The organism is Acrocarpospora macrocephala, assembly GCF_009687865.1.
In the GTDB taxonomy this organism is placed as follows: domain Bacteria; phylum Actinomycetota; class Actinomycetes; order Streptosporangiales; family Streptosporangiaceae; genus Acrocarpospora; species Acrocarpospora macrocephala.
The window spans coordinates 1-57,671 of the sequence record NZ_BLAE01000063.1 but is presented as its reverse complement, the minus strand read 5'-3'; the positions used below and the strand labels follow the sequence as shown (position 1 = coordinate 57,671).

General features: G+C 67.2%; 48 protein-coding genes, 1 tRNA gene and 1 pseudogene (1 of these 50 running past the window's edge). 13 read left to right on the top strand and 37 right to left on the bottom strand.

The genetic code is table 11. The features are described 5' to 3' along the window. Positions 1–40 carry the 3' end of a sensor histidine kinase gene (locus Amac_RS41180; protein ID WP_155359860.1) on the top strand. It extends 1,343 nt beyond the left edge of the window, so only the last 40 of its 1,383 coding nucleotides appear in the window; the start codon falls outside the window, past its left edge; it ends in the stop codon at positions 38–40. Between the two features lie 149 nt (positions 41–189). Here Amac_RS41180 and Amac_RS41175 read toward each other — a convergent pair whose 3' ends face one another. The 10 genes from Amac_RS41175 to Amac_RS41130 form a co-directional block, all read right to left on the bottom strand. Next, on the bottom strand, positions 190–342 hold the full coding sequence (locus tag Amac_RS41175) for a hypothetical protein (protein WP_155359859.1): 153 nt from the start codon (positions 340–342) through the stop codon (positions 190–192). A 177-nt stretch (positions 343–519) separates the two neighbouring features. Beyond that, a complete protein-coding gene (locus tag Amac_RS41170) occupies positions 520–1,665 on the bottom strand; it encodes an acetyl-CoA C-acetyltransferase (protein ID WP_155359858.1) in 1,146 nt (381 codons plus the stop codon). A gap of 72 nt (positions 1,666–1,737) precedes the next feature. Further along, positions 1,738–2,262, bottom strand: a complete 525-nt coding sequence (locus Amac_RS57545; RefSeq protein WP_281356399.1) for a L,D-transpeptidase — start codon at positions 2,260–2,262, stop codon at positions 1,738–1,740. Positions 2,263–3,285: 1,023 nt separating this feature from the next. Beyond that, positions 3,286–3,828, bottom strand: a complete 543-nt coding sequence (locus Amac_RS41160; protein WP_155359856.1) for a hypothetical protein — start codon at positions 3,826–3,828, stop codon at positions 3,286–3,288. A gap of 149 nt (positions 3,829–3,977) precedes the next feature. Next, on the bottom strand, positions 3,978–5,048 hold the full coding sequence (locus Amac_RS41155; RefSeq protein WP_155359855.1) for a prolipoprotein diacylglyceryl transferase: 1,071 nt from the start codon (positions 5,046–5,048) through the stop codon (positions 3,978–3,980). 55 nt (positions 5,049–5,103) lie between these two features. Next, positions 5,104–5,934, bottom strand: a complete 831-nt coding sequence (locus Amac_RS41150; RefSeq protein ID WP_155359854.1) for a class F sortase — start codon at positions 5,932–5,934, stop codon at positions 5,104–5,106. A 7-nt stretch (positions 5,935–5,941) separates the two neighbouring features. After that, entirely contained in the window at positions 5,942–6,829 is an 888-nt protein-coding gene (locus Amac_RS41145; protein WP_155359853.1) for a hypothetical protein, read from the bottom strand. Between the two features lie 166 nt (positions 6,830–6,995). Beyond that, a complete protein-coding gene (locus Amac_RS41140) occupies positions 6,996–7,904 on the bottom strand; it encodes a hypothetical protein (RefSeq protein ID WP_155359852.1) in 909 nt (302 codons plus the stop codon). 124 nt (positions 7,905–8,028) lie between these two features. Beyond that, positions 8,029–8,826: a class F sortase gene (locus Amac_RS41135; protein WP_155359851.1), complete on the bottom strand. Its 798-nt coding sequence runs from the start codon at positions 8,824–8,826 to the stop codon at positions 8,029–8,031. Between the two features lie 15 nt (positions 8,827–8,841). Continuing rightward, complete coding sequence (locus Amac_RS41130) at positions 8,842–10,119, bottom strand: hypothetical protein (protein ID WP_155359850.1); 1,278 nt, start codon at positions 10,117–10,119, stop codon at positions 8,842–8,844. Between the two features lie 336 nt (positions 10,120–10,455). On the opposite strand from Amac_RS41130, the gene Amac_RS41125 reads away from it, so the two are divergent. The 4 genes from Amac_RS41125 to Amac_RS41115 are packed head-to-tail and all read left to right on the top strand — an operon-like array spanning position 10,456 to position 13,559. Beyond that, positions 10,456–11,601 carry an acyl-CoA dehydrogenase family protein gene (locus tag Amac_RS41125; protein WP_155359849.1) on the top strand — a complete coding sequence of 382 codons (1,146 nt, stop codon included), beginning with the start codon at positions 10,456–10,458 and terminating at the stop codon, positions 11,599–11,601. 43 nt (positions 11,602–11,644) lie between these two features. After that, positions 11,645–11,809, top strand: a complete 165-nt coding sequence (locus Amac_RS54065; protein WP_170321299.1) for a hypothetical protein — start codon at positions 11,645–11,647, stop codon at positions 11,807–11,809. A gap of 44 nt (positions 11,810–11,853) precedes the next feature. Further along, positions 11,854–12,726, top strand: coding sequence for a hypothetical protein (locus Amac_RS41120; protein WP_155359848.1), 873 nt, complete (start codon positions 11,854–11,856; stop codon positions 12,724–12,726). Continuing rightward, a complete protein-coding gene (locus Amac_RS41115; RefSeq protein ID WP_155359847.1) occupies positions 12,726–13,559 on the top strand; it encodes a hypothetical protein in 834 nt (277 codons plus the stop codon). Before Amac_RS41120 ends, Amac_RS41115 begins: the two co-directional genes overlap by 1 nt. Before the next feature lie 39 nt (positions 13,560–13,598). Here the strand turns inward: Amac_RS41115 and Amac_RS41110 are convergent, their stop codons facing one another. Continuing rightward, positions 13,599–14,381 carry an alpha/beta fold hydrolase gene (locus Amac_RS41110; RefSeq protein ID WP_155359846.1) on the bottom strand — a complete coding sequence of 261 codons (783 nt, stop codon included), beginning with the start codon at positions 14,379–14,381 and terminating at the stop codon, positions 13,599–13,601. A 237-nt stretch (positions 14,382–14,618) separates the two neighbouring features. On the opposite strand from Amac_RS41110, the pseudogene Amac_RS41105 reads away from it, so the two are divergent. Continuing rightward, positions 14,619–14,768: pseudogene (locus tag Amac_RS41105) on the top strand (IS30 family transposase); the annotation flags it as partial. Between the two features lie 66 nt (positions 14,769–14,834). Here Amac_RS41105 and Amac_RS41100 read toward each other — a convergent pair. After that, complete coding sequence (locus tag Amac_RS41100) at positions 14,835–16,016, bottom strand: Fic family protein (RefSeq protein WP_170322919.1); 1,182 nt, start codon at positions 16,014–16,016, stop codon at positions 14,835–14,837. Between the two features lie 173 nt (positions 16,017–16,189). Here Amac_RS41100 and Amac_RS41095 point away from each other — a divergent pair, with 173 nt between their 5' ends. Next, positions 16,190–17,239 (top strand): virulence RhuM family protein, encoded by a 1,050-nt coding sequence (locus tag Amac_RS41095; RefSeq protein WP_155359844.1) that lies wholly within the window; start codon positions 16,190–16,192, stop codon positions 17,237–17,239. A 300-nt stretch (positions 17,240–17,539) separates the two neighbouring features. On the opposite strand, the gene Amac_RS41090 is transcribed toward Amac_RS41095, so the two are convergent. Beyond that, positions 17,540–18,112 carry a TetR/AcrR family transcriptional regulator gene (locus Amac_RS41090; protein WP_155359843.1) on the bottom strand — a complete coding sequence of 191 codons (573 nt, stop codon included), beginning with the start codon at positions 18,110–18,112 and terminating at the stop codon, positions 17,540–17,542. A 117-nt stretch (positions 18,113–18,229) separates the two neighbouring features. On the opposite strand from Amac_RS41090, the gene Amac_RS41085 reads away from it, so the two are divergent. Continuing rightward, the gene (locus Amac_RS41085; protein ID WP_155359842.1) at positions 18,230–19,264 is read left to right on the top strand and encodes an aldo/keto reductase; all 1,035 of its coding nucleotides are present in this window, start codon (positions 18,230–18,232) and stop codon (positions 19,262–19,264) included. 40 nt (positions 19,265–19,304) lie between these two features. Here Amac_RS41085 and Amac_RS41080 read toward each other — a convergent pair whose 3' ends face one another. From Amac_RS41080 to pdxH, 4 genes are all read right to left on the bottom strand, one after another. Then, positions 19,305–21,527 (bottom strand): ATP-binding SpoIIE family protein phosphatase, encoded by a 2,223-nt coding sequence (locus tag Amac_RS41080; protein WP_155359841.1) that lies wholly within the window; start codon positions 21,525–21,527, stop codon positions 19,305–19,307. A gap of 102 nt (positions 21,528–21,629) precedes the next feature. Continuing rightward, positions 21,630–22,328 carry an iron-dependent transcriptional repressor DtxR gene (locus tag Amac_RS41075; protein ID WP_155359840.1) on the bottom strand — a complete coding sequence of 233 codons (699 nt, stop codon included), beginning with the start codon at positions 22,326–22,328 and terminating at the stop codon, positions 21,630–21,632. A gap of 127 nt (positions 22,329–22,455) precedes the next feature. Further along, on the bottom strand, positions 22,456–23,694 hold the full coding sequence (locus Amac_RS41070; RefSeq protein ID WP_155359839.1) for an MFS transporter: 1,239 nt from the start codon (positions 23,692–23,694) through the stop codon (positions 22,456–22,458). 53 nt (positions 23,695–23,747) lie between these two features. Beyond that, positions 23,748–24,368: a pyridoxamine 5'-phosphate oxidase gene (gene pdxH, locus Amac_RS41065; RefSeq protein WP_155359871.1), complete on the bottom strand. Its 621-nt coding sequence runs from the start codon at positions 24,366–24,368 to the stop codon at positions 23,748–23,750. 190 nt (positions 24,369–24,558) lie between these two features. Here pdxH and Amac_RS41060 point away from each other — a divergent pair, with 190 nt between their 5' ends. Further along, positions 24,559–25,641: a citrate synthase 2 gene (locus Amac_RS41060; protein ID WP_155359838.1), complete on the top strand. Its 1,083-nt coding sequence runs from the start codon at positions 24,559–24,561 to the stop codon at positions 25,639–25,641. Between the two features lie 18 nt (positions 25,642–25,659). On the opposite strand, the gene Amac_RS41055 is transcribed toward Amac_RS41060, so the two are convergent. Further along, positions 25,660–28,245, bottom strand: a complete 2,586-nt coding sequence (locus tag Amac_RS41055; protein WP_155359837.1) for an ABC transporter substrate-binding protein — start codon at positions 28,243–28,245, stop codon at positions 25,660–25,662. Between the two features lie 167 nt (positions 28,246–28,412). Between Amac_RS41055 and Amac_RS41050 the strand changes: the two genes are divergently transcribed. Next, positions 28,413–29,972 carry a peroxidase family protein gene (locus tag Amac_RS41050; protein WP_155359836.1) on the top strand — a complete coding sequence of 520 codons (1,560 nt, stop codon included), beginning with the start codon at positions 28,413–28,415 and terminating at the stop codon, positions 29,970–29,972. A 1-nt stretch (position 29,973) separates the two neighbouring features. Here the strand turns inward: Amac_RS41050 and Amac_RS41045 are convergent, their stop codons facing one another. After that, positions 29,974–30,777, bottom strand: a complete 804-nt coding sequence (locus Amac_RS41045) for a LuxR C-terminal-related transcriptional regulator (protein WP_218041594.1) — start codon at positions 30,775–30,777, stop codon at positions 29,974–29,976. A 150-nt stretch (positions 30,778–30,927) separates the two neighbouring features. On the opposite strand from Amac_RS41045, the gene serC reads away from it, so the two are divergent. Then, positions 30,928–32,040: a phosphoserine transaminase gene (gene serC / locus Amac_RS41040; RefSeq protein ID WP_155359834.1), complete on the top strand. Its 1,113-nt coding sequence runs from the start codon at positions 30,928–30,930 to the stop codon at positions 32,038–32,040. On the opposite strand, the gene Amac_RS41035 is transcribed toward serC, so the two are convergent. From Amac_RS41035 to Amac_RS40990, 10 genes are all read right to left on the bottom strand, one after another. Beyond that, entirely contained in the window at positions 32,037–32,450 is a 414-nt protein-coding gene (locus Amac_RS41035; protein ID WP_155359833.1) for a BlaI/MecI/CopY family transcriptional regulator, read from the bottom strand. The two genes, serC and Amac_RS41035, sit on opposite strands and share 4 nt — an antisense overlap. A gap of 13 nt (positions 32,451–32,463) precedes the next feature. Then, the gene (locus Amac_RS41030; RefSeq protein WP_155359832.1) at positions 32,464–33,075 is read right to left on the bottom strand and encodes a rhomboid family intramembrane serine protease; all 612 of its coding nucleotides are present in this window, start codon (positions 33,073–33,075) and stop codon (positions 32,464–32,466) included. Positions 33,076–33,225: 150 nt separating this feature from the next. Beyond that, positions 33,226–33,990 (bottom strand): crotonase/enoyl-CoA hydratase family protein, encoded by a 765-nt coding sequence (locus Amac_RS41025; protein ID WP_155359831.1) that lies wholly within the window; start codon positions 33,988–33,990, stop codon positions 33,226–33,228. 21 nt (positions 33,991–34,011) lie between these two features. Further along, positions 34,012–34,785: an SDR family NAD(P)-dependent oxidoreductase gene (locus Amac_RS41020; protein WP_155359830.1), complete on the bottom strand. Its 774-nt coding sequence runs from the start codon at positions 34,783–34,785 to the stop codon at positions 34,012–34,014. Positions 34,786–34,818: 33 nt separating this feature from the next. Next, positions 34,819–35,163 carry an STAS domain-containing protein gene (locus tag Amac_RS41015; RefSeq protein WP_155343378.1) on the bottom strand — a complete coding sequence of 115 codons (345 nt, stop codon included), beginning with the start codon at positions 35,161–35,163 and terminating at the stop codon, positions 34,819–34,821. Between the two features lie 46 nt (positions 35,164–35,209). Next, complete coding sequence (locus tag Amac_RS41010) at positions 35,210–35,947, bottom strand: energy-coupling factor ABC transporter ATP-binding protein (RefSeq protein ID WP_155359829.1); 738 nt, start codon at positions 35,945–35,947, stop codon at positions 35,210–35,212. Continuing rightward, a complete protein-coding gene (gene cbiQ / locus Amac_RS41005; RefSeq protein WP_155359828.1) occupies positions 35,944–36,696 on the bottom strand; it encodes a cobalt ECF transporter T component CbiQ in 753 nt (250 codons plus the stop codon). Before cbiQ ends, Amac_RS41010 begins: the two co-directional genes overlap by 4 nt. Beyond that, on the bottom strand, positions 36,697–37,704 hold the full coding sequence (locus Amac_RS41000; RefSeq protein ID WP_281356398.1) for an energy-coupling factor ABC transporter permease: 1,008 nt from the start codon (positions 37,702–37,704) through the stop codon (positions 36,697–36,699). It abuts the gene before it with no gap. Between the two features lie 88 nt (positions 37,705–37,792). Beyond that, on the bottom strand, positions 37,793–39,592 hold the full coding sequence (locus tag Amac_RS40995; protein WP_155359827.1) for a glycosyltransferase: 1,800 nt from the start codon (positions 39,590–39,592) through the stop codon (positions 37,793–37,795). A gap of 89 nt (positions 39,593–39,681) precedes the next feature. Continuing rightward, positions 39,682–40,182: a DinB family protein gene (locus Amac_RS40990; RefSeq protein WP_155359826.1), complete on the bottom strand. Its 501-nt coding sequence runs from the start codon at positions 40,180–40,182 to the stop codon at positions 39,682–39,684. A 139-nt stretch (positions 40,183–40,321) separates the two neighbouring features. Between Amac_RS40990 and Amac_RS40985 the strand changes: the two genes are divergently transcribed. Beyond that, positions 40,322–40,684, top strand: coding sequence for a YciI family protein (locus tag Amac_RS40985; RefSeq protein ID WP_155359825.1), 363 nt, complete (start codon positions 40,322–40,324; stop codon positions 40,682–40,684). Between the two features lie 196 nt (positions 40,685–40,880). Here Amac_RS40985 and Amac_RS40980 read toward each other — a convergent pair whose 3' ends face one another. The 7 genes from Amac_RS40980 to Amac_RS40950 form a co-directional block, all read right to left on the bottom strand. Beyond that, on the bottom strand, positions 40,881–41,480 hold the full coding sequence (locus Amac_RS40980; protein WP_170322917.1) for a DUF11 domain-containing protein: 600 nt from the start codon (positions 41,478–41,480) through the stop codon (positions 40,881–40,883). Positions 41,481–41,648: 168 nt separating this feature from the next. After that, positions 41,649–42,161, bottom strand: a complete 513-nt coding sequence (locus tag Amac_RS40975; RefSeq protein ID WP_218041593.1) for a hypothetical protein — start codon at positions 42,159–42,161, stop codon at positions 41,649–41,651. Positions 42,162–42,312: 151 nt separating this feature from the next. Continuing rightward, entirely contained in the window at positions 42,313–51,297 is an 8,985-nt protein-coding gene (locus Amac_RS40970; RefSeq protein WP_246269038.1) for a DUF7927 domain-containing protein, read from the bottom strand. Then, positions 51,290–52,216, bottom strand: a complete 927-nt coding sequence (locus tag Amac_RS40965; protein ID WP_155359822.1) for a fimbrial biogenesis chaperone — start codon at positions 52,214–52,216, stop codon at positions 51,290–51,292. Before Amac_RS40965 ends, Amac_RS40970 begins: the two co-directional genes overlap by 8 nt. Positions 52,217–53,054: 838 nt before the next feature. Next, positions 53,055–54,635, bottom strand: coding sequence for a TROVE domain-containing protein (locus Amac_RS40960; RefSeq protein ID WP_155359821.1), 1,581 nt, complete (start codon positions 54,633–54,635; stop codon positions 53,055–53,057). Positions 54,636–54,750: 115 nt separating this feature from the next. Then, a tRNA-Ser gene (locus tag Amac_RS40955) sits at positions 54,751–54,819 on the bottom strand. Positions 54,820–55,240: 421 nt separating this feature from the next. Further along, entirely contained in the window at positions 55,241–55,888 is a 648-nt protein-coding gene (locus Amac_RS40950) for an SIMPL domain-containing protein (RefSeq protein WP_155359868.1), read from the bottom strand. Between the two features lie 395 nt (positions 55,889–56,283). Here Amac_RS40950 and Amac_RS40945 point away from each other — a divergent pair, with 395 nt between their 5' ends. Further along, on the top strand, positions 56,284–56,934 hold the full coding sequence (locus Amac_RS40945; protein WP_155359820.1) for a DUF2238 domain-containing protein: 651 nt from the start codon (positions 56,284–56,286) through the stop codon (positions 56,932–56,934). Between the two features lie 322 nt (positions 56,935–57,256). Here the strand turns inward: Amac_RS40945 and Amac_RS40940 are convergent. Then, positions 57,257–57,671 (bottom strand): IS66 family transposase (locus Amac_RS40940; RefSeq protein WP_155359819.1); only part of this gene is annotated, 415 nt, incomplete at its 5' end.

The following is a 57,671-nucleotide window of genomic DNA, read 5'->3' as shown; positions in this document are numbered from 1 at the left end:
CCCGGCCTTGCACGTGGGCGAACTGGTGGGCTCGGAGTAGGCGCCCTCCGGCGATCGACCATGGAGAACCGCCCCGGATGCCCCGGGACGGTCTTCTCATTGGCTGCTAATCGGTCCCCCCTTTGGCGCCGGTACGGCGAGAAGTGTCTCGAACGTGATCGGCGCCGGATAACGGCGAGGAGCCGGGGATTAGAGGTCCATGCACCAGTACCACCGGCCGTCGATCTTGCAGGGGTACCACTCGTTGGGGCGGGCCTGGGCCGGGCCGGTGAGGACGGCGAAGGTGGTGATGGCCACGGCGGTGGTGGCGAGGGCGGCGGTGGCGCGCTTCAGAGTGCGCATTTCAGGCTCCTGTTCAGGTCGTTCTGCTGACAGGAGTTAGCTTGCAAGATCGCCCTTGGTCCGGACCTGGTGTCGGCTTGGTGATGAATGAGTGCCTCTTACGGCGAAAGGGGCACCCCTTGAGCGGGATGCCCCTTCGCGTTGAGCGGGTTCCAAGCGGTTGATCAGAGCGGTGGGTTACAGGCGTTCGATGATGGTGACGTTGGCCTGGCCGCCGCCCTCGCACATCGTCTGAAGCCCGTAGCGACCGCCGGTGCGCTCCAGCTCGTGCAGGAGCTTGGTCATCAGGATCGCGCCGGTGCCGCCGAGCGGGTGGCCGAGCGCGATCGCGCCGCCGTTCGGGTTCGTACGGGCCGGATCGGCGTCCAGCTCCTGAAGCCAGGCGAGCGGAACCGACGCGAACGCCTCGTTGATCTCGATGACGTCGATGTCGGAAATGCTCAGACCGGCCTTCTTCAGGGCCTTGTGCGTGGCCGGGATCGGCGCGGTGAGCATGTAGACAGGATCGTCTCCGATCAGGGCCAGCGTCACGATCCGCGCCCTGGGTGTCAGGCCGTGATCGCGTACGGCCTGCTCTGAGGCGATCAGGAGCGCGCCCGCGCCGTCGGAGATCTGGGACGAGGTGGCGGCGGTGATGCGACCGTCCTCCCGCAACGTCCGCAGTTCGGCCATCTTCTCCAGGGTCGTGTCAGGCCGCGGCCCTTCGTCGTCCTCGACCCCGTTGAGCGGCGCGATCTGCTCCCGGAAGTACCCGTTGGCGACCGCCTTCGCCGCCCGCTGGTGGCTCTCGTACGCGTAACGCTCCAGGTCCTCCCTGGACAGGTTCCACTTCTCGGCCATCAACTCCGCGCCGCGGAACTGCGAGATCTCCTGCTTGTCGTACCTTTCGACCCACTTTTCGCCGAACGGGAAGGGCATGCCCTTCTCCAGGGCGGCGGTGATGCTCGATCCCATCGGGACGATGGACATGGATTCGACGCCGGAGGCGACGACCAGGTCCTGGGTGCCGGACAGCACGCCCTGCGCGGCGAAGTGGATCGCCTGCTGGGAGGAGCCGCACTGGCGGTCGATGGTGACGCCCGCCACGGTCTCCGGGAGGCCGGCGCTCAGCCACGCGTTGCGGGCGATGTCCATCGATTGCGGTCCGAACTGCATGACGCAGCCCATGATGACGTCCTCGACGGCCGCCGGGTCGACGCCGGTGCGCTCGATGAGCGCGCTGAGCGTGTGCGCGGCCAGGTCGGTGGGGTGGACTGTGGACAGGCCGCCCTTCTTCTTACCGACCGGGGATCGCACCGCTCCCACGATGTACGCCTCTGCCACAGTGCCCTCCAACAAAGAAACCGAGCATTGTTCGGGTAACAGCGTAACCCAGAACGTTATTCCGTCGACGGGTCACCTGGTGATCGTGACCACGGTGCCGAGCGGGACCCGGCGCATCACGGGGAGCGCGGACTGGGGCACCCGGACGCAGCCATTGCTGACGCTGTGGCCGAACACGCCGCTGCCATGGGGCCAGCCGTGCAGGCCGATCGTGGCGGGGCCGCCGCCGAAGTGACTCATGGTGGGCGAATGCGTGCCCAAGGGAAGGACCGGCACGCCGTAGCCGTGGCCGGTGTCGACCGAGGCCATGACGAAGGTCCGCCCGACGGGGGTGGGCGTGTTCGGCGCACCGGTGGCGACGGGCCAGGTGCCGATCCGGCGTCCGCCTTTGTGGATCGACATTCGGTGTAGCCGCAGGGAAACGTAGATTTTGTAGTTGGTTTGGCCCCAATCCACGCCTGAACCGGTGTGGACCCAGCCGGTCGAACGATTAGGGCGGCTGGGGAGCAGTACGCGTACCCAATCGCCGTAAGAATCCACCACGGGCACCCATGTCGGATTTCCCAGCAAATGGGTGGGCAGGACCGCGACGGGCATGCCGCCTGGGCGGTTATATACGACTTTTTGCTTATTCGGATGGATTGTGCGGCCTTCTGTGCGGTCGAAGGTGTCCCGATCCAGCGGAACTCTCCGCAATGTCGCCCATGTCGTGGTGCGCGGCAATTGTCGCTTTAGTCCGGGCGAAAGCTGCCTCGGCATTATCGCCTGCGGGCGATCGTCGTAAGAGCGGCTGATTTCACGCGGGCGATCGTCGTAAGACCGGCTGAATTCACGCGAGCGATCGTCGTGAGACCGGCTGAGCTGATGCTGTCGCACTACTTGAGAGCGGCTGATCTCACGCTGCCGCTCATCGTGAGACCGGCTGATCTCACGCGGTGGCTCTTCATGAGACCGCCTCACATGCGATCGCCTGATCTCCTGCGCTCGCCCTTCATAGAACCGCCTGCCCGCATGCGACCGCCCGGCATGCGACCGCCTGACCTCACGTGATCGCTGTTGCTGCGATCGCCTGGCCTCACGTTGTCGCCGCTCTTGGGGTCGCTTGGCGTGCCGGGAATTCCGGTCATGAGGGCGCTTGACCTCACCTGGCGGGCTCGCGTGCGAAGCAGTCCTGTCGACGTGCTGCGCGTGGACAGTCCTGGCGTAAGCGGTCTCGGCGTAGGCGGTCGCGCCCATCGCCTCGACGACAGCAGGAACCGCGACGCAGAGCGCGCCGCCTGTGGCTATTGAGAGCAGAAAAGGTACTCGCATCGGACACCTCCGAAAGAAACCAACGAACGAACTATGGCACGCGAAGACCCGAAATTAGGGGAAGCGACACGAGCGTTCCAGTATCCAGCCCGGCCCCTACCATCCTGCCCCGGCCAACCAATCGCGCCACGCCGTACTAAATGGCAAAGAAACGGCTTGTGCGAAAATCAAGCGTCCTTTACGCATTAGTGTGTCTGGTTCTTTCGAGAATCGGGGAGATCGACAATTAGCAAGCGATTCGAGTAAGAAGATCACTTAGATACGAGATCGACAATCTCGCATCGTTTCTTCATAATAAGAAGGGATCGTCTAATGAAGAGCCAACTCAAGCTCGCAGTGGCGACCGGCTTCGCCGTCGTCCCGGCGATGGCGGCCATGTTCGCCATGGCCCCCAGCGCGCAGGCTGCGGCTGTCGCTATCGGCACCAAGGTCGTGAAGGTCCAGCCGGTTCAGCCGCAGCCGGTTCAGCCGGTCGAGGAGGAGGCCAACCTCCTGCCCTACGACCCGGACAACGACAACGACAATGACAACGACAACGACAACGAGGTCGAGAACCGGAACAAGAACCGGGACGACATCGACATCGACATCGACAACCGTCAGCGTCAGGACAACGACCAGCGCCAGTTCGTCGAGCAGCGCGTCAACGACCACCGCGAGCACCGCTTCTTCAACGAGCACCGCGGCCACCACCGCCTGTTCGGGCACCACCGCCTGTTCCACCACGAGTTCGGGCAGCACCGGCACTGGGCCCACCACCACGGTGAGCACCGTCACTGGGGCCACCACCGTCACCACCACCACGGCCACGGCCACTTCCACCACCGTCACCACCACCACGGCGTGATCCACCACCGTCACCACCACTGCGGCCGGTTCGCGGTTGCTGGTTGAAGGCGATAGCCGAGGTCTTGCCGGGGTGACCTAGCGAGAATAGGAAAAAACAGAAACGGATCCCTTCGTGCCTGGCACGGAGGGATCCGTCTGTTTGTCCCGTCTAATCAGACGCGCCGCGCGGGCAGCAGATCCTCCACCTCGAGAATCTGGAACCCCCAGGCGTCCACGACCGGCCCGTCCAGCGCGTTCCCCAGGGACAGGGCCACCTTCCCGGGTTCGAGCACGAGATCGTCCCCGTCCAGCTCGCCGTCCTCAAGGGCCCGCACCGCGATCCTGACCACTTCCGTCGCGTACGGCATCAGCCCCGCGACCACAGCCGGAAATCGGGTTTCATAGCTGGCGGTGACCTGAATGTCGGCACCGGTGTAGACGATGGTCTGCCCCGACTGAATCTGCACGAGCCCACTCTTGTCGGACTCGTCGCCATCCCCCGCTTCCGCAGCCTCGTCAGAGGGCCCTTCCTCCGCTGAATCATCCGCGGACGCGGTTTCGTCAGACGTGGACTCCCCAGACGCTTCGGGAGCGGGTTCGTCAGCCGTGGTGGCTGCGGGCGCGGCATCCTCGGGTGCCGGTTCCTCCGAAGCCGTCTTCTCGGCTGCGGTTTCGTCCGAAGCGTCCGCGCTTGCCGTGGCTTCGTCCGAGGACTCCTCAGCGGGCTCGGCCACCTCCGCTACCTCGGTGTCGGTTCCGGCCTCAGCATCGGCGTCGGTTTCGGCGGTGGGTTCTGGGAGGCGGAGCAGGCCACGGAGAAGGGTAGCGAGCTCCTCCTGGTCGGGCATTTCCGGCAAATAGACGGCGGCAAGGCGGGATTCGTCCTCGGCCGGGTCGTCCGCGGAGCCCTCACAGAGGGACCAGCCGCCATACCGGTAGGCGATTCCGGCCGCGAGGAACTTGTCGTAGTAGTCCATCGGCAGCGGCCGCTCGGCCACCACCCGGTAGGCCCAGAGCCGGTCCTCGTCCTGGATGCTCAGCTTGCGCAGCAGGTCGGCGGTGAGTTCCAGGGGTGCGTGGATCCGGGTTCCGGCCGCCAGCAGTTCCTCGCCGTCCTGCGCGGCGGTCGGGTCAGCGAGCTGAACGGCCTCCAGCAACGCGTCCGGCTTCACCTTCGCGGGCAGCAAAACCGTCGGACCCGTCCTCAGCCGCCCGGGCAACAGAAGATTCGATAGCAGGCCCACGAGTCCTCCTCCTCTTTTTGAGGAGCACGATAGTCGTATTTGATGGTCTTTGTGATCAGGAGTTGGCGAGCCGCGTGCTGGTCATCCTCGCGTACACGATGACGTTGTCCACATAGTGACCTGTGCTCCGGTTATACGTGCCGCCGCAGGTGATCAGGCGCAGTTCGGCGTCGTCGGCGTTGCCGTACACCCTATTGGTGGGGAAGGTTTCCTTGTTGGCCTGCTCGACGCCGCCGACGGTGAAGATCGCGATGGTGCCGTCGCCCCGGATGACCTCGATCGTGTCGCCGTACCGGAGTTCGTGCAGGCGGCTGAAGACAGCGCTGCGGGTTTGGGTGTCCTTGTGCCCCAGCATGATGGCGGGGCCCGCCTCGCCGGCTGTGGGTCCGCCCCGGTACCAGCCGACCAGATTGGGGTTGCTGATCGGCGGGGTCTCGATCGCGCCTCGTTTGTCCACGCCCACGGACTTGATCGGGGCGTTGATGCCCAGCTTGGCGATGATCAGCCGCTTGGGCGAGGAGGGTAACAGGGGTTCGGCGGCGGGCAGGGGCGGAGCCGGGGGCGGCGCCGTCGGATCCGCCTGCGTCAGCGGCTGCCCCGGACCGCCAGGCCCGACGCTCGGCGCCAGCGCGCCCGTCTGCGCCCGGAGCGTGGTCCGCTCGGGCGCCGCATACTCCTCCGGGGAGCCCAGCCAGAACATCAGCCCGGCCCCGACCGTGAGCATCCCGGCCAACGCCGCCAGAATCAGCACCGCCCGCACGACCTGAGTGCCGTTCAGCCGGGGACGTTCTTCCTGAACGTACGGCTGATAGACGGACTGCCCGTAGACCGGCTGCTGCTGGTAACCCGGATGTCCGGGTGGAAGGTGTCCCGGCGGCGTCGTCATACGCGTCCTAGTTGCGTACGGAGCTGCGACGCGAACGCAACATCAGCCCGCCGGTGATGGCGGCGAGGATGAGCGCAGTCCCGGTCAGGACGAGGACACGGCCGTCGGGGCCCATCTCCCCGCCGCCACCGGTCGCGATGCCGCCGTCGGGCGTGTTGGTCACCTGGCCGGGCTGGGAGGCCGTGACGGTTTGCGTGAAGGTGCGGGTCTGCCTGGGCGTGGGAGTCGTGGCCGAGGGAGTGGGCGTAGGCGTGGGTGTGGGGGTCGTGCTGCTCGAACCCGACGCCACCACGACGACGGCGGAGGCGGCGGTCGCGGTGGTGGCCATACTGCAATCGTAAACGTGGGTGGCGGTCCCGCCAGCCGGACCGATGCTCAGCGTGAAACTGCCCGACTTGATCGTGACGGAACCTGTCGCGTCCGGAGTGGCGGTCGCTGAGACAGTCGGGAACTGAATCGCCGCTCCCGCCGCGATCGATGCCGCAGGTGTCAGGGTAGCCGCGGCAGTGATCGTGGCAGTGTCGCCGGCCTCGGGACCGGTCAGCACGATATCGCCGTCGAAAAGGACCCTGTCGGTGATGTTGATGCCTACCGGCGCGGTCATCAGCTTGGTGCCCGTGCCCGTGTTGAGGTTGGTCCAGACCATGGAGATCTTCTGAACCGGTGATCCGGCAGTGGCGGAGCCGGTCAGCGTGACGGTGAGGTCGGGTGTCTGGGCGGTGCCGGTGCTCGGGGTGGTCGAGGTGCAGTTGTAGGTGATCGTCTTTGTATCGGCGGCTGCGCCGAGCAGCGGAAAGACGCCTAAGAGCATGCCTGCGCTGACAACTCCGGCTGCGGCGGCCTTGGTGGCGATGCGACGCCGTGCCTTCAACTTCAGCACTGACTTCTCTCCCATTTCAGACAGTCTGCCCGGTTTACGGTTGGGCCAGCTTCCCAGGCCATGGTCACGGTTCGGTATCCCGATCCTATGGAGTTGGCGTGGGGTCTGTGGTGGATACGGCCCATCCGTCATCGACTACCCACATTGGCTCAAGGTAACAGTCAAGTCCGAAACTGTCGCATCACACGCCTCGTACGCCACTGCCGCGGCTCTGCCGATGACGAAGCAGCAGGCCACCAGAGGCGGCGGCGAGGATCAGGATGGTTCCGAACAGGGTGATCATCCGCCCATCCGGACCCGTGGTTCCACCGCCTCCGGTCTGCGCCCCACCGACTGGGGTCAACCCAACCTGCGCCGTATTCGTGACCGAAACCGTTGAGGTGTTCGTGGTGTCGACCGTGCTGGTGACCGTTTCGGTCTCCATGACGGTCTCGGTCTCGAACACGGTGGAGGTCGTGGTCGCCGTAGTGGTGTCGTCAGGGTCGTCGGTGGAAGAGGACGACGTCGCCACGGTGATGGCGAGTGTGGCCGCAGGCGCGACCAGCGTGCAGTCGTAAAGGGTGCTGGCCTGCTGGCCTGCGGCTGGTACGAGTTCGAGCAGGAAATCTCCAGCCGCGATCCCCAGCGTCCCTGCGGCCGTGGGCGTCAGCGTGATAGCCAATTCCGGAATCGGCGACATGGCCGATTCGGCAGCTACCGCCACCTGAGCCGTGGCGGACGCTGCTGGCGTGGTCACGACCGCTTCCGCAGAGATGGGCACGCCTGTCACCGTCATGTCGCCCTCGAGGACGACGACCCCACCTACGGCAATCGGTGTCGAAGCAGTCATGTACGAGTCGGTTGCTTGTCCTGCCGCCGGGCTGCTCGGAGCCATCCGCCACTTCACCGTGATGGTCGCGCTGGGGGTCGGATTGGTGTCCGGACCATCCAGCACTGCTGTCACCGGATAGGTGGAACCGCCACACGTGTATCGAACCGTTGCGGTCGTATCGGCGGCCAGGACCGGGAGCGCGATCAGGCCGAATAACACGGCGGCTCCAGCGACGGCGGCTCTGGCGGCTAATCGGTGCCGTCCTGTTGTCGTCGTCACTTCCGCTCCCCTAGATGGTGGCCAGATCGCGCAACAGCATTTCAGGAAATATCTGGTGATAAGCGGCGTAGATCCTGAGAATCCGGTGTGAATTCGGCTGGGAATCCATCGCCGCCGAGCGGGTCTACGCGGTCTTGGTGGCGCTCAGGGTGGCGTAGACGATGATGTTGTCGGTGTAGTGGCCGGTTCTGCGGTTGTAGACGCCGCCGCAGGTGATGAGGCGAAGCCCGGCGGTATCCAGCCTGCCGTACACACGATTGGTCGGGAAGGTGTTCTTGCTGACTTGTTCGACCCCGTCCACGGTGAATTCGGCTACCGTGCCGTCGGTTCGGACAATCTGGATCTTGTGGCCGCGTTTCACCTCGCGGAGGCGGGAGAAAACGGCCGGTCCCCGGCGGGTGCTCACGTGACCGAGGATCACCGCGGGTCCCGGCTGGCCGGGCACCGGGCCGAGCTTGTACCACCCGGCCACCTTTGGCTGGGACAGCGGAGGCACCTGAACTTCGCCGTTACGCTGCACGCCGACCGTGCGCAATGCGGCGTTGAGTCCGACCTGCGGAATCACGATCTTGGCAGGAGCGACCGAGCCGGTGCTGACGATCGGGGCGACCGGGACCACAGCCGGGATCGGCGGGGGCGCGCTCGGTGCCGCCGCCGTCAGCGGCACATCGGCCCCTCCCGGTCCCACGGTCGGCGGTAGCGCTCCCGGCATCTGCTGCGCCATCGGCGTGGTCCCCGGACCCGGCATGCCTTCGACCGAGACCTCCTCAGGTGCCAGAACGGCCAGCAACCCCGCCATGATCAGCGCGATGCCGCCGAAGGACCCGACGATCAGGATCGCGGGCAGCGCCTTGTTCCACCGCTGCCGCCGCCGCTCCTCAGCCGACGGCACCGGCATCTGCCCAGGCTCCAGCTCGTTCATGACACCCCGAAAAACTCAGCTCACGCGTCCGGCATCCGCCTTGACGCGCCGCCGCCAAACGAGCCCCGCACCAACGCTCCCCAACACCAGCACAATCCCGAACCACACATAAACCCGCCCCGAAGGCCCGCCAACCGCCATCTCCCCGGTCTGCGCCCCACCCTTAGGAGTCACAATCACCTGCGGCGACTGACTGGTAGAAGCCGACGACGTCACCGTAACCGTCGTAGTGGGCTTCGGCGTCGGCGTCACCGTCGCCGTCCGGGTGGTGGTGGGCGTCGGAGTCGTAGAGGCCTTCACAACCTTTACCGTGGCGGTCGTGACGTTCGTGGGCGGTGGTGCACAGACCGTGTCAAAGTACTCAGGCGGAGTCGTTGACTCTCTAGTGATCACGTTAAAGCTGTCGAGCACTGCCCATTCGTTGTCGGCCAGCCTCGACGTGATCTTCGCATGATACTTCCCGTAGGGGAGATCGGTCTTGGACCAGAGGACCTCGTGACCGTGGCGCTGGTTGGCCGGTACCTTCGGCGCGGCCGGGTCGGATGTCGTTCTCGACGGATCGATGGTCACGCGCGAATTGGAGACTTCGACAATCTCCACGTCCAGTTTGCCCATCGCAGCATGACGCTCACCGATGTACTCGATGCCCGTTCCCTCGAACTCGATGGTGGCCGTCGCATTCTTGTCCTGAGTGTGGTGAACATCATCGCGGAACGACCGCTTACTCCCGACCCAGTCGGTCACTTCCGCCGCGCGACCTGTGTCGTAGCTCCAGTTGCCGGTGTAGGTGATCGGGGGGTCACTAAGTGGAGGCGTGGTTGTGTCCGCAGTCAACAGGTTGGTGTCGTTGACCTCACCGGTCGACTTGGGGCTGAATGCGATCCTTATGTTGTCCGGCTTGACCTTGATCTCGCCTTCGCGACCTGTCACATGCGAGCCGGGCGTCAGCGTTGGCAACTTGATGGGATCATTGGTCTTGAGATCAACATCGGTCGTCAGCGTCCCAACTGAGACCAGCTCTCCAACGCCATCCCAGTACCCTGCCATCTTCGCGCTAGCACTGACACTCAGCTTTGCGCCCTTGACGTAGTTCCCGGGTGAGATCAGCGGCGATTCGCCAAGCGTCCAGCCGACCTGCAACGCCTGGCCGAGAACGACGGTCTTGGGAATCGAGACCTCAACGTTGAGGGGCTTGTCGCCCGTGCCCACCAAGGATCCTGGCTGTTTGCTGGAACACGTGTAGGTGTAGTTCCAGTGATCTGTGTCAACTGCCTCGGCCGATGAGGTCAGCATGACGGTGGCACCCAAAACGCCTAAGGCGGATGCGACAGCTGCTTGTCGGAGTACTGATCGCCGCCTGAACACCGCACACCCCAAGTGGTCGAAGATCGGCCCAGATCGGACCACTCAACACGATTCAGGCGAGAGCCTAGGGGGTTCGAGGATGCCCCAGCAGCCACTTCAGCACCCGTTCGACGAGATGTGGCCCAGTTGTAACAGAGGGAACGTTTGACGAGGCCGTCGGAGACCGGAGGGCGGGTACGAATCCTCCAGAACGGTGTACCCACACGAAACCGAATCGTATTCTGGCCACGGCGGAAGCGGCCCGAACCCCGGAAGGCGTACCCGATGCAGCGTGACCTCTTCGACGAAGAGCACGAGCTCTTCCGTGAGACCGTGCGCGAGTTCCTGGCCCGCGAGGTCGTCCCGCACCACCCCCAGTGGGAGAAGGACGGCATCATCCCCCGCGAAGTCTGGAAATCCGCCGGAAAGCTGGGCATGTTCGGCTTCGGCGTGCCCGAGGAGTTCGGCGGCGCCGGCATCACCGACTTCCGCTACAACGCGGTCATCGTCGAGGAGATCATGCGGGCCGGCACGTCCGGCATCGGCTTCTCGCTGCACAACGACGTGATGGCGCCGTACTTCGTGGATCTCACCAACGACGAGCAGAAGCAGCGCTGGCTGCCCGGTTTCGCCTCCGGTGAGCTGATCACGGCGATCGCGATGACCGAGCCGGGCGCGGGCAGCGACCTGCAGGGCATCCGCACCACCGCCATCCGCGAAGGCGACGACTACCTCGTCAACGGCCAGAAGACGTTCATCACCAACGGCATCAACTCCGACCTGGTCGTCGTGGTCACCAAGACCGACCCCACCGCCGGAGCGCGCGGCACCACGCTGTTCGTGGTCGAACGTGGCATGGAGGGCTTCGTCCGGGGCCGCAACCTGGACAAGGTCGGCATGCACGCCCAGGACACCGCCGAACTGTTCTTCGAGAACGTCCGGGTCCCGGCCGCCAACCGGCTCGGCGACGAGGACGGCCACGGCTTCTTCCACCTGATGAAGAACCTCCCGCAGGAGCGCCTGTCGATCGCGGTGGCCGCGGTCGCGGCGGCGGAGGCGGTGCTGGCGATGACCATCGAGTACTGCAAGACTCGGCAGGCGTTCGGCCGCAACCTGGGCTCGTTCCAGAACACCCGGTTCGTCCTGGCCGAGCTGGCGACCGAGGTGGACATCGCCCGGCTTTACATCGACAAGTGCATCCTCGCGCTGAACGCCGGCGAGTTCACGGCGGTGGACGCCGCCAAGGCCAAGTGGTGGACCACTGAGCTCCAGACCAAGCTCATCGACCGCTGCGTGCAGCTGCACGGCGGCTACGGCTACATGACCGAATACCCGGTCGCCCGGGCCTGGCTGGACAGCCGCGTCCAGACGATCTACGGCGGCACCACCGAGATCATGAAGGAAATCATCGGCCGCTCTTTCGGCTTCTGACTGATGCCCGCCACTGGCCCGGATATCCGCTCATAATGAGCCCATGGACACCACCGGGCTGATTCTCCTGATCTTCCTGGCGTTCCTGTTCGTCTGGTTGCTGAACAAGGTGCGCAGGTTCTTCCGGTTGGGCAATGTCGCGTACGCCGGAATCATGATCGTGTTCGTCATCACCATGCTCCTGATCTGGGGTCAAACCGTCGGATGAACCCGATCCTGGACCCGGAGCTCCCGGCGTCGGACCGTGCCAAAATGGCGGCCCATCCCGAGTTCCTGAACACCCCGCAGGCCCGCCCCCGTTGGGGTGGCCGCGTGCCCGCCGACGCCTGGGCCAGCCTGCTTTCGGCCTCCTTGTGGGGGTTCCTCCCCGCCCTCGTCGCTCCCCTCTACGGCCGCCTCGCCCTCATCGGCGGCCTGCTCCTGCAGGCCGGCCTGCTCACGGTCTGGATCGGGTACGGCTTCACCGCCATGTTCCTGACCGGCCTCACGATCGAGCTCGTCGCCTTCCTGCTCCTGCTCGCGCTGTCCGGCGAGTCCCCGGTGAGCCGCCTGGCCCGCCGTCACCGTGGCCGCTTCCGGCTGGCCGCGGACTTCGACGAGGAGGACGCCGCCCTGATGGAGCGCGCCCAGGCCGCCGTCGCCGCCGTGCTGGAATCCAAGGTCAACGAGGCCGGACTGCTGGACGACATCGCCAACCGGGTCACCCTCCCTCGCCAGGAATGGGAGATCGCGGAGACGCTGGCCGAGATGACCCGGCTCCGCCGCGAGCAGCGCTCCGTACGGAAAGGGAAGGTCACCGACCGGATCTCCACCATGCTCGACTCGCATCAGGACGCGTTGCGGCTGGCTGCCGAGTCGCTGGCTGAGCGGGTGGACGCGCTGGAGGACTACGCGTTGCGGACGATGGCGGCGGATGAGGCGTATGTCGAGTGGCGTACGCTCCAGGACCTGGCTGAGGACAGTGACGCGTACCGGGAACTGCTGGCCAGGACGGTGCGCGACCGCCTGGCCGCCGGGGAGATCGACGCGATGACCGAACGTGCCCGCCTGGTCGAGGCCGCGCTCCGCGAGAGCGTCAAGGACGCCCGCCGGGCCGGGCTCGTGCTGCTGCCCGAGGCCAGCTGATGCCCAAGGTCTCCCCCCGAGCCGAGAAGATCTTCGGCCGCGTTCCCACCGCCGTGAACGTCGTCGGCTCGGCTCTGCTGATCACCCAGGTCGTGGTGGGCATTTCGCTAACTGTCAGCTCGGGCGAACCGGATCCGGTTGCCTTGATTCCACCGCCCCCGACGATCAGCGTGCCGACCCCTGAGATAGTGGCCGCTACTCCGGTCGAACCGCCTAGTCCGAGCCCCAGCCCTACTCCGACGATGGAGGTCAAGCGCATTCCCGAAGGCGAGGTCGTCCGGCTGAAACGATTCCCCGGAACGGGCTCTCCCGTGATCGGCCAGGTCACGGACAAGAAGGCGCGGCTCACGTTCGTCGAACTCGGCAAGCCCTGGGGACGGAGCAAACCACTCGGAACCGGGCCGATCGTCGATGGCACCTACAGCAGGCGCCAGACGTTCGTCACCGAGGAGTACGGCCCTGACCTGGACCGCCAGTGGTGGGCCGACATCGACAGCCAGCGCCACACCGCCGAACCGGCTCCCGGAGAGAGCCTGTACGACATCGCCGCCGCGACCCTCGACTCCAAGCAGAGCCGGAACTTTCCCGACAACACGGCCGGAGTGGACGTGGCCTCGCAGCCGATCAAGAACGGCTGGGTGATCGTCCGGCAGATGCGGATGCCCGAAAGCGACGCCGGCCGCAAGGCGCGGATCGAGCTGTCGGCGGTGATCGCCGTGGACACGGGCGGAAGCCGCCCCGGCATCCTCTGGATCACGATCCCGGACACCCACAAACGACTCTGGCCAGACATCAACCGCCTGGTCGGCTCAGTTCGCCCGCTCCGCCCATAATCACCCGACTGGTGGATCGAGTCGCGCGTCTGTCCCTGATTACCCGACTGATCTGATCGGTTCGCGCGCTCCGTCCATGATCACCCGGGCTACCAGCTCCGGATCGTCGCTCATCGGCAGATGGCCACACCCTTTGAGCAACATGACCCGCTGCTGGGCCCACCGGCCCGCCCGGACGGCCTGGCGGCGGGGCAACAACCGGTCATGCTCCCCCCAGGCCACCATGATCGGCACTTTCGGCGGCGGAGGCGGCGCCATCCACAGGAACGAGTCGAGCGTGTCATCGAACCCGACCGACTCCCGCAACGCCCCAACCGCAGACACCAGTTCCTTCTGGGACACCCGCGACGGCTTCGAAACCAGGAACCCGCCCGTGAAAGCCCGCCCCACCGGCGATCCCACCAGCTCCGGTGGCGACCCCATCGCCGCCGCACGCAACAGCCGCAACACCGACCGCCCGTAGAACAGCTCAGACCGCGACCAGAACCCCACCGGCGAAAACGCGGTAGCCGACAGCACAACCCCCCGCGAAGCCATATCCAACGCCAGATACCCGCCCAGTGAACTCCCGGCGACGTGCGGCTCAGAAACCCCCAGCCGCCCCCAGAACGCCTCCACCGCATACGCCAACGTCTCCGCGTTGTACGGCAACCCAGGCGGCAACGGCGGCGAAGCCCCAAACCCAGGCAGATCCACGGCGATCACATCAAACTGCTCAGCCAGCAGATCAAGAACCGGCGCCCACACCTGCCAGTGATGCCCAATCCCATGCATCAACACCAACGGCGGCCCAGACCCCCTGCGCTCATACACGAGCTCCATAGTTCCGAGTGACCTCACGCGCGTCCAATGGATGCGGCCAGTCTAGGAAGTGCAGGTTAGAGCCGCTACCACGTCCAGGTAAGGCTATTGAGCCCTGTCGTCTAGGAGCGTCTGGGAGACGTGTGTGAGCCGCCGTGCTCCTTGCACGCTCGGCTTCTGCGACGGCCGGCCGCCCTTGCGGGACCGTCGCGCCAAGAGCTCTTTGCTCGCCTGCTTCGAGGTCCGCAAGGTCCTTGCCAGTGCTTCCCCAAGGGCACCGACCTGTCGGTGCACTGCAGCGACCATCTCGCCGCGGTCGCTGCCCGGCTGAACGGTCGACCACGCAAAACGCTCGGCTGGGAAACCCCAGCCGAACGCCTTGCCAAGCTTCTGGCGACAACCGGTTGATCACTGGTGTTGCGACGACCCCTTGAATTCACCGAAGGAGGGGCGGGCGTTCTGTACCTCGATGGCTCAGTCGTCGGTGTGTTCCGGATCGGCCCGTAAGGGAAGGAACGCCTGCATCTGCTCGATGTGTGGCCTTACTCCGGCCCGGGTGCGAAGTAGAAGGCCTGCGTCGGTGAGCGCGTTGACGTCCCGGCTCACGGTGCGGCGGGTTTTGCTGGCGTACTCGGCGGCGAGGCGCGGGGTCAGCTCGGGGATCTTGCTGATGGGTGTGAACTCATGCATCGGCAGATCGAGCACGAGATGCCGCTGCCGGACGCATGCCGCTGTATGACCGTCCTGAACGGTTTCGTGGACGAAGTTCACCCACGCCACCCCAAGTTGGTGGCCTTGAATCGTCCGCACTTGCTCGCGGAGTTCCTCCACGAAACCCTGGATGGCGTAACGCAGGAAGACCGCCGGATCGTACGGTGGCTGGCTGGTCTTCTGGAGCACCTGGTAGTACCTGGTGCGGGTCCGCATGTAGAAGTTGGCTGGCAGATGGGCGGCCAACATCGGGGCCCGCGCATTGAGCAGTAGCTGGTATTCCACCAGCCTGGCCGTCCGGCCGTTACCGTCACCGAACGGGTGGATCCATGCCAAGTACAGGTGAGCCAGCAGCGCCGAGATGATCGCCACTGGCTGGCGTAACTCCTCTCCCGCTTCCGCCCGCATGGTTTCAAGCCAGTCGCAGAGGCGGTCGAGGAGGTGGTCGCAGTCCTGGGGAGGCGCTCCTCGATAGTTGCCGACCAGGACGTTTTTGGTGCGTACCTTGCCGGGATGGACATCATCCTCCGCTGGGACTTTGTCCAGGACCAGGCGGTTCAGCTCGTCGACACGTTCGCGGGTCAGCGCTAGCGAATGGCCTTCGGCGAGGTCAAACTCGATGAGGTTGTAGGCGGCCACGATGTTGTCTACCTCCTGCCCGAGGTACTCCTGGGAGGGGGGCAACTCAAGTTCATGTCGTACGCGTTGCAGGACTTCGTCGGCGGTGAGGGTGTTGCCCTCGATCCGTGTGGTCGCGTGCACGCTCTTGCTCAGGTAGATCTCGTTCAGCCGGTCGGCGAGGACGGGCTGGATCGGCGCGCCGGCGAGGTGCTCGAACTTGGAGATCGCCTCGCCAAGCAGCATCCAGGTCCGGAAGTCGAGCTGTTCGCGCGAGTCGAAATCGAAGATGAGCCATGGGTGAGTCTCCAGGTATTGTCTTCTCACATGTCCAACCTTAGCGGACATATATCCCCAGGTCAGCCAGCATTTCAAGGACCGAGACGGCAATTTTTGGCACTATTTATGTCCATAGCTCTGTCCCACATGCTGTCATACTTGGAGGTGGGGTGCGGCAGGCGAAACGGGCGAGAAGTGACGGTTGAGGGAAGGAAAGGTCGATGACGGAAGCTCCGGGGGAGCTCATCCTCTACACCACCGAGGATGGGCGCACACAGATGCAGTTCCGACCGGTCGACGGAACGGTGTGGCTGTCACAGGCACAGATGGCCGCCCTGTTCGACACCGGCGTCCCCGGCATCAACAAGCACATCTCGAACATCCTCCAGGAGGGCGAGCTCGGAGAGGCAACTATTTCCAAAATGGAAATAGTTCGATTCGAGGGCGACCGAGAGGTCCGACGCGAGATCACGATCTACAACCTCGAAATGATTCTCGCGGTCGGCTACCGTGTGCGATCCCCGCGTGGCGTCCAGTTCCGTCAGTGGGCCACGACCGTGCTCAGCGAGTATCTGGTCAAAGGCTTCGCCATGAACGACGAGCGCCTGAAGGACCCGCGGGCCGACTACTTCGACGAGCTCCTCCAGCGGATCCGTGACATCCGGGCGTCGGAAAAGCGGTTCTACCAGAAGGTCCGGGATGTCTTCGCCACCAGCCTCGACTACGACCCGGCGTCCGCCACGTCCCGCGACGCGTACGCGAAGATCCAGAACAAGCTGACCTACGCCATCACGGAGCAGACCTCCGCCGAACTCGTTCTCGCTCGCGCTGACCCGGGCAAGCCCAACATGGGCCTCACGTCCTGGAAGGCCACCCGGGTCCGCAAGGGCGACATCATCGTGGCCAAGAACTACCTGACGGCCGATGAGATCGAGGACTTCAACCGCCTCACCACCCAGTTCCTCGACTTCGCTGAGGGCAGGGCCAAGCGTCGGCAGACCACCACCATGTCCGAGTGGGTCGTCCAGACCGACCGGTTCATCGAGTTCAACGAGCTGCCCCTGCTGAAGAACGCAGGCAAGGTCTCCCACAAGGACATGGAGGCCATCGTGTGCGAGCGTTACGGAGAGTTCGGCGCCCGCAGACGCTCGCAGGAAGCGATCGAGGCCGACAAGGAGGACGCGGAGATTCTGGCCGCCGACGAGCGGGAGGTACTCGCCGAACTGGAGCGCGTCGAGGGCGAGATCACCGGGCGCGGAACCCCCGACTAAACACTGGTGGGCCAGGAACACGAGCAAGCCCCGCCACCCGAAGGTGGCGGGGTGTTCTGCTGGCCTAGCTTCAAGCGATCCTACCGGTCAGAGTTGCCGGGGGCGGCACTCGCCCGGGATGAGTTCTCGCCAGGTGTGGTCACGGGGCGCGGCCACCGGGGTGACCACTCTTCAGGCGGACCAAGCCCTGCCGATGCGCCGGGCCGTGCGGTACCACAGTTAACGCCCGCCTACGCCGGATCATCGTGAGGGCCAACGTGGCGTGAAGTGCAACGACTGGTGTCGTGGGCAGCGCGACGGTCAGTGGTGGGAGCGCAGGCCGTCGAAGAGGATGGACAGTGTTCGGGTGCGTAGTTCATCGCTCCACTGGTTGCGTTCCGCGGCCATGCACGTGGCCGCCAGGAGGGCCAGGAGCTCTGGCATATGCAGGTCCTGGCGGACTGCGCCGGCCTTTTGGGCTCGGATCAGTAGCTTCTCGATGACGTCTCTCATGTCTCGGCTGATGTCTGCCATGCCGGCTTTGGGGTCGATGTCGGCCTCGGCCAGCACGTCGGCCAAGGTCTTCTTTTGCGTTGCGTTTTCCACGATGCGGGTGAAGTACTCGAAGAACGCCGCGCCCGGATCATCCGCGGCCAGCAAGGCGTCTGCCTCGGCGATGAGCCGCTGCATGCGGTCGATGATTACCGCCTGGTAGAGGGCCTCCTGGGTGGGGAAGTGCCGGTAGATCGTGCCCAGCCCCACTCCGGCGTGTTGGGCGATCGTCCGCATCGAGGCGGATAGGCCATCACGGGCCAGGACGACCTCGGCCGCCTCCAGAACCCGTGCCCGGTTGCGTTGCGCGTCGGCGCGCAACGGCCTGGCTTCGCCAGTCATCGTCCTCCTCAGCACATTGACAACCGGAACGAAGGTTCCGTATGTTCCGTTGAACCGGAACGCTTGTTCCGATCCTAGCCGGTCGATCCGACCATCCCACCGACGAAGGACACCACGATGCAGTACACGACGCTCGGCCGCTCGGGCCTCACCGTCTCCCGAGCCTGCCTGGGGACCATGAACTTCGGCTCTTCCGGCGGTGTGGCCAGCTGCGACGAAACCGAGGCGACCCGTATCGTCGACGCCTTCCTGGACGCCGGCGGCAACATCATCGACACCGCCGACGGCTACACCGGCGGCCAGTCCGAACAGATCGTCGGCCGGGCCATCAACGGCAGACGCGACTCGGTCGTGCTGGCCACCAAGGCGTTCCTCCCGCAGGGACCAGGCCCCAACGACAGAGGACTGTCAAGGGCCCACCTGACCAGGGCGCTGGAGGCCAGCCTGCGCCGGCTCGGCACCGACTACATCGACCTCTACCAGTGCCACCAGTGGGACGACTCCACGCCCATCGACGAGACCATGGCGACTCTGGACGGCTTCGTACGCTCCGGCAAGGTCCGCTACCTCGGCTGCTCGAACTTCACCGCAACCCAGATCGTGGAGTCCCAATGGGCAGCCCAGCGCGCCAACGCCACACCATTCATCAGCCTCCAGCCGCAATACTCGTTGCTGGCCCGCGGTATCGAAGCGGAAATCCTGCCGACCTGCCGGCGGCACGGCCTGGGCACGCTGGTCTGGTCTCCGCTTGGTGGCGGAGTGCTGACCGGCCGTTACCGTCGAGGCGCCGCCCCCGAGGCCGACACCCGAATGGGCCGACTGAAGGCGTCACCGCTGCCCATGGCCCGCGCCTGGGCCGACGGTCTGCTCAACGAACCGAACCTCGACATCGCCGACCAGGTCGTCAAGACCGCCGCCGAACTCGACACCACCCCCGTGGCCGTGGCCCTGGCCTGGGTGCGGCAGAGGCCGGGCGTCACCTCCGTCATCATCGGACCCCGCACCCTCGACCAGCTCCACGGCAACCTCACCGGGCTTGCCATCGACCTGCCACCCGAAGCCACCAACCACCTCGACGAAATCTCCCGATCCGCCACCGACCAGTCGCGCATGGGCGCAGAGTTCCCTGGGCGGCCAAGCGCCGCAACATGAGATACCCCGCACCGGGGATCTCGCGCATCAAGAGGTGAAGTCAGCGACCGCCGAGGGGGATCTCGAACCAGACGGCCTTGCCCTCTTTGGTGGGGCGGGAACCCCAGCGGCGAGCCAGTTGGTCGACCAGGTAGAGACCCCGGCCGCCCTCGTCGTTCTCGCCAGCGCTGCGGATGCGTGGGAGGCGCAGGTCTTGGTCGAAGACCTCGACCCAGATGGACTCGTCGCCGCGCCGCAGGCGCAGGGTGAACTCCTTGTCGTTGGCGACATCCTCGTCCAGGCCGGGCACGTCCCAGGATTCGTCGAACGGGAGGGGCGGGCCGTCGAGGGCGAGTTCGCGGCGGGGCACGCTGGCCGCCGCCGCGTGCAGGACCACGTTCGTGACCACCTCGGATACCAGCAGGCAGGCCAGGTCGCCGCGTTCTTCGGGGACGTTCCAGCTGGCGAAGGCTTCGGAGGCCATGCGGCGGGCTTCGCCGACCATGATGGGCTGGGCGGGGAAGGTGCGTTCCTCGAATTCGAGTTCGGTGCCGACCGACCGTACGACGAGGATGGCCATGTCGTCGTCGATCTCGCCGGGGACGGCGACGGTGGCGGTGTCGGCTATTCGTTCGACCGACTCGCTGGCGATCTTCGCGACCTTGTCGCAGAGAATCTGCAGGGTTTCGTCGTCCGACAGGGAAGGTTCGTCGGTGCCACGGGCAGGCCGTCGGTCGACCAGGCCGTCGGTGTAGAGGAGCAGGGTGGCGCCGGGTGGCAGGACCCGGGTCTCCTCCTTGTAGACCAGGTCGGCGTGCATGCCAGAGGCCCGAACCCCCAGCGGCTGGCCGACCTCGGTGATGTCCAGTTCGGTGACGCTGCCGTCCACGATCAGCAGGGGCGGTGAATGCCCGGCGTTGGCGAAGGACAGCTGGCGGGACCAGGCGTCGTACACCAGGTACTGGCAGGTGACGATCGGCGGGCTGGTGACGTCGGCGCCGAAGTCGTCGTGTTCGGGGGCGGCGACGACCCTGGTCCACTCGTCGAGGCGGGCCAGGATGTCGGCGGGGGGTTTGTCGTCCTGGGCGAAGGCGCGGAGCGCGGCGCGGAGCTGGCCCATGACGGCGGCGGCTTTGGCGCCGCGGCCTTCGACGTCGCCGATGACGATGCCGACGCGCCCGGCGGAGAGCGGGATCACGTCATACCAGTCGCCGCCGACCTGGGTCTGGATGCCCTGGCCGTGGCTGGCCAGGGGGGCGGCGGGGTAGTAGCGGACGGCGATCTCCAGGCCGTCCAGCATGGGCAGTTCGCGGGGCAGCAGGTGCTTCTGGAAGGACTCGGCGGTGTGCCGTTCCTCCTCGAACAGCAGCGCGTTGTCGACGGCGAGCGCGACCCGGGTGGCGATGGCGCCGACGAAGTCGCGGTCGAAGGCGTCGTAGTGCGGGGAGCGGCGGTCGGTGAGGTTGGACATCGCCAGGTACATCAGGCCGAGGGTCTCGCCCCGGGCGCACAGCGGCGCGACGATGGCGGAGGTCATGCCGATCTCGCCGCAAAGACGGGCCGCGCCCTCGCTCGGCGAGGGGTAGCTGACCTGGGAGAAGTCCTCGACCAGGATGGTCTCCTGGCGGCGCAGGGCGGCGTCGCCGTAGTGGCCCTGCGGGTAGCGGATCTCGGAGCCGACCGGCATCCAGGTGTCCGGCGGCGGCGTCCAGGTGCCCACGTGCGTGGACACCTTGCGGATCAGCCGGTCCCCCTCCATCAGTTCGATGAAGCAGTGGTCGGCGAACTGCGGGACCAGCATCTCGGCGACCCGGTTGAGGGTCTCCTCCACATACAACGAGCCGGCCAGGCGCTCGCCGATGCGTTCCAGCAGCCCGAACCGGTCCTTCTCGCGCTCGTTGCTGCGCATCGCCTCCCGGGCGGTGATCACGATCCCGGTCACCGAACCGGACGGATGCCGCATCGGCACCGCCTGCGCCCGCACGTAGATCATCGTGCCGTCGACGCGTACGACATCGAACGTGCCTTCCCAAACATTGCCCTTCAGGACATGTTTGGCCAGGTCCACGGCGAGCGGATGGTCTTTCTCCATCATCCCGAGCGAGAGCACGTCGTCCATGCCGTGCTGGCCGGGCCGCCCGAACAGGCGCTCCGCGAACGGGTTCCAGTAGAGGACGTTACTGAAACGGTCGGTGACGACGACCGCCATCTCCGCGTGGTCAAGGACTGACGCGGCGGAAAGATGGTCGGCGGTGTCCTGCGACAAATCCCCCCAACGTTTCATCCAACGACCACCCCTCGGGGCATGCGGACCACGGGTGCTCCTGCCTGAACAGAGCCTGCGCTGTCGTGGGAGAGGAGGGGCTCCCGAAAAGGATCACTGGGATTAACGTCTGGTGACGAAAACGTGCGTGGCGACATCACGCGGTAGCTCCGCGAGAGTGTTGTCCGCTTCGTCGTCACCTGTCACCCGCACACCATCGTCGCTCGCCGCGAGCGTCACCTCGCGTCCGGGTTGTATCCCAACTTGCTTGAGTTTAAGCATCACAGCGGGATCGCTTTGCACTTGTTCGCTAATTCGGCGAACCACAACGGGTATATCTCGGGGTCCGGCCAGATCAGCCATCGCGGAGACCGCCTCATATTCCTCCAAACCGGACGCTCCGAGCTCGTCCAGGCCGGGGATGGGGTTCCCGTGCGGGCATTCGGTGGGGTTGTCCAGCAGCTTCACCAGCCGGGCTTCCACCGAGTCGGACATGACGTGCTCCCACCGGCACGCCTCGATGTGGACTTCCTCCCACGGCATGCCGATCACCTGGATCAGCAGGCACTCGGCCAGGCGGTGCTTGCGCATCACCCGGATCGCGAGCGTGCGCCCGAGGTCGGTCATGGTGAGATGCCGGTCGCCCTCCACTTTGACCAGGCCGTCGCGCTCCATCCGCGCCACCGTCTGGCTGACCGTGGGGCCGCTCTGCTGCAGTCGTTCGGCGATGCGCGCGCGCAACGCGACGATGCCTTCCTCTTCCAGCTCGTAGATCGTCCGGAGATACATCTCCGTCGTGTCGATCAGGCCGTGTGCGGTCACAACGTCTTCCTCCCGGTCTGCCCTCGATGCTACGACCTACCAGCGGGTTCAGCCGAACTCAGCGGTGAACCAGTGCACGATTGGCAACGTGCGAGGGATCTGAATCCTTCCACGTCCGGAGACCGCCTCAGGACCGAACCTGATATCGGCGGAACGAGGACACCGACAGCCCCACGATCACCACCGTCACCGCGCACAACAGCCCGCCGCCGACCCAGGCCGGGACGAGCCCGAACGTCGAGGCCGTGGTGCCCGCCCGGAGGTCGCCCAGGCGTGGCCCGCCCGCCACGACCACGAAGAAGACCCCCTGCAACCGGCCGCGCATCTCGTCGGGTGCGTACGTCTGGAGAATGGTCTGCCGCCACACCGCGGAGACGAGGTCCGCGAAGCCGCCGAAGGCCAGCAGCAGCACCATCAGCCAGAGCGCCTGGGCTAACCCGGCGGCGGCCACGGTGAGCCCCCACACCACGATCACGAACGTCAGCGCGAGACCCTGCCGCCGCACCCGGCCCACCCAGCCGGAGAACAGCCCGCCGGCCACCGCCCCCAGTGCGATCGCCGCCGACAGCCAGCCGTAGGCGATGCCGGAGTCGCCGAACCTGATCGCGGTCATCTCCGGATACATGGCCCGGGGCATCGCGAACGCCATCGCGATGATGTCCACCACGAACGACATGAGCACGATCGGCGCGGCCATGATGTAGCGCAGCCCGCCGATCACCGCGCGGAAACCCGGCGCGGTCACCTCGCCGAGCGGCTCCAGCGCCGGCAGCCGCAGCGCCGCGTACAGGCTGGCGGTGAACAGCACCGCGTCGATGAGGTACGCGAAGCCGTACCCGCCGCCCGCGAGGATGACGCCGCCGAGCAGCGGGCCGAGCACCGAGGCGATGCTGCTGAACAGGAAGTTGAGCGTGTTGGCCGCGGGCACCAGCGGGGTGGGCACCAGCCGGGGAATGATCGCGTTGCGGGTCGGCGAGGCGACGGCGAACCCCGTGGACTGTACGGCCACCGCCGCCATGATCACCCACACGTTCTGCAGGGTGAAGGCGTTGACCAGCAGGACGAGCGTGGCCGACCAGCTGATCAGGGAGGCGGCCAGCAGGAGCTTGCGGCGGTCCATGGCGTCGGCGATGGCGCCGCCCCACAGGCCGAAGACGATCAGGGGAACCAGGGCGACCGGGCCGAGCATGCCGACCCAGAACGAGGAGCGGGTCAGCGCGTACACCTCGGCGCTGACGGCCACGGCGGTGAGCTGGAATCCGACGAATGCCACCGCCTGCCCGGTCAGGAGACGGCGGTAATCGGGGATCTGGATCGGCCTGGTGTCGACAAAGTGCCGTTTCAGGAGACCTTTAGCAAAGCTCACGATCACCAAGCCTCCCACGTCAGGAAATGTCCCCCACGATCAGGGGGCGCAACCTAGGGAGCCAGGCGTTCCAGGATCCAGCGGCCGGCGGAGCGGCGGAAGCGGAGGCGGTCGTGCATGCGGTCGGCTTGGCCCTGCCAGAACTCGATCTCGCTCGGGACTATCCGGATGCCACCCCAGAAGTCCGGCACCGGCGGATCCTCCGGCCACCGCGCGGCGAGCTCGGCATACCGCTGGTCGAGTTCCTCCCGGGATCGCACCACGGCCGACTGCCGGGAGGCCCACGCCCCGATGCGCGAGCCGTACGGCCGGGACCGGAAGTAGGCCTCGGTCTCCTCGCGCGCGACCCGCACGGCCGACCCCTCCACCCGGACCTGGCGGCGCATCGCATGCCACGGGAAGACCAGCGACGCGCGCGGGTTCTCGGCCAGATCGCGCCCCTTCCGCGACTCGTAGTTGGTGAAGAACGTGAAACCTTGCTCGTCGAAGCCTTTCAGCAGAACTGTCCGCGCCGAGGGTCTTCCCCCGGCCGAGCTGGTTGCCAGAATCATGGCATTGGGTTCCGGGAGCCCGGCGTCGACCGCGTCGGCGAACCACCTGGTGAACTGCGCCACCGGGTCGTCGGCCACGTCGAGCAGGGGCTCGCCGTTGTAGCTGCGGCGGAGCCCCGCCATGTGCGTCTCGCTGTCCACGAAAAGGTATTCTTGCGCGCTTGGTAGATGTCTGACGCACGACCCCCTACCTGGGACGACGGCGTTTGGGAGGGACCGGGGGCGACCCGCAGGAACGCGAGAGGTTAAATTGACCCGCCGGTATCTCGACATCAAGGCTTTTTGACTTCACAAGAGAGGGAGGCGGCCGAGAGTGTCCGACTTTAAACCCGGGCTCGAAGGCGTGGTAGCTTTCGAGACCGAGATCGCGGAACCGGACAAAGAAGGGGGCGCCCTGCGATACCGGGGCGTCGACATCGAGGAGCTGGTCGGCCGGGTTTCCTACGGGAACGTCTGGGGTCTGCTGGTCGACAACGAGTTCGAGCCGGGCCTCCCCCCGGCGGAACCGTACCCCGTTCCCGTCCATTCCGGTGACATCCGGGTCGACGTGCAGAGCGCTCTGGCCATGCTGGCGCCCGCGTACGGCTTCCGGCCCCTGCTCGACATCGACGACGCCCAGGCCCGCGACGATCTCGCCCGCGCCTCGGTGACGGCGCTGTCGTTCGTCGCCCAGTCCGCCCGTGGCCTCGGCCTGCCGATGGTGCCGCAGCGGCGGGTGGACGAGGCGGAGACCATAGTCGAGCGTTTCATGATCCGCTGGCGGGGCGATCCCGATCCGCGGCACGTCAAGGCCATCGACGCGTACTGGACCTCGGCCGCCGAGCACGGCATGAACGCCTCCACGTTCACCGCGCGGGTGATCGCCTCGACCGGCGCGGACGTGGCCGCGGCCCTGTCCGGCGCGGTGGGGGCCATGTCGGGCCCGCTGCACGGCGGCGCCCCGGCTCGGGTGCTGCACATGATCGAGGGCGTCGAGCAGATGGGCGACGCCCGGAAGTGGGTGCAGAGCGAGCTGGACAAGGGCCAGCGGCTGATGGGCTTCGGGCACCGGGTGTACCGGGCCGAGGACCCGCGGGCCCGGGTGCTGCGGCGGACCGCGAAGGAGCTGGACGCGCCTCGGTACGAGGTGGCGGCGGCGCTGGAGACGGCCGCGCTGGAAGAGTTGCACGCGCGCAAGCCGGACCGGGTGCTCGCCACCAACGTGGAGTACTGGGCCGCGGTCATCCTGGACTTCGCCGACGTCCCCTCGCACATGTTCACTTCGATGTTCACCTGCGCCCGCACGGCCGGCTGGGCCGCCCACATCCTGGAGCAGAAGCGCACGGGCAGGCTCGTCCGCCCCAGCGCGACCTATGTGGGCCCGCCGCTGCGCTCGCTAGCCGACGTCAAGCGCTAATTGTGACCAGCCCGCGGCTCATGGAGTCGCGGGCTCTGTCGTGCAGCTGACGTCGAGTTCGGCGGGATCGGACTTGTTCGAATCCACGGTGCACTTGCCGCGCAGCACCGGGACGGCCTGGCCCCGCTCGCTGGAGAACAGCCACAGCTCCCGGGGCAGCGCGGTGTGAAAGTCGGCGTCGGTGGAGAAGTAGAAGCTCCCGGTCGCACCCTGGATGTGCCCGTCCACCCCAAGCCCGCGCAGGTTGTACGCGACGCTCTGCGCGATGTTCACCGCCGGATCCACGTTGGTGGCCTTGATCTGGTCGATGGCGCTGGTGATCGCCAGGAGCGCGTCGTAGCCCATCCGGGCGTGCACCCGCGACACCGACCGGCCGCGCTCGGGCAGCACGTCCCGGATCCACGCCTCGATCTCCCGCTGGGTGTCGTTGATCGCGCCGGAGCCGTCCTGCTCGGCGCGCGCGTCGTTCAGCGCGATGAAGGAGATCTCGGGGTTGTTGACCGATGATCCGTCGGCCAGGATCTGCGACAGCCGCCCGGTCACCTCGTCCCCGGCGAGCACCCGTACCGCGCCGTCGCACTGGTGTTCCTTGGTGTCCATCAGGGTGCCCAGATAGCTGGAGCGCCCGGTGTAGAAGAGCACCGCCGCGCCGTCCTGGCAGGCCTGGTCGACCTGGGCGGCCAGCTGGTCACCGTCCCGGAAGACGTACTGCCTGGCTTTGGCGTAGAGCGCCCCGGGCCGCTTGGTGAGGCCGTCGGCGAGGTCCTGGCTGTAGAGCTCGCGCTTGAGCTCGTCGACTTCCAGCAGGATGGCGACCTTGTCGGTGGGCACCTTACTGCCGCCGGGCAGGCCCTGCCGCAGCCAGTATTCGGCGGCTTTGGCCTGAGCCGAGTTGGGGGCGGCCATCCGGAAGAAGGACGGGGAGGGCTTCCTGCCGTACACCAGGGGCGTGGTGTCGGCGGTGTTGGTGGTGCTCAGCATCGGCATGTGCGCGTCGCTGAGCAGCCGGATCGCGTCCTGCGTCTCGATACGGCTCCAGGCGAACCCGATCGCCCCCGCGATGTCGGGATCCCCGGCCGCCCGATCCTTGATCATTTGGGCGGCGTACGCGGCGCTGACGAAGTCCTGGCCCGCGTTGGCGAACTCCACCCTGATCTGCCAGCTGTGCAGCCGGTTGTAGGCCAGCTGCAGGGCGGCGATCCCGGCCAGCTCCCCCATCGAGCCGCTGATCTGGTCGCCGCCACTCCGGTTGGTGGTCAGCGGGCCCAGGTAGAAGACCGTGATCACCCGCTGGTTGTCCTCGACGTCGCGGTTCTGCCGCTGGATCCGCTCCAGGACGGGAGCCAGCAGCGGGTCGGGGTCGATCTCGTTCAGGTCGTCGCTGAGGCCGACGCACTGCCCGGCGACCTCGCGCAGCCCGCCGCCGCAGCCGATCCAGGTTCGGCCCACCACCGCGAGCGGCCCGAAGGCCAGCAGCGCGACCACCGCCCAGTAGCCGAAGGCCCGCAGCGGCGTGGGGCGAAATACCCCTATGTCGGAGAGTTCAGACTCATTCACGGTGACCGGGATGAAGAGGTCGGGCACCTGGGCTCGCCAGTCGTCGATCGCTTCGGGGAGGCGTTCCAGCGGCCGTACCGGTGGGGTGGCCGGGAGCGGCGCGTCTCCGGCGGCGAGCACGAGCATCGGCGGATATATGCCGGTATCGGCGATGACATCGCGCATCACGCTCAGGAAGCGTGTTCCCCCGGTGCCCGGTTCCGCCAGGACCAGCAGGCAGTACCAGCCGCGGCCCCAGCTCGGCCAGGGGATGAACCACTTCTGGTACGCCTGCCGCAGATCCTGGAACATCGCGTACACCAGCAGTTCGTCCAGGTCGGGGACGGCGGCCAGGCGGAGCGCGTACTTGTGGCGGCTTTCGAAGCGTTTACGGCGAAGATTCTCGTAGCGGTGGCGGCGAAACCACCCGGAGAAGAAGGTGCCCCTGATCGACAACGCGGCCTGCACCGCGGTGCCAGCGGCGGCCACGATCAGACCAACCACCCAGGGGATGAGCGAGAGCAGATCGACGACATCCCACCCGGCCAGCAGCGCCACGGCCATGCCGAGCGGCACCCAGGTGGTGGCGGCCCGGACGACGAAGTCGGCGGCGGTCCGCCGGACCCGGCGCTCGCCGTAGCGTTCCCAGCGCCATTTCCGGTAGCGGGCACGGAACTCGTCCTGGCCCTTGCGCGACTCGGGCGCGGGCGGCCAGACCCCGGTCCAGTCCTCCGGTCGTAACGCACGCTGCTCCCGCGCCCACAGCACGAACTGCGCCAGCGGAAACCGCGGCGCCGGCAGGAACGACCCGCCGACCGACGCGCCCAGATCCCCGTTCTCCCCCGCCAGCGCGTTGACCAGCGCCGCGACGTCCTTGAGCTCCTCCCCGGCCGGTGCCGCGTACGGCAGGCTCCCCTTGAACGGCTCCGCCAGCGCGAGCGCGGCGGCCGGGGACTGCTCGCCGACCAGCAGGAGCACCGGCAACGCGGGATCCCGCCGCCAGAACGAGGGCCGCCGCAGGAGCCCCTCCAGCACCCCGTGCAGTCGCCGCTGATCCGCCGCGATCATCCGCATCCTTCCGCTCAACCCTTATTCAATTTACCCCCAATTCCGATTAGGGGTAAATTGCCAGATAACTCCCCTTAAGGGTTTATTGTCAACCGATGTCCCTTGAGTCGCGAAAGTTACGGATTACATAATTCCCGGACAAATGCCGCTAAGCCACAGGAGCCTCGATGGCCGAGCACGGACCGGACCGGGGAGTGAGCCGGCGGGGATTTCTCGCCGGCCTGGGCGCGGGAGCTGGGGCGCTGACCTTGGCCCCAGCCGAAGCGATAGCCAGGACAGTCACCACGCAGGCAGGCGGAACGGCGGTCCCGCCCGACCGTTTCGGACGTATCTTCACCCTGCCGCCGTTCGCCGATTTCAACCCGCCCAGCCTGCGAAACGCCCTGGTGGAAATGGGCCGCCCGGGCGGCATCGTGGACGCCAAGGACCCGCTGGCGGAAGGCCCGATCCGGCTGATCACGAACCCCGAACTCAGCCCTAACAATCTCGACAATGCCACCCACACGGCGGGTGTCACCTTCCTCGGCCAGTTCCTCGACCACGACATGACGTTCGACCGGTCCTCCCCGCTCGGCACGGTGACCGCGCCGGAGGCGACCCCCAACACCCGAACGCCCGGCCTGGACCTGGACTCGGTCTACGGCCGGGGCCCGGTCGCCGACCCGCAGCTCTACAACCCCGCCGACACCGCCAAGCTCAAGGTCGAGAGCGGCGGCCTGTTCGAGGACCTGCCCCGGATGGCCAACGGCCAGGCCATCATCGGCGACCCCCGCAACGACGAGAACCTGATCATCTCCGGCCTGCACTGCGCGTTCCTGCTGTTCCACAACCGGGTGGTCGACCACCTGCGCGCCCAGGGCCAGGGCGCGAACGTCTTCGCCGCCGCCCAGCAGCTGGTCCGCTGGCACTACCAGTGGATCATCCTGCACGAGTTCCTGCCCCTGGTCATCGGCCAGGACGTGGTCAACGCGATCCTCACCGGCGGGCGCCGGTTCTACCGGCCCGCGCCCGGCCAGCAGTTCATCCCGGTGGAGTTCCAGGGCGCCTGCTACCGGTTCGGGCACAGCATGGTACGGCCGTCCTACCGCGCCAACCTGGCCGGCAACAGCGACGGCTCGGCGTTCTTCGGCTTCATCTTCGACCCGGCCGGGCTGGGCCAAGCCGACCCCGTGGACCTGCGCGGCGGAGCCAGGGCGCCGCGGCGCTTCATCGGCTGGCAGACCTTCTTCGACTTCGGCGACGGCCAGGTCCGGCCCAACAAGCGCATCGACACCAAGATCTCGACCCCGCTGTTCAACCTGCCGCTGGCCGCGATCGCGTCCGGCGACCCGCCCACCTCGCTGGTGCAGCGCAACCTGCTGCGCCACGTGACCTGGTCGATCCCGTCCGGGCAGAACATCGCGCGGGCGATCGGCGTCCCGGCTCTGGAGTCCCAGCATTTCCCGGAGCTGCAGGCACTCGGGCACGGCCTGCCCGCCAGCACCCCGCTCTGGTACTACATCCTCAAGGAGGCCGAGGTCGCGGGCGGCCTGAAGCTGGCCGGCGTGGGCGCCCGCATCGTCGGCGAGGTCTTCATCGGCCTGCTCCAGCTCGACAACGCCTCCTACCTGCGCACCAACCCGTCCTGGGTGCCGACCCTGCCCCGGCGCTCGGGCGGCGCCGGCGACTTCCGCATGGTCGACCTGCTCACCTTCGCCCGGGTCGATCCCACCAGCCGCGGCCAGTAGCTCAGCCCGGCACCAGGCCCTGGCGGTAGGCGTTCGTCAGGGCCTCCGGCCGGTTGCGGGCCCCCAGCTTGCGGAACAGGCGGCCCTGGGTGTTCTCCACGGTCTTGACCGAGATGCCGAGGGAGCGGGCGGTCTGCTGGAGGGTGTGGCCGGTGGCGATCGAGTCGAGGATGTCGCGTTCCCTGGCGCTCAGCTCCGGCGAGGGACCGGCGGGGAGGTGGGTGCCCGCCATGATCACGTAGCCGTGGGCGACCATGGCCAGGGTCGTGCACAGCAGGTCGGGCACGTCCTCCAGCCAGACCAGGGCGCGGGCGCCGTACCGCATGGCCTCCCGGACGAGGCCGTCGCCTGGCCGTACCGACGGGATCACCACCACCGGGGCGCGGAATCGGGCGGTGGCCTGCCAGTCGGGCGGGGCCGGATCCATCAGCACGGTGATGAACCGGCCCCGCCAGCGCCACAGGGCGGGGTCCAGTTCGGGCGTCAGCACGAACGGGCGGCCGTGGCCGAGCAGGGCCTGGGTGACCTGGTCCACCGGCGCGCCCGGCCGGGCGTGCACGACCACCATCTCGGCTTCGTCCCGATCCTTCGGCGGGGTGTCGAACAGGCCCAGCGCGATGGCCTGCGAGACCGCCTGGCTCTGGTGGGTGACGCCGAGCTTGGCGTAGATGCGACGTTTGTGGCTCTCCACCGTGGACGCGCTGATCCCGAGTTGCGCGGCGATGTGCTTCGCGCTGCTGCCCGCGCCGATCAACGAGAGCACGGTGAGTTCGCGCTCGGAGAGGGTGCCACCGGAATCGGCCATATGCGTGATCTCACACTTCGCTAGGGCGGAGTGGGAGCGACTCCTCATGCCGAACAATGGGAGCTGCGGTCCGTTACGTCAAGGGGGAGCTCCATCTCAGGATTCGGACCCGGGTCCGGACCACCGCACCCCCTCAGTAGGCTTGGTTGAGTGGCTGACATCGTGATTCCCGCTGACCTCAAGCCCGCCGACGGCCGCTTCGGCTGCGGGCCTTCCAAGGTGCGTCCCGAGCAGCTGGCGGCCCTCGCCGGGCCGGGCGCGAGCCTGATGGGCACCTCGCACCGCCAGCAGCCGGTCAAGAACCTCGTGGCCCGGATCCGCTCCGGCCTCGCCGACCTGTTCTCGCTGCCCGAGGGCTACCAGGTCGTGCTCGGCAACGGCGGCACCACCGCGTTCTGGGACATCGCGGCGCACGGTCTGATCCGGGAGAAGTCCCAGCACCTGCACTTCGGCGAGTTCTCGTCCAAGTTCGGCGCGGTCGTCAAGAAGGCCCCCTGGCTGGCCGATCCTTCGGTCATCTCCGCCGCGGTCGGCAGCCACCCGCTGCCGGTCGAGGAGCCCGGCGTGGACGTCTACGCGCTGACCCACAACGAGACCTCCACCGGCGTGGCCATGCCGATCTCCCGGGTCGGCTCGGGCGACGCGCTGGTCCTGGTGGACGCCACCAGCGGCGCGGGCGGCCTGCCGGTCGCCGCCGGGGACTTCGACGTCTACTACTTCGCGCCGCAGAAGAGCTTCGCCTCCGACGGCGGCCTCTGGCTGGGCCTGTTCTCCCCGGCCGCGCTGGCCCGGGTCGAGGAGATCGCCGCGTCCGGGCGATACATCCCCGAGTTCTTCAGCCTGCCGACCGCGATCGACAACTCGGCCAAGGACCAGACCTACAACACGCCCGCCGTGGCGACGCTGTTCCTGCTGGCCGACCAGATCGAGTGGATGAACGGCAACGGCGGCCTGGCCTGGACCACCGCCAGGACCGCCGACTCGGCGTCCCGGCTCTACACCTGGGCCGACAAGACCGCCTACACCGCGCCGTTCGTGGCCGACCCGGCGCAGCGCTCGAACGTGGTCGGCACGATCGACTTCGACGACTCGGTGAACGCCGACGCGGTGGCCAAGGCGCTGCGCGCCAACGGCATCGTGGACACCGAGCCCTACCGCAAGCTGGGCCGCAACCAGCTGCGGGTGGCCATGTTCCCGGCCATCGACCCGGCCGACGTCGAAGCGCTCACGGTCTGCGTCGACTACGTCGTCGAGCGGCTCTAGTCGCCCTGACCGGGCGGGGGCACCCAGCCGGGCGGTTGCTCGGCCGGACCTCGCCCGGCCCGGCGGGCCAGCTCGTCCAGCAGGCGCAGGGCGTCGTCCAGATCGACGCTCTGCGCGAACCTGCTCAGCACCGGCGACCGGTCCGGGCTCTCGGCCAGCGCGTCCAGCATCAGCTCGGTGAGGTGCTCGGCGCGCGAGCGGGCCGCGCCGTAGCGGAACGCCTTACGCTCCGGGGCCCTGCTCAGCAGGCCCTTGCGGACCAGCCGCTCGGCCACCGTCTGGATCGTGGTGTACGCCAGCGGCTTCTCGGCGCCGTCGTTGAGCTGCTCCTGGATCTCACGGATGAGCAGGGATTTCTTGGCGTCCCAGATCACGTCCATGATCGCACGCTCCAGGGGGCCCAAATTCACAAGAACAATTGTGTCAGTACTCCCGCCTGCGGCGCAGCAGCCAGGCCGCCAGGACTCCGCCGATCAGGCCGAACAGGTGGCCCTGCCAGGAGATTCCCTCCTCGCCGGGCAGAATCCCGAAAATAATCGAGTAGTACATGACCGCGACGACTACGGCCAGCACGATGTCGAGAATCCGGCGGTCGAATAGCCCGCGCCCCACGACATAACCGAAATAGCCGAATACCAGCCCGCTGGCGCCGATCGTCACCGTGTTCGGCGGGGCGATCAGCCAGACGCCCAGGCCGCTCACCACGATGATGATCAGGCTCACGCCCAGGAACCGGCCCACTCCCCGGATCGCGGCCAGGAACCCCAGGATCAGCAGCGGCAGCGAGTTCGCGATCAGGTGCGGGAAGCCCGCGTGCAGGAACGGCGCGGCGAAGATGCCGACCAGGCCGTCCGGGTCCCGGGCCACGATGCCATACCGGTCCAGGGCGCCGTCCTGGAGGTAGTCGACGATTTCCAGCGCCCACATGCCGCCGACCAGGAACAGCATGACGATGACGCTGCCGAGGGCCCCGGACAGCAGGCTGGCCGTGCGCTCCCGGGGGGTCGGGTTGTTGAGGGGGAGTCCGTCGCTCATGCCTTTACCGTACGCAGTTCCAGCCATGAGCGCGGACTACCTATTGATTGCGATGCTGCGCATCGCGGTTCGGCTGCTCAACCCCGGTGTCTTCCCTCGTCGCTTCGCTCCTCAGTCCAGACACCGGCGCAGCCTCACGGGGTTCCCGAGCTACTCGCCCCGCCAATTGGGCGCGCGCTTTTCAGCGAAAGCCGCCGCGCCCTCCATCGCGTCCTTCGAGCCGAAGACCGGATTGACGATCTCGCTCTGCTTGGCGAACATCTCCTCCTGCGACCAATCCTGGGACTCCAGGACGATCCTCTTGGTCGCCGTCAGCGCCAGCGGCGCGTTCTCCGCGATCTTCTTGGCCAGCTCCAGCGCGCCCGCCAGCGCTCCCCCGGCCGGCGTGACCCGGTTCACCAGGCCCAGCTCGTACAGGCGCGCCGCCGGATAGTGATCGCCGGTGAGCGCGATCTCCATCGCCGCATGGTACGGGATGCGCCGCGGCAACCGCATGATCCCGCCGGCGGCGGCCACCAGACCACGCTTGGGCTCCGGCAGCCCGAACTTGGCCTCCTCCGACGCCACGATCAGGTCGCAGGCCAGGGCCAGCTCGAAGCCGCCCGCGAGCGCGTACCCCTCGACAGCCGCGATCAGCGGCTTCTTGGGCGGCGATTCCACCAGACCGCCGAACCCGCGGCCCTCCAGCGCCGGGAAGTCCCCGGCCAGGAAGCCCTTCAGGTCCATCCCCGAGCAGAACGTGCCGCCCGCGCCGGTGAGGACCAGGGCGGAGACGTCCACCTGGGCGTCCAGCTCGTCCACGGCCGCGGCGATGCCGCGCGCCACCGCGCCGTTGACCGCGTTCCTCGCCTTCGGCCGGTTGATCGTGATGACGGCCACGCCGCCGTCGGTTTCTACCAGAACCTCGTCAGACACGAGACCTCTCCAAGGCTTGGGTTACTTCGGCTGGAATCGGATGCCGCCATCGAAGCGGATGACTTCACCGTTCATGTAGTCGTTCTCTACCAGGGCCCGGACCAGGTGGCCGAACTCCGACGCGCGGCCCATGCGCTTGGGGAACGGCACCGGCGCGGACAGCTGCGCCTTGAACGCGTCCGACTCGGGCCCGGAGCCGTAGATCGGGGTGTCGATGATGCCCGGGCAGATCGTCAACACCCGGACCCCGATGGCGGCCAGGTCGCGGGCGGCGGGCAGCGTCATGCCGATGATGCCGCCCTTCGACGCCGAGTAGGCCACCTGCCCCGTCTGGCCCTCGATCCCGGCGACCGACGCCGTGTTGATGACCACGCCGCGCGCCTTGTCCTCCCCCACCGGCTCGGTCTTGGCGATGGCGGCCGCGCCGATCCGCATCAGGTTGAAGGTCCCGATCAGGTTGACGTCGATCACTTTGCGATATGAGGCGAGGTCGTGCGGCGAGCCGTCCCGGTTCACCGTCCGGGAGGCCCAGCCGATCCCGGCACTGTTGATCACCGCGCGCAACGGCTTGCCGGTCGCCACCGCGGCGTCCACCGCGGCCTGTACGGAGGCCTCGTCCGAAACGTCCGTGCGGACGAACACGCCCCCGAGCTCGTCGGCCAGCGCCTTGCCGCGCTCCTCGTTCAGGTCGGCGATGACCACGGTCGCGCCGATGCCCGCCAGTTCCCTGGCTGTGGCCTCGCCGAGACCGCTCGCACCGCCCGAGATGATTGCTGCTGCATCCTTCAGGTCCATAGCCGGACCCTAACCCGCCAACCGAATGAAGTTCTACTCGGGGTGCCCCAAAATGGCCGTGTCGACATCCGGGTAGACCTTGATCCGCCGATCCAGCCCCGTGGTCCGCAGGATCCGGGCCACCGGCGCCTGGGGCGCGGCCAGCGTCACCCCGCCGCCCTCGCTCGTGGCCAGCCGCCACGCCTCGATCAGCACGCTCAACCCGCTCGAATCCATGAACGACAGCGAGGTGAGGTCGAGCACCAGGATGGCGCCATCCTGCTTGATGGCGTCGCGGACCTCATCGCGCAGGAAGGGTGCGGTGAACAGATCGAGTTCGCCCTCGACAGCCACCACGACGGCGCCGGAGAGCGACCTCCGCGCGAGCCGCAGCTTCATAGGAACCTCCTCCGCGAGCCCCACTTTACTTCCGCATCACCCTCAGTCATGTCCCCGTGGAAGGGATCGCGAATCCGTAGGGGAGCTCGAGGCGGTGGGCGGTCAGGAGGGACTCGTTGGCGAGGATGTCGCGGGTGGGGCCGTCGGCGGCGATGACTCCGTCGCTGAGGATGAGGGCGCGTTCGCACAGTTCGAGGGCGTAGGGGAGATCGTGAGTGACCATCAGCACGGTCACGTCTAGATTTTTCAGGATCTGGGCGAGCTCGCGGCGGGAGGCGGGGTCGAGGTTGGAGGACGGTTCGTCGAGGACCAGGATTTCGGGGTCCATGGCGAGGACGGTGGCCACGGCGACGCGCCTGCGCTGGCCGAAGGAGAGGTGGTGCGGGGGGCGGTCGATGGCGTCGAGCATGCCGACGCGGGTGAGGGCGTCGGTGACCTTGTGGTCGAGTTCGGCCCCGCGGACGCCCATGTTGGCCGGGCCGAAGGCGACGTCCTCGCGGACGGTCGGCATGAAGAGCTGGTCGTCGGGGTCCTGGAAGACCAGGCCGACCCGGCGCCTGATCTCCTGGAGGTTCTCCTTGCCGACCTGGAGGCCCGCCACCCGGACGGTTCCGTGCCCGGCCGTGAGGATCCCGTTCAGGTGCATGACCAGGGTGGTCTTGCCCGCGCCGTTCGGGCCGAGCAGGGCCACCCGCTCGCCGCGGGAGATCCGCAGGTCGACCCCGAACAGGGCCTGGGTCCCGTCGGGGTAGGCGTAGGCGAGATCCCGTACTTCCAGCGTCATGAAATGAACAGTAAGGCCGCCGCCGCGACAGGGAGCGCGCCCGCGAACAACCACTGGCGAACGTCCGCGGAAATATCGCGATAAACGGGCATTGTGCCGGTGTAGCCCCTGCTCAGCATGGCCAGGTGCACCCGTTCGCCCCGCTCGTACGACCGGATGAAGAGCGCGCCCGCCGATTTGGCCAGGATCGGGGCCTGCCGGAGGTCCCTGGCCTGGAAGCCGCGCGACTCGCGGGCGACCTTCATCCGGCGCATGGCGTCGAGCACCACGTCCAGGTAGCGGAGCATGAACGTGGCGATCTGCACGAGCAGCTGGGGCATGCGCAGCCGCTGGGCGCCCAGCAGCATGCTGCGGGGTTCGGTGGTGGCCGCGAGCAGGATGGAGGCGATCACGCCGAGGGTGGCCTTGGCGAGGATGTTCCAGCTCGCCCACAGGCCGTCCACGCTGAGCGAGACGCCCCAGATCGAGATGCGCTCGCCCAGACCGATGACCGGGATCGCGAACGCGAAGAGCACGAACGGCAGCTCGACCACCATGCGCCGGAGCACGAACCCGGGCGAAACCCTGGCGACCGCGGCGACCGCCGCCAATAGTAGGAGATATCCGCCGAAGGCCAGGAATCGTTCCCTTGGGGTGGCCACGACGACGATCGCGAACGCGGCCACCGCCAGCAGTTTGCACTGCGGCGGCAGCCGGTGCACGAGGGTGTCCCCCGGGCGGTAGAGCTGGTGGTGGTGTCCGGCGCCCACTTACGTGGTGACCTTGCGCTTTCGCCGGACAAGGTAGGCGATGCCCAGGCCGACGGCGAGCGTGATCAGCACGCCGAGCACGCCCGCGACCCCGACCGGGATGCCACCGACGTCGCCGTAGTCGGCCAGCGCGGACCCGCCGAACAGATGGTCACTGGCCTGGCCGAGGAAGCCCTTGTCCTCGGCGACCCGCTCCAGACCGTCGGGGGAACTCGACGCGAAGAAGCTGACGACCCCGGCCAGCAGCAGCGACACGATCCCCGCGCCCACCAGGAACGGCCGGATCGGCTTGGCCTCGGGTCCCCGCGGCGCTTCCACGACTCGTTCGCCGTCCGCCGTCCTGAGGACGAGGGGCTTGGTCAGGCCGCGCGCGCCGTACACGAGATCGGGGCGGACGGCCAGCACGCTGCTGACCGTCACGGCGGTGATCAGTCCCTCGCCGATGCCGATGAGCACATGCGTGCCACCCATAGCGGCGGCCACGGCGCCCGCGTCGATCGGCGCGGTCCCGCCGATCGCGAACAGCGCCGCGAAGGCCAGCGCCGCGACCGGCACCGACACCAGCGCCGCCACGAACGAGCCGGCCACGATCGCCGTCCGGTTGGGCGCCACCCGCACGATCAGGCGGAAGACCCCCCACGCGACGGCGGCCGTCACGATCCCCATCAGGGTGATGTTGATGCCGAGCGCGGTCAGCCCGCCGTCGGCGAAGAAGAACCCCTGCACGAGCAGGACAACCGCCACACAGAGGACCGCGGTATACGGCCCGACCAATATCGCGGCCAGCGCACCCCCCAGGAGGTGACCGCTGGTCCCCGCCGCGACCGGGAAGTTGAGCATCTGGACGGCGAAAATGAAGGCGGCCACCAGCCCCGCCATCGGCGCGGTGCGATCGTCAAGCTCCTGCTTGGCGTTGCGCAGCGCGACGCTCACTCCGGCGGCGGCCACCACGGCCGCCCCTATCGACACGGATGCGGTAAAGAACCCATCGGGCACATGCACGGCCATACCTCCGCGTATTACTGAACCTTGCCCACAAGGCTAGAGCAGTTGCAAATAATTCGCATTAACGAATTGTTCGATCATGCGTTCGGCTTCACAGGCGGATTCTGCGGAAGGCGCGGCGGGCGAGGGTGAAGAAGGTGGCGCGGCGGACCGAGGTGCTCAGGCGGTGGCTGACCGCGGTCGCGTAGGGGCGGGTGGTCCAGCGGGTGGTGCCCTGCCACCAGGTGCGGGCGCGCTCCAAGCTTTTCGGTTCACCGACTTTGACGGGAAATCTCGCCGTCGGCCCGCCCATGTCGAGTTCGAGGTAGGCGTCCCAGATCCCCCGTCCGAGCGGGTTGGTCTCGGCGGCGAAGCCCCGCGAACCGGTCGCGACGGCTTCCACGTGGCGTTCCCGGCCAGTCCGGCGTTCCCGCCAGACCAGGCGCCGTACGGCTGCCGCCCCCGGCCGCCCGCCCACCATGACCTGCCCTTCGATCCGAAACCTCCGCTCCACCCACTCGGTCCGGGTCAACCGCACCGAAGCGGGCACCCGAACGACATGTCCCCCCACATCCAGGCTCAGGTTGCCGTACGGCCGGGTCAGGTACGGCAACGCCACCACCCCGCCGGTGAATCGCGGCACCGGCCGGGTCGACCGCCGGTCCCGATCGGCGCCGAGCCGGCCGAGGCGGCGGATGCCCTCGCATTCGACGGCGACGAAGACGTCCCAGATGCCGGTCGCCAGGTCGGCCACGTCGATGGTGGCGCTGAACAGGTCGGCGACCCGGGTGACGGGGATCCGGCATTCGGCCCGCTGGGAGCGCTCTTTCAGCAGCAGCCCGACGGATCCCTCAAAACCGGACAGTTTCACGCTGCCGGAGATCTGCAGGCGGTCGCCGGTCCACTCCAGGGCCGTCAGGCGGCGGCGGAGGGGGGCGGCTTGCACGCGCGCGAGCCGTACCAGCCGGTCGGGGTCGGTCAGCGAGGCGAGGCGGGTGTTGTCGGCGGCGCTCAGCCGGGCGCGGACGCCGTCGGTCAGCCATTCCTGGCAGAGGTCGGCCACCTCGACGGCGATCTTCTCGCGCGCGGATTCGTCGGCGGCCAGGAACGGCTCCCCCAGCTGGGCGAGCACATCAAAGGTGAAATGCCGCACCAGCAGGTGATCGCGGAGCGGCCCGGGCGGCACATGCTGGATCATGCGCGCGATCGGGATCCTGGCCATCCGCAACCAGGCGAGCGGCTCCCGGCTGCCCGGCTCCTGCATGAGGCTGGAGCCGTCCTCCCGATCCATCAGGTGGTAGCAGTCGTAGTCGGCGACAATCGAGATCACGTCGGCGTGGCAGTACGCGTGCACCGCGAACTCCATGTCCTCCCCGACCCGCAACGACTCGTCGAAGCGGATGCGATGCCGGTCCAGCATCGTCTTCCGGAAGAGCTTGAAGACGTTCAGGCTGTTGTAGACCGTGCTGCCCTGCAGAGTCACCCGCTCGGCGTTGGCCCGGAACATCGACACCGGAGCCTTCCGCCCGTGGCCGACGACCTTCCCGAGCACGATGTCCGACCCGTTGCGGTCCGCGGTGGCGAGCATCTTCTCCAGGGCGAGCGGCCCCAGATAATCATCGGCATCGCAAAAGAACACATAACGCCCACGGGCCCGGGCCAGCGCGCGATTGCGGGCACTGCCCGGCGTGCCCGTGTGGTCCTGATGGACGACAGTGATCGCGGAATGATGCCGCGCGTACAGCTCCAGCAGCGACCGGGTGTCGTCCGTGGAACCGTCATCCACCACGATGATCTCTTTGCTGACCCGCTGAACCAGCAACGAAGTCAAACAACGATCAAGAAAAGCCCGGCAGTTGTACGCAGGGACGAGCACGCTGACATCAACGGGGTAGTCACTTAGCGCATCCATTGCGTTTCATTATGTAACCCATCGCAGCTCAGCAGGGCCGTCTTGACGATTTCCACACGCGACCAGACCGTGCTGCCCCGCCCGCTCGCTCAGTCCTCCTGGTGGTCCCCCGTCATGCCGTCGATCAGCTCGCGGACGATGTCGATGTGCCCGGCGTGCCGAGCCGTCTCCTCGATCATGTGAATGAGCACCCAGCGCAGGGACACGGTCTGCCCGGACCACGCCTTGCCGAGATCCTCGACGTCGAGTTCGTCGATCACCCGGTCGGAGGCGGCCCGCGCGCGGGCGTAGAACGCGAGGATCTCCGCCGTGCTCTCCCCGGGCTCCACCCGCAGGTCGGCCTCCGGATCGTCATCCACGAACGGAAGCGGCTCGGTCTCCCGGCCGAAGGTCTGGCTGAACCAGCCGTATTCCACCGCCGCCAGGTGTTTGACCAGGCCCAGCAGGCTCGTTCCCGACGGGGTCATCCTGCGGCGCAGGCCCTCGTCGTCGAGCCCGGAGATCTTCCAGTCGATGGCGGCGCGATGCCGGTCAAGGCTGGCGCGCAGGCTTTCCTTCTCACCGCCGGTGGACGGCACGCGTAGGACCATGCGGCAGACCGTAGCAGCGCGGTACGACAGAACTCGCGGTATTTTCTGGCCACGCCAGCGGGGGATGTCGAGAACGTGCCTCCCGTTCCGACCCCCTCTATGAGAGGCCCCGCCGGGGGCCGGCCAACGAGGAGCAACCATGAAGTATCTCCTGCTGATCCACGTCAACCCCGCCGCCCTGGACGCGCTCTCCGAGGAGGAGAGAACCGCCATCTTCGCCGAACACGACGCCTTCACCGCCCTCACCACGGAGTCCGGCGAACTGGTCGGTTTCACCGCCCTCGCCGACCCGTCCAGCACCACCACGGTCCGGGTACGGGACGGCGTCCCCGCCGTGACCGACGGCCCGTACGTGGAGGCCAAGGAGTTCCTGGCGGGTTACTACGTGATCGACTGCGACAAGCCCGAACGCGCGACAGAACTGGCCGCCATGATCCCCGACGCCCGGCTGACCGCGATCGAAGTCCGCCCGGTCATGAACACCGGCGGCACCGAGATGTGACCGGCCGCGAGCCCCTGACACCTTGGTCAGGGGCCGCATCGTCGCGGACATCCCGCCTGCGCATATTTCCGAACATGCCCCCTCTGGCTGGTCAGGCGTGTCTTTCCGGACACGCCTCCCAGGCAGGTCAGGGGCCGCGTTTGTTTCCCGGCACGCCCCCCAGGCAGGTCAGGGCCGCTTCTCCGGACACGCCGCCTCAGGAGACCTCGGACGGCGTCTTCCGCCGGAGCAGCCGCCGGCCCACGATCACCCCCGAAGCCACGAGCAGCGCCGCGACTCCCGCGATCGTGAACCAGAGCCCCATGCTGGACGTCTCGCTCTCTAGCGGCAATCCCAAGGTCTCCAGGCGGTCGGAGTGGGCCGCGCAGACGACCGGCCGGTCGGTGCTCTTGTTCGAGGCGCAGGCCACGACCGTCAGCCGTTGCATTTGCGGGGCCTGCGGTCCCACCTGGGCGATCACGCTGAACTCGGCTTCCTCCCGCGCCGACAGCGACTTGCTCCACTCGATCCGCTTCGCCGAGGCCGTGGCCTCGGGCGTCGTGGAAAGCACCTCGAGCCCCGGCACCGTGGCCTGGAACACCCGCAGGACCGGGGTTTCGGCGTCTCCGGTGTTGCTGATCTTGATCGTGTAGGTGAGCCGGTCGCCCTGGCGCACGCTGGTATGCCCGTTGTCGATGGAGATGTTCAGCGGGAGCGGCGTCTCCTCGGGCTCAGGCGCCACGGACGCGTGAGCCGCGCCCATCCCGGACTGGACCGCGATCAGCGTGACCGCCGCCGCGACGTGAGCGCGGGACATGCGCCTGCGCGGTGCGCCGGCTCTCCGGACACAATTGACCCGAAAGACCATTATTCAATACCTTTGAATAGAAATACTCTCGCACACCGGCCCCGCCGTGCGCGAATGGGACGGGCCAATAATAGGCCGGTGGATGAGAATCCACCGGCCCGGAAGAATGCCTTCGACTTAAAGAGTGTTCGTGACGTAGTTGAGCGTGACGGTGTAGGTATCCGGGCGGACGAACGGAATGGTCATCCGGTAGGCATTGGAGATCGCATCGCCCCCCTCAGCCGACGCCGACGCCTTGCTGGCCACCACGAGCGGCGTGCCGAAGGTCAGCGGCGCGAAGGTTCCGGCCTGGGCCGGGCCGTCGACCTGAAGGAGGTTCGACGGGATGACGTCGGTGTTGCCGACGATCGCCCCGGCGAGGTTGGCGGCGGCCGGAGCGACCGTGACGTTGTAGCCCGCGAAATTGTTGGTGGTCACCTCCATGGTGACCGGAGTCCCGCCGGTGGTGGGCGTCTGACCTGGCGATCCCGTCAGGGTGAACGACGCGGTGAGGTCGGTCAGCGTGATCGAGGAGGAGACCTCGATGTTGGCCGTCGTGTTCCCCGTGTCGGTGTCCGCCAGGGCGGGGGCTACCACCGCCTCCAGCGCTCCCACGGTCAGCGCGCCGGTCAGCGCCAGAGAAAGGCACACAATACGCGCATTCCGCATTGTTGACATATCGATTCTCCTTAGAGTTTTCATCCCAGCCGAGATGATCACCGTACCGAGTGCGGGGCAAACCTTCTTTTATGAAGACGTTGAGACGGCGATATCGGTCATATCGCTACATGGGGAATCTCTGTCATTGTGTGCTGGTGATGTAGTCAAGACTCGCCGAATAATTCCCGGATGAGACGAATGGGATATCGATCTCATAATCGGTGCTCAGCGGGTCGCCGTGGGGTGCCGACGGGGTGGACTGATCGTGTACGGAGACCGGCTCGGTGCTGGAAAGCGGGCTGAAGGGGTTCGTTCCGCTCTTCCGCACTCTCAGCGCCGAGATGGGGATCGTGGCGGCGATACCGGGCGCGGTGAGTTCCGGCGAGGCGGCGCTCACGGCGACGTTGTAGCCGCCGGGGCTGTTGGTGATCACGGTCATGGTCACGGCGTCATCCCCGCGTACGGTCGCGTCCGGGACGCCCATCAGGGTGAAACCGCTGGTGAGGTCGGCCAGCGCGACGCTCAGCGCGATGACGGGGACGGTGCTGACGCAACGGGGGTCGGTGCCTTCGTCCGGGCAGGTGCTCCCCCGGGTGTCCGAGCTGACGGTGTTGACCAGGACGGCGTTCCCGCCGCTGGGGCTGGTGGTGGTGACGCTGTAGGTGATGGTCGCGGTGGCTCCGACAGCTAGATCACCGGTCCAGGTGAGCGTGGGCGCGTTGTAGTCGACCGCGCCGCTGGTGGCCGCCGCGTCGTTGTTGTACGTGGCGTCGTCCAGCACCCCGCCCAGCGGGTCGGTGAAACTGGCCCCGGTATAAGGGGCTTGTCCGGTGTTGGCTACCGTCACCGTGTATTCGACGGTGCCGCCCGCCACGATTGTCCCGACGTCCGCCGTCTTGATGATCGTGAGCGCGGGGACCAGGACCGTGACCGTAGCCGTACACGCGGCCGGGCAGGTGTTGCCGGGCGTGGTGGAGGTCACCGTGTTGGAGATGAACGCGTCACCTGGATAGGGGTCGCGGATGGTGACGGTGTAGGTGATCGTGGCGGCGGCGCCGATGTCCAGGTCTCCCGTCCAGGTCAGGTTGGGACTGGTGTAGTCGACAGCGCCGACGTTGGTGGCCGCGTCGTTGTTGTAGACCGCGTCCTCGAGCACACCCGTGAGCGAGTCGGTGAAAGCCGCCCCTGTGTACGGCGTCTCCCCCGAATTGGTGACCGTCACCGTATAAGCCACGACATCACCCGGCTCAGCCGTCGCCACATCCGCCGTCTTGACGATCGTGAGCTGCGGCACGAGGATCTCGACCGTCGTGACACACGCCGGATCATCACTGCCTTCCGGACAGTTGTTCCCCGCCGTCGTAGAGGTGACCGAACTGGTCAAACTCCCGCTCGCCGGATCGTCGACCGTCACCGATGCCGTCGCGGTCATCGTCTCGCCTGCTCCCAGCGCGCCCGACCACGTCACCAGCCCGTCCTCGTCGAACGTCAAACCCCCCGAACTCGCCACCGCGTCGTTGTTGTAGGTCGCCTTCGCCAACGCCTCCGCCAGCGAGAATGCGAAACTCGCCCCCGAATACGGCACCTCGCCCGAGTTCGTCGCCGTCACCGTGTACCGCACCACACCTGTCGGAATCGCCGTGGTGGTATCCGCCGTACTCGTCAGGGACAGGGTGGAGACCGGCACGGTGCGCGTGCAGCGATGGTCGGAGCCACCAGACGGGCAGTTGCTGCCCGCGCTGGTCGAGGACACCGTGTTGATCAGGCGTTTGTCGCCCGGGTCCGGCGACCGCACGGTCACCGAGTAGGTGATGGTCGACGAGCCGCCGGGGGCGAGCGCGCCAGTCCAGCTGAGGTCGGAACCGGAGGGGGAGACGGCTCCGGTCGTCGCGGCGGCGTCGCCGGTGTAAACGGCGTCGTCCAGCACGCCGGCGAGCGAGTCGGTCAGCGTCGCCGCCGGGTAGGAGGTCTGCCCGGTGTTGGTCACCGTAATCGTGTAGCCCACGGTGCCGCCTGGCGCCGTCGTGGCGGTGTTCGCGTTCTTCACGATGGTCAGCGCGGGCGTCAGGACGGCGACCGTGACCGTGCAGGCCGAATCGGGGCAGTTGTTCCCGACGGCCGTTGAGGAGATCACGTTGATCATGATTTTGTCCCCGGGGTCCGGATTGCGGACCGTGACCGAGTAGTTGATCGTCACCGTCGCGCCGACGGCGATGTCGCCGGTCCAGGTGAGGACCTGACTGGCGAACGAGACGTTCCCGGCGGTCGCGGTGGCGTCGGCGTTGTAGACCGCGTCGTCGAGCACGCCCGCGAGCTGGTCGGTCACGCTGATCCCGGTGTACGGCGTCTCCCCGGTGTTCTGGAGGGTGACCGTGTACGCGACCGTTCCGCCGGGAACCGTCGTCGGCGCGCCGGCGGCCTTGGTGATCGTGAGCGCGGGGATCAGGACCTGCACGCTGGCGGAACACCGCGGATCGGAGTTCCCGGTCGGGCAGTTGCTGCCGGGCGTGTCGGAGATCGAGGCGAGGACGACGTCCCGGTTGCCGTCGTCAGGGTTCTTGACGGTGAAGGAGGAGGACAGCGTGACCGTGGCGCCGACCGCGATGTTGCCCGTCCACACCAGTCCGGTGGGACTGATCGACAAGGTCCCGGAGGTGACCGTCTCGTCCCCGTTGGGGAGGACGTCGTCGAACAGGTCGTCGCCGTTGTAGGAGACGCTGATTCCCGTGTACGGGGTCTGGCCGGTGTTGGTGAACGTGCTGGTGAACTCGATCACTCCGCCTGGCGTGGTGGTCGTGACGTTCGCGTTGTTGTCGATGGTCAGGTCGGAGACGGTGACGGTCTCCGTACAGCGCGGGTCGTCGCCGGCCGCCGGGCAGTTGCTCTGTGGCGACGTCGAGGTGAGCGCGTTGGTCAGGATCCCGTTCCCGCCGGTTTTCACGGTCACCGAGTAGGTGATCGTGACCGACCCGCTGGCCGGGACGTTGCCGGTCCAGGTGAGGTCGGGCGCGGTGTAGCCCACGGTTCCCGCGCCGGCGGCCGCGTCGTTGTTGTAGCCGGCGTCGTCGAGCACGCTGGTCAGCGGGTCGGTGAACGTCGCGCCGAGGTAGGGCGTGGCCGCGGAGTTGGTGACGGTGATCGTGTAGCTGACGACGCCGCCCGGAACTGCCGAGGTCACGTCGGAGGTTTTGCGGAAGGTCAGATCGGTCGCGGTGGCAACGGCGACGGTCACCGTACAGCGGGAATCGGACGATCCCGACGGGCAGTTGCTGCCCGGAGTGGTGGAGACGGCCGTGTTCACGAGGCTCTCGTCACCGAGGTCGGGGTTGTCGACGGTAACGGTGTAGGTAATGGTCGCGACCGCACCGACCGCCAGGTTCCCGCTCCAGGTCAGCGTGGGAGCCGTGTAGCCGACCGTGCCCACGTCCGCGGCGGCGTCGCCGTTGTAGACGGCGTCGTCGAGAATGCCGGACAGGTCGTCGGAGAGGTTGGCGGCGGTGTAGGCGGTCTGCCCGCTGTTGGTGACCTTGAGGGTGTAGGTGATGGTCTCGCCGTCCACCACCGTCTCCTGGTCCGCGGTCTTGACGATGGTGAGCGCCGGTGTGAGGACGGTGACGCTCGCCGAGCAGGCCGGGTTGCCCTGTCCCGGCGGGCAGGTGCTGCCGACCGCGTCGGAGCTGACCGTGTTGAACACCAGCTTGTTGCCGGGATCGGGGTTGCTCACGGTGGCGCTGTAGGTGATGACGGCGGTGCCGCCCACCGGCAGGTCGCCGGTCCAGGTCAGGATCGGGCTGGTGAAGTCGAGGGAGCCGACGGTGGCGCTCGCGTTGCCGTCGTACGTGGCGTCGTCGAGCAGCCCCGACAGGTCGTCCCTGGTCACAGCCCCGATGTACGGCGTCTCCCCCGTGTTCTCCACGGTCACCGTGTAGTTGATGGTCCCTCCGGGAACCTGTGTGGCCGTGTCCGCGGCCTTGCTGATGGTCAACTCTGGCTGCAGGACGTCCAGCCGGGCGGTGCAGCGGGGGTCGGCGCCGCCGCTGGGGCAGTTGTTCCCCGGGGCGGCGGAGACGAGCGTGCCGGTGAGGATCTTGTTCCCCGGGTCCGGATCCTTCACGATGAGGCCGCCGGTGACGGTGACGACGCCGCCGACCGGGAGGTTCCCGACCCAGGTGATGCCGGTGGGCCCCAGGGTGAGCGTGCCCGTGCTGGCGACCTGGTCGCCCAGGGGGGCGGCGTCGTCCAGAACGTCACTGCTCGCGGCGAAGACGCTGATTCCGGTGTACGGCGTCTGCCCGGTGTTGGTGAAGGTGGCGTTGAGCCGTACCACCGAGTCAGGGGTGGCGGTGGGTTCGGCGAAGCTCTGCGTCAGGATCAGCCGGGACAGTCTGACCGTGGTCCGGCAGCGGGTGTCGGTGCTTCCCGCCTGGCAGTTGTTGCCCCGCGCGGTCGAGGTGAGGGTGTTGGTGAGCAGCCCGTTGCCCGGATCCGGAGCGCGGACGGTCACGGTGTAGGTGATGGTCGCGCTGGCTCCGACGGCCAGGTTGCCGGTCCAGGTGAGCGTGGGCGCGTTGTAGTCGACCGTGCCGCTGGTGGCCGCCGCGTCGTTGTTGTACGTGGCGTCGTCCAGCACCCCGGCCAGCGCGTCGGTGAAACTCGCTCCGGTGTAGGGGACCTGTCCGGTGTTGGCGACCGTGACGGTGTATTCGACGGTGCCGCCTTCCGTGACCGTCGAGGTGCCTGCCCTTTTGGTGAGGGTGAGGGCCGGGACCTGAACCGTGACGGAAGCCGTGCACCGGCTGTCGCTGCTCCCGGCCGGGCAGGTGTTGCCGGGCGTGGTGGAGGTCACCGTGTTGGAAATGAACGCATCACCTGGATAGGGGTCGCGGATGGTCACCGTGTAGGTGATGGTCGCGACCGCGCCGATGCCCAGGTCGCCGGTCCAGGTCAGGGTAGGCGCGCTGTAGTCGACTGTGCCGCTGGTGGCCGCCGCGTCGTTGTTGTAGACGGCGTCGGTCAGCACCCCGGTGAGCGAGTCGGTGAAAGCCGCCCCTGTGTACGGCGTCTGCCCCGAGTTGGTGACCGTCACCGTATAAGCCACGACATCACCCGGCTCAGCCGTCGCGGCATCCGCCGTCTTCTCGATCGTCAGCTGCGGAACAAGGATTTCGACCGTCGTGACACAGGCCGGATCGCCGCTACCCGCCGGGCAGTTGTTCCCCGCCGTCGTCGACGTGATCAAACTGGTCAAACTCCCGCTCGCCGGATCGTTGACGGTCACCGAGGCCGTCACGGTCACCGTCGCCCCCACCGCCAGCGCACCCGACCACGTCAGCGACCCGGCGTCGAACGTCAGACCCCCCGAACTCGCCACCGCGTCATTGTTATAGGTCGCCTTCCCCAGCGCCCCCGCCAGCGAGAACGTGAAACCCGCCCCCGAATACGCCACCTCACCCGAGTTCGTCGCCGTCACCGTGTACCGCACCACACCCGTCGGGACCGTGGTGCTGGAATCCACCGCGCTCGTGAGCGTCAGCTGAGGGACGCGCACGGGGACGGTTCTGGTGCAACGCGGGTCAGTGGGGCAATTGCTGCCCGCGCTGGTCACCGTGTTGGTCAGGCTCTTGTCGCCTGGATCCGGGGATCGGACCGTGACCGAGTAGGTGATGATCGCGGACGCGCCCGCCGACAGGTTTCCGTTCCAGCTGAGGACGGGGGCGCTGTAGGAGGCCGTACCCGAGGTGGCGGCGGCGTCGGCGTTGTAGGTCGCGTCGTCGAGCACGCCGGACAGCGGGTCGGAGAAGCTCGCCGCCGGGTAGGCGGCGCCGCCGGTGTTGGTGACCGTGATGGTGTAACCGACGGTGTCACCCGGGGACGCCGTCGCCGGGTTCGACGTCTTCACGATGGTCAGTTCGAGCAGGCCCACGCTCGCCCGGCAGCGGGAGTCGGTGCTGCCGGAGGTGCAGTTGGCCCCGAGCGTGGGCGAGGTGACCGTGTTGGCGAGCGTGCCGTCTCCCCCGGATTTCACCGTCACGGAGTAGGTGATGGTGGCGACCGCGCCCGGGGCGAGGGTGCCCGTCCAGGTCACGTTCGGGTTGTTGTACGCGGCCGAACCCTGCGTGGCGGCCACGTTGGCGTTGTAGGTGGCGTCGTCCAGCACGCCCGTCAGCGGATCGGTGAAGGTCACCCCCGTGAACGTGCTCGGCCCGGTGTTGTTGACCGTGATCGTGTAGTTGACGGTCGCGCCCGCCGCGGCCGCCGTCTTGTCGGCCGTCTTGGTGATGATCAGCGGACCGACCCCGACGACCAGGGTGACCGCCTTGGTGTCGCTCTGGTTGTTGGCATCGGTGACCCTGACCGTGAAGGGGTAACTCCCGGCGGTCGTGGGCGTGCCCGACAGCAATCCCGTCGCCGAGTTCAGCGTCAGGCCGGGCGGCAAGGTGCCCGAACTCACCGACCACGCGAACGGCGCCGTGCCCCCCGAAACGGTCAGCTGATCGTTGTACGGCACGCCCACCTGCCCGCCCGGCGGCGCGGGAAAGTTCAGCGTCGGGCTGGCGACGACGACGAGCGTCACCGCTCTCGTGTCGGTCTGGTTGCCGGAGTCGGTGATCTTGACCGTGAAGGGGTAGCTCCCGGCGGTCGTCGGAGTGCCGGAAAGCAGCCCTGTCGCCGAGTTCAGCGTGAGGCCGGGCGGTAGCGTACCCGAACTCACCGACCACACGAAAGGTGCCGTACCTCCAGAAAAGGTCAACTGGTCGCTGTAGGACACGCCCACCTGCCCGCCCGGCGGCGGGGGAAAGGTCAGCGTCGGATTGGCGTTGGGCGTCACCGCGCCGGAGGGCAGCGAGGCAGGGCCCGGACCGGCCAGGTTCACGGCTGTCACCGTGAAGGTGTACGCGGTTCCGGGGGTCAGGCCGGTGACGGTCTCGGTCGTGGCGGTGCCGGAGAAGGTCCGCGTCGGCTGGGCCACCGCGCCGATGTAGGGCGTGACCACGTACGAGGTGATCGGACTGCTGCCGTTGGCCGGAGCCGTCCAGGTCAGGGTGGCCGAGGAGTCCCCGGCGACGGCGGCGGTGATGGTCGGCCGGCCCGGCACGGTGTAAGGGACGACGGCGTTCGACTGCGCGCTCGCCGTGCTCGTGCCGATGGCGTTGACGGCCGCCACGGTGAAGGTGTAAGAGCCGCCCGCCGTCAGGCCGGTCAGGGTCCGGGTGGTCGTGGAGGCGTCGAAGGACTGCGGTGTCTGCGCGACCCCGCCAAGGTAGGGCGTCACGATGTAGCCGGTGATCGGGCTGCCGTGACTGCTGGGAGCCACCCAGTTCACGGTGGCGCTGGTGACGCCCGCCGTCGCCGTGGGAGCGGCCGGGGTGGCGGGCTTGTCGGTGTAGACGTAGTTCGCGGCTCCCGCGACCCCCCGTGTCACCACCGTCACCGTCACCGTGTCCGCCGAAGCGCGGGCCGGCATCGAGGAGATGTTCAGCGTGCCGTTGGGGTTGACGGTGAAACATCCCGCCGCGGGCCCGGAGGCGCAGGGCAGCAGGGTGACGGGCGTGCCCGCGTGCTGCTCGGCCACGGTGCCGATCTCGATGGCGGTCGCGCCGGTGATGTTGGAGCCGCCGACCGTGACGGCGATCCCGCCCGCGATCGTGCTGGTGGCGGGGGTGACGGTGATGCCGGAAGGGGTTGCCGGAATCGTCCCGGCGGTCGTCGTCTGCGCGATGGCGGGGTTGGCGTCGTTGGAGGATGCGACGGCGATCGAGGAGGACTGGATCAGCGAGGGCGTGACGCTGCTGCCGGTGACGATGCCGACCACGGTGATGGAGGGCAGGGTCGTCCCGGCGGCGAACGGGGTGGAACTGTTGGTACAGGTGATCTTCTGCCCGGACGGGGCCTGGCACGTCCAGCCGCTCCCGAACGCGCCCACCGGCACGACTCCCGTCGGCAGCGTCTCGGTCACCGAGATCGGGGACGTCTCGTTCGCGCCGGAGGCGTCCACCCCGGCGACGACCGTGTAGGTCACCGGGTCGCCCGGCTGCGGGGACGATCCGTTGTAGCTCGTCTGGGCGACGGTGAGCTCGGGGACGGGGTTGAAGCTGACCACCTTGGCGTTGTCGATCTCGTGGAAGTCGGTGAGGGCGCCCGTCGAGGCCACCCAGCCGAACGCGAGCTGGCGGGGAATGCCGGCGGGGGTGGTCCAGTTGGAGGACGGATAGAGGGAGGACGGGACGACGGGGAGAGCGCCGTCCAGCGTCTTGGCGCTCCCGCCTACGGGTGTGAACACCACCTTGTACGTGCCGGAGGCGACGGTGAGGCCCGAGGCGGTGACGATGCTGGACGCGGTCGGGTTGATGACGATCTCGACGGGCACCTGGGAGGTGGCCCGGGTGGTGCCGTGCAGGGCGACCGCCGGGGAGCTGGTGGTGGTCGCGGTGCTGTTGATCGCGCAGTAGCCGACCGTGCCCGCTCCCGGGCCTCGTACGACCACCTGGCCCGGCACCCTGCCGCCCGTTGTGTTGATGTACGCGGGATTGGTGCAACCGCTCCCTTGGTAGACGCTGTTGCTGAAATTTCCGTATACGTCGAAGCCGAAGCCGAGGTAGGCGTTGGCCAGGCCGGGGCCGCCCGCGTACGACGAGTAGCCCAGCGAGCCGCCGCTGCGGCCGATATTGGCCGGGGACAGGGGGTTGGCGGGATCCACTGCCGCGACCACGAACGTGAGCCCGTCGGCGGAGGTGCCGCCGTACTGGTAGGCGTTGAACGTCACGTCCAGGCCCTCCGAGGTCGGCACGCTGATCGCGCCGAAGAGGCCACCCTCCTGGGTCGTCGAGTTGCCGGTGAGGCGGAGCGTGCCCAGCCCGTTCGCGTCGGTGTTGGTCGTGCAGCTGTGCAGGCCGGAACCGTTGTTCCCGGTCGCGGTCAGGCAGGCCGTATTCGTGCCGCTCTGACCTGCGGGCAGGGCGGGCAGCGACACCGGGTCGGCGGCGTTGACCGTGTTGGTCTTGAACGGCTGGTTGAACAGCGTGGTTCCCGCCGCGTACGCGAAGCGGGGCGGCAGGTCGGCAAGGGTCGCGAGCAGACTCACGGTGAGCGCCTGGGCGGCCAGACGGCGGAGGCGATACCTAGGCACGTCTGTCGTCAGTCCCGTTTAGGGCGATCGCGGCGGCGAGCACCCGGGCCCGGTAGCGGCGCCGTACGAACCAGGCGAGCAGGAGCGCGGCCAGCAGGACGGCCAAGCCGATGCCCAGCAGGTGCAGCGGGAGCACGACGATCCGCACCGTGCGGGCGGAACCATCGGCGGACAGGGTGACATGGCAGACGCACATCAGCGGGGGATCCCATTGGGTGGCCACCTCGCGGATCGCGCCGCGCACCACGGTGAAGTCGGGGAACGCCACGGCGGATCCGCCGGCCTGGGCGTGCAGGCGGGAGGAAGAGCGGAAATCCCGGTGTACGGTGCCGACGCTGCGAATCCTCGCGGTGAGGGGCACGGGGCCGCCCAGCACGAACTCCTGCGCCTGGAGTCCCGCGATCTCGACCGAACTGTCGACGGGCCCGGGGACGGTAACGAAGACCGGGGTGGCGATGCCGCGGTTGATTCTGATGTTCGACGCGTCCTGGGCGGCGGGGACTTTGAAGATCAGCGCGAACTGGTGGTCGCCCGGTTCGGGGTCGGGGGGCATCTTGACCCGTACGGTCACCGTCCGGGTCGTGCCCGCGGCCATCCGGAAGTTCGCCGGCTCGACGGTCGCCCAGGCGGCGGCCGCGTAGGGCGCGTTCGGCTGGAAGTTCAGCGCGCCGTTCTCGCCCGCGATGAAGTCGGCCTTCTCGACGGTGATGTCGAACGCCGACCGGCCCTTGTTGGTGAGCTGGAAACGCTGGGCGGTGGTGGTCGTCCCCGCTGGGATGACCAGGCGGGTGGGGCTCACCTGCAGGGAGAAGTTCGGCTGAGGTGGTGTGTGGGCGAGAGCTGGGGCCTCGGCCCAGAGGAGGCACAGTGCGCCGCCCATCGCCAGCCAGCGCCCGGCACATCGAATGGTGCGGTTCAAATTAGACGCTCCAGAGAGTGATCAGCTCTAGAACGTAGCTATTTGATCACCAAGAGGCTTGCTCGGGTGCGGTCGTGGATTCCCTTTGGTGTGTCTCGAAAGGGTATGGGGGCGGGAACTTTTCACTCTAAGGCCGTGGATCGGGCGTGGGGATTCCGCGCCGACTGTGACATCTACCACTAACTGGGTAAATCCACCTGGAAAACGAATTCTCCGCTGATGGATCGCAAACGTTTATTTGGGGGAATAATGGGTGGGTGGAGGATATCTTCGGCGGTTGGTTTGGGAATGGTGCTGCTGTTCTGGGCGCCCATGGCGCATGCCTCTGCGGACGGACCGGACAGCGGGCAGGAATCCTTCTCAACTTCCACAGAGGTCTCGGTACGCGTCCTCCCACCTGGCGGCGCTTCACCCTCGCCAGGCCCTCCACCAACCGGCCGCGATTCGCGTGATTCTTCACCCGACCGCGCCGATTCGACCGCACGCGACCTTTCCCCCACTGGTGACGATTCGACCTCAGACGACCTTTCGCCCGCTGACGGCGACTCGACCTCACGTGACCCTTCGTCCGCAGGTGGCGACCCTGATCGTCGATCACTCGGGGGCGGCGCGTCCCGCCATGATCCAGACTCACCGCACGGCGGTCCTGCTGATTCGCGATCATCTGGATCCGGCCTGCTGCCCTTCACCGGCACACATGGCCTCACGATTCTGATATCAGGCGGAATCTTGATTATCCTGGCAGGATCTCTGCTCACCTTGATCTCGCTACGCCGAAAGCGCATCCACCGCACATGAAGGCGTTAATGGGAACGCCCACGACGGCGTTCCCATTAACCTAGAACGGCCAGCCGGCCGAATTTCCCCGCTCCAGCAGCGGGATGAGCTTGAAGGTCGCGTCCGACATTCCACCGAACTCGTGCCTGTTGGCCATACCCGTGGGCATCGCCGCGTGGCGGTAACCCTGCAGGTTGAAACCGTACATCGGGATGTGCTTCGGAACGGCTTCGGTGACATTGCCGCCGTACCCGCTCATGGTCTGCATGTCGGACAGGATCACGACGCGGTCGTGGCCCTGGTAGGTGCGGCGGATCGACTCGGCGATCTGGGTGCCGTGCCCCACCTCGCCGATCCGACCGCAGAACCTGCCGACTTCCTTGAGCACGGACGCACCCGCGTTGATCTTGTGCAGGAACACGCCGTCGGCGAACCCGCACAGATCCACCCGCTCGCCCCTCGCCGCCAGCGTGACACCGAACAGCGCCGCCGCCTGGACCGGAGTCACCGTCGACCTGGCCGAGATCGTGCCACTGCTCATCGACCCGGACGTGTCCACCAGCACGAGCGTCCGCCCGCCGAACGTCGGCACGTTCTGGGTGGCCAGCGACAGCGCCTTGTCCAGCGCGTGACCCCAGCGCAGCGACGGAGCCGCCTGGTAGGCCGAGTAGAACCGGAACGGCAGCTGCCGCGACCGCGCCACCTCATCCGGGTCGGCCAGCTTCGCGATCACCGCGTCGGCGACCTCGTCGCTGATACCCGCCTCGTCGAAGTTGCGGAGGTTACGCAAGCTGGCCATATACCCCATGGACGGAATGATCGCGGCCCACGCCTCAGCGTCCATCGGGCCCTGCAGCCAGCCCGCCAGCGCCTCCCAGGTGATACCCGCCGCCGCGAGCCGCTCCGGCTCCGCGAGCACCGCCCGCCGCTCCCCCACCGGCAGAGCGAGCAGCTCGGCACGGGCCCGGAGCATGCGCAGCGCCTCCGGAATCGGCTTGTCACGGCCGTGCCGGCGGTCGAGCGCGTGCGCGAACAGCTCACCCTGCCAGCTCACCTTGTCGGCGTGCGGAGCCGGGTGCACCAGATCGACGACGTCACCGAACCGGAAACCCTTGGAGTCGCTGTCGTACTTCGCCAGGTTCCGCTCCGTGTAGAGCCGCCGCACCGCGTCGGCGACGCCGCGCTTTACCGGCTTCGGGATGGTACGGCCATAGCGGGACGTCCAGTAAGCGAGCGCCTCACCCGGCTCGTCCGCCCGCTGAAGCACACCGGCGACCAGCTCCCGGTTACCCCCGTGCAGACCGGCTGCCAGGCGCGCCCGCACCGACTCCAGCGCGGCGACCACCGGCGCGGACCGCATGTTCGCCGTGCCACGCAGCCACGGCAGGAACCGCGACATCCAATCCACGTCCTCCACGGCAACCTGGTGAACCAGCGCGCGGAACCGCTCGTCCCGGGCGCCCGCCTTCTCGTAGAAGGTGTCCTCGCCGACCATGTTCGAAATCGCGAGAAGGAAGAGCTCGCCCTTGGCGTCACGTACGTATCCGGGCGCGCCCTCGTGGGTGAGGCCGCTCGGATTGACTTCCGTGGCGACCGGACTGAACACGGCCGCCTGCGTCTTCCCGGAATTGAACTTTGCCATGAAAGGGCCCCTTCCTTAAAACGGGGAGAGGCCCAATGTTCAGAAGTCGTGCCCGAGATCAAGGCGGCGACGGACACAAAGCGCTCTACCAAACTGAGCTACGTCCGGCGGGAGGGCCGGGCGGTAGGATTTGAACCTACGACCACTCGAATTCGAATCGAAGGAACCGTTGCCTACGCACCGGGCACGCTTCTGAGATTGTGCCTCTCCGAGATCGGAGTGCCAACGGTTGTCTGGGTTCTTCACGCCCCTCGGCCAGACCCGAAATTCGGATCTACCCGAGGGGGCGTGAAGAAGTAACCGTTGACGACGCACCGGAGAGATGCATATGAAGTTGTTCGCTACCGCGACTGTTGCATGGTTCGAGTGCTCCGGCACCGGGTTTCTCTTTGGCAGAAAGAAGCAACCGGAACTTTGCGCCTGAAGCACTTCCTACGTTATCCGGTTCCCTGCGACATCACATCTGAATATTGCGCCGCACTTTGGAGGGGCTGCGACTCCTCACCGGAGCCGCCGGCTCGGTCATACCGCCTTCTGCCACTCGTGGCACCGGTGCGGCCCGGCGTGAACCGCGTCGGATACCGACGACCTGCTCACTCTGTTAGTTAAGAGGCCAGCGAGAAACCGAGTACCACAGCGGCAGAGACGACTACGTGGCCAGGGGCGAAATCTTCTGCTGCGCTGCTGCCGCCTGAGCCATGTCCGCGGTAGCGCTGGTTGCCCAGTGATTCCGGGTCGACATCTTGGATGTGCACGATCTGACCGAGCTGGACACCGGCTGCCTCGGCGTACAACTGTGCCTTGGCCCGGGCGGCTTGAACAGCCGCCCGCCGGGCCTGCGCTCGTAGTTCTGCCTTGGCGCGAACGTCGAAATCGACTTCGTCGACCCGGTTGACTCCCGCGCCCACCACGTCGATCAGCAACTGCTGGAGCCCATCAAGGTTGGCGGTTTCGATCGTGAACGAGGCCACGCATTTGTATCCGAGGAACTTGCGATTCGCGTCGTAGCCCTCCCATGCGCTGGTCAGCCGCAGCCGCGAAGCGGATACTGCCGCGTCGGGGATCTCGTGACTGCGTAGGACCCTGCGCAGTCCGGCCACGTTGGCCTGGCCGGCCTCGAAGGCCGCTGCCGGGGAAGGTTCGATCCGTTCGACGCCCAGCAAGATTCGCACCAGGTCAGGCGCTGCCTTAACGCTTGCCGCTCCGTATGCGCTTACGCCCCAGGGTGCATTGATCTGTAGGTCTTGCCACATCGAAGTCTCCATCGGTGAGGGTTATTGACCCGATCCTGTCCTAGGAAGTCAGCAGAATGTCTCAATTCCACCGATCATCAGCGGACCCGATCGCAGATCCGCCCGGCTCGAGGAGTGGCCTTCGTCCAGGCCTACCCGCAGGCCATGGACCTGTTCGCGACGCGGCAGCGTCTCATCTTCCGCGGCCATCGCGGCGGGGCGGATAACGTCTCCCCGCAGCGGTCGAACGATCTAAGGAATTCACAGGCTTCCAGAAATTAGCTGACCTGCGAAAACATGGCTCGGAAGATCTGGAAACTCGTGATCCAACCAGATCACACGGCATGTCAAACGGGAGTGGAACATAGTCCTTCGAGTCGTCCCGTCCTGCCGCCGAACGTCGTGGAGTGTCCTGCATGCCCGCTGATCCCGCCGCCCGGCGGCTGCCCCTGGTGTTGGCCGTCGTCGTGGTTCTGGCGCTGGCCGTCTCCGGGATATCGCCCCACGACCGGTTCACCTGGATCCTGGAGACCATCTGGGTGATCATCGGGGTGCCGCTGGTGGCGGTGTTGTGGGGGCGATTCCTTCTTACTTCACTGCTGTGCTGCCTGCTCGCCGTACACGCGCTGGTGCTGATCGTGGGCGGCCACTACACCTACGCTGAGGTTCCGTTCGGGTTTTGGCTCCAGGACACGCTGGATCTGTCCCGCAATCCCTACGACCGCCTCGGTCACCTGATGCAGGGCTTCGTCCCCGCCATCCTGGTCCGCGAACTGTTGGTCAGGACATCCCCGCTGCGCAGGGGTGCGTGGCTGAATGTGCTGACCGTCAGCGCCTGCCTGGCTTTCAGCGCCTTCTTCGAGATGCTGGAATGGTGGACGGCAATCGCCGTAGGTGAAGCAGCCGACGCCTTCCTCGCCGTACAAGGCGACCGGTGGGACACCCAGTGGGACATGTTCTGCGCCCTCATCGGCGCGACCGTCTCGATCACACTGTTCAGTCGCCTGCACGACCGACAGATCACCCGCCTGACCACCACCCCACCCCACGAGCCTGCCGTCCCGTAGGCGACTCCACGCCCTCGTCGCGTCCCTTCCGGGATGCAGTCGCCCGGCGTTGTCCATGCCCGCCCAGGGTCGCTGTGAGTACCGCGTTAGCAGGATCGATCTGACGAATAGCTCCAATTCGGTCACGCTAAGTTCTCCAGCACCCAAAAGGATCGGCTCAAATATGAATAGATAGGAGAACATATCCACGAGTTGCATATTGTGACCGATTTATTCCATAAGGTATGGTTCGTATTCATTCAGGCCCGACGCATTCCAGTGTGATGTGATCGCGGTGGGTGATGGTCGTCGGGCGTGAGTGGTTACCAAACGTGCCCGTGGGTTAGGCGGTGGCTGGGTCCGGCGGCATCCAGGGTCTGCCGAGCAGGGCGTCGCGGATCGCGGAGATGACGTCGGTGCCGTGTTTGGCGGCGGTGGACAGGTAGCCGCGGATGGCGTACCGGTTGCCGGTCGCCGTCTCCGATCGAAGCCGCCCGGAGATCTTCTGCTGGGTTTTGGCTGGTCGGACATCGCGTTCGGCCTGGTTGTTCGTCGGAGGAATCCGCAGGTCATGGGCGAAACGCAGGACGTCGTCCTCACGGTCGCGCAGCACTTCCAGCAGCACCCGGCCGACGGGCTGGGTGACGGTTTTGGCGGGTCCGGGGATGCGGGGAACCTCGGACAGGCCGACGCGGACCCCGTGCTTGAACAGCCGGATCAGCTCATCTTTGACGCCTGTGTCGATGGCGTCCTCGCCC

What these genes read in the sequence shown, in the direction of transcription:
- Amac_RS57545 (WP_281356399.1), bottom strand. Translation starts at nt 2,262, where the DNA reads ATGCCCGTCGCGGTCCTGCCCACCCATTTGCTGGGAAATCCGACATGG.
- Amac_RS41135 (WP_155359851.1), bottom strand. Translation starts at nt 8,826, where the DNA reads ATGAACGAGCTGGAGCCTGGGCAGATGCCGGTGCCGTCGGCTGAGGAG.
- Amac_RS40945 (WP_155359820.1), top strand. Translation starts at nt 56,284, where the DNA reads ATGCCCGCTGATCCCGCCGCCCGGCGGCTGCCCCTGGTGTTGGCCGTC.
- Amac_RS41130 (WP_155359850.1), bottom strand. Translation starts at nt 10,119, where the DNA reads ATGCTGACCTCATCGGCCGAGGCAGTTGACACAGATCACTGGAACTAC.
- Amac_RS41050 (WP_155359836.1), top strand. Translation starts at nt 28,413, where the DNA reads ATGGCCGAGCACGGACCGGACCGGGGAGTGAGCCGGCGGGGATTTCTC.
- Amac_RS41125 (WP_155359849.1), top strand. Translation starts at nt 10,456, where the DNA reads ATGCAGCGTGACCTCTTCGACGAAGAGCACGAGCTCTTCCGTGAGACC.
- Amac_RS41045 (WP_218041594.1), bottom strand. Translation starts at nt 30,777, where the DNA reads ATGGCCGATTCCGGTGGCACCCTCTCCGAGCGCGAACTCACCGTGCTC.
- Amac_RS40950 (WP_155359868.1), bottom strand. Translation starts at nt 55,888, where the DNA reads ATGTGGCAAGACCTACAGATCAATGCACCCTGGGGCGTAAGCGCATAC.
- Amac_RS41000 (WP_281356398.1), bottom strand. Translation starts at nt 37,704, where the DNA reads ATGGCCGTGCATGTGCCCGATGGGTTCTTTACCGCATCCGTGTCGATA.
- Amac_RS41110 (WP_155359846.1), bottom strand. Translation starts at nt 14,381, where the DNA reads ATGGAGCTCGTGTATGAGCGCAGGGGGTCTGGGCCGCCGTTGGTGTTG.
- Amac_RS40995 (WP_155359827.1), bottom strand. Translation starts at nt 39,592, where the DNA reads ATGGATGCGCTAAGTGACTACCCCGTTGATGTCAGCGTGCTCGTCCCT.
- Amac_RS41030 (WP_155359832.1), bottom strand. Translation starts at nt 33,075, where the DNA reads ATGAGCGACGGACTCCCCCTCAACAACCCGACCCCCCGGGAGCGCACG.
- Amac_RS40980 (WP_170322917.1), bottom strand. Translation starts at nt 41,480, where the DNA reads ATGTCCCGCGCTCACGTCGCGGCGGCGGTCACGCTGATCGCGGTCCAG.
- Amac_RS41145 (WP_155359853.1), bottom strand. Translation starts at nt 6,829, where the DNA reads ATGGGAGAGAAGTCAGTGCTGAAGTTGAAGGCACGGCGTCGCATCGCC.
- Amac_RS41010 (WP_155359829.1), bottom strand. Translation starts at nt 35,947, where the DNA reads ATGACGCTGGAAGTACGGGATCTCGCCTACGCCTACCCCGACGGGACC.
- Amac_RS41150 (WP_155359854.1), bottom strand. Translation starts at nt 5,934, where the DNA reads ATGACGACGCCGCCGGGACACCTTCCACCCGGACATCCGGGTTACCAG.
- Amac_RS41080 (WP_155359841.1), bottom strand. Translation starts at nt 21,527, where the DNA reads ATGAAACGTTGGGGGGATTTGTCGCAGGACACCGCCGACCATCTTTCC.
- Amac_RS54065 (WP_170321299.1), top strand. Translation starts at nt 11,645, where the DNA reads ATGGACACCACCGGGCTGATTCTCCTGATCTTCCTGGCGTTCCTGTTC.
- Amac_RS40960 (WP_155359821.1), bottom strand. Translation starts at nt 54,635, where the DNA reads ATGGCAAAGTTCAATTCCGGGAAGACGCAGGCGGCCGTGTTCAGTCCG.
- Amac_RS41115 (WP_155359847.1), top strand. Translation starts at nt 12,726, where the DNA reads ATGCCCAAGGTCTCCCCCCGAGCCGAGAAGATCTTCGGCCGCGTTCCC.
- Amac_RS41085 (WP_155359842.1), top strand. Translation starts at nt 18,230, where the DNA reads ATGCAGTACACGACGCTCGGCCGCTCGGGCCTCACCGTCTCCCGAGCC.
- Amac_RS41020 (WP_155359830.1), bottom strand. Translation starts at nt 34,785, where the DNA reads ATGGACCTGAAGGATGCAGCAGCAATCATCTCGGGCGGTGCGAGCGGT.
- Amac_RS40990 (WP_155359826.1), bottom strand. Translation starts at nt 40,182, where the DNA reads ATGGTCCTACGCGTGCCGTCCACCGGCGGTGAGAAGGAAAGCCTGCGC.
- pdxH (WP_155359871.1), bottom strand. Translation starts at nt 24,368, where the DNA reads ATGGCGGGGCTCCGCCGCAGCTACAACGGCGAGCCCCTGCTCGACGTG.
- Amac_RS41120 (WP_155359848.1), top strand. Translation starts at nt 11,854, where the DNA reads ATGGCGGCCCATCCCGAGTTCCTGAACACCCCGCAGGCCCGCCCCCGT.
- Amac_RS41055 (WP_155359837.1), bottom strand. Translation starts at nt 28,245, where the DNA reads ATGATCGCGGCGGATCAGCGGCGACTGCACGGGGTGCTGGAGGGGCTC.
- Amac_RS41090 (WP_155359843.1), bottom strand. Translation starts at nt 18,112, where the DNA reads ATGACTGGCGAAGCCAGGCCGTTGCGCGCCGACGCGCAACGCAACCGG.
- Amac_RS41095 (WP_155359844.1), top strand. Translation starts at nt 16,190, where the DNA reads ATGACGGAAGCTCCGGGGGAGCTCATCCTCTACACCACCGAGGATGGG.
- Amac_RS41015 (WP_155343378.1), bottom strand. Translation starts at nt 35,163, where the DNA reads ATGAAGCTGCGGCTCGCGCGGAGGTCGCTCTCCGGCGCCGTCGTGGTG.
- Amac_RS40985 (WP_155359825.1), top strand. Translation starts at nt 40,322, where the DNA reads ATGAAGTATCTCCTGCTGATCCACGTCAACCCCGCCGCCCTGGACGCG.
- Amac_RS41175 (WP_155359859.1), bottom strand. Translation starts at nt 342, where the DNA reads ATGCGCACTCTGAAGCGCGCCACCGCCGCCCTCGCCACCACCGCCGTG.